This window comes from Novosphingobium kalidii (genome assembly GCF_040534015.1).
Classification (GTDB): Bacteria; Pseudomonadota; Alphaproteobacteria; order Sphingomonadales; family Sphingomonadaceae; genus Novosphingobium; species Novosphingobium kalidii.
This window is the reverse complement of record NZ_JBEWLY010000019.1, coordinates 1-57,079: the sequence shown is the minus strand read 5'-3', so window position 1 is coordinate 57,079 and position 57,079 is coordinate 1. Positions and strand designations below refer to the sequence as shown.

The following is a 57,079-nucleotide window of genomic DNA, read 5'->3' as shown; positions in this document are numbered from 1 at the left end:
CGTGGGATCAGGGCAACAGCACATGACGTTTCGCAACTGGGCATTTGCTGCCTTGATGCTGGTCGGCACGAACACCGCGAAAGCGCAAAGCGTCTCTGATTCGCCCACTACGGCACTCGACCGCGTCGACCCCGCGCATGCAGAAAACGACATCGCACCGCGGGATGGGCCGCGTCCTCAGATCGAGACCGTTGAGCAGCCTGCCGGGCCGACGCTGGGCGGCACACGTTATCCGGTCGGGGCGATAGCGCTTACCGGGCTGCGCATCCTGCAGCCGGTTGACTTCGTTGACATTATCGAGGGATATACTGGCCGCGCGCTCACCGGCGAGGAGTTGGCCAGCCTGGCCAAGAGGATCGCCGATCGACTGCAAAGCCGCGGGTACATCTTTGCCTCCGCTGGAATCGCGCCGCAACCGCTCGACGCTGGCGTGCTGATCGTGGCCGTCGACGAAGGTGTGATTGACCACATCGAAGTCCAGGGTGATGACAGTGCGGTCATCCGTAACTGGCTTGACCCGTTGCGCAGCGGCCGACCGGTGACGTTCGCCGAAGTGGAGCGGCGGCTTTTGCTCATCGGTGACTTGCCGGGCGTGTGGGTGCGCCGCAGTCGCTACGAGCGGCGCGGAAGCGAGGGCGTGCTGATCGTAGAGGTGAGCCGCGATCCCGCCAGCGGCCGAGTGACATTCGACAATGACGGCTCAAAGCCCGTCGGCCCGGCTCAGGCGAGAATAGAAGCCAATTTCAATGGCTTGTTCGCCGCCGATGATCGCATAGCTCTAACCTATCAGACGACTCCGTTCGAACCGAGCGAACTGCAATATGGCCGCTTCCAATACGTGAAGCTGGTCTCGACAGCAGGGACCGAGGTGTCGGTGCGGGGCTCATACTCATCGACCGAGCCTGGCGCCTACCTGCGGGGCCGCGGCATCTTCGGAGAAAGCTGGCGCGCAGGGCTGGGCGTACGCCATCCTCTATGGCGCCGCCGCGACGCAAGTCTGTGGCTGGAGGGCGATCTCGAATCACGCGAGCTGCGCCAGGAGCGCAAAGGCATATTGGCGCGCAAGGATCGCATCACCACGATCAGCGTGGGCGTCTATGGCTATGCGCTGGTCGCTGCCGGCCAGATGCGTGCGCGCATGACGCTGTCACAGGGATTGGACGTGCTCGACGCCACACTGATGGGCGATCGGCTGGCCTCACGTGGCGACGCCGCGCCCGACTTCACTATGGTCTCGGGCTGGGTGGATTGGACGGGCAATCTTTTCGATCGCTTCAGCATGCGTGTGGCGCTGTCTGGTCAGACATCGACCACGCCGCTGTTGATCACGGAGGAGGCAGGGCTGGGCGGCAGCCGATTCCTGCGAGGGTACAACTACAACGAAAGATCCGGCGAGCAGGCCCTCATGGGATCGGGCGAGCTGCGCTATGACTGGGTGCATCCCGCGGGGCTGGTTGAGCGTGCTCGCCTCTATGCCTTTGCCGACGCGGGCGTAGTTGACAATGTGGGCGGCGGACGTGGCAGTGGCTCGCTGGCGTCGACCGGCGGTGGCATCTCCACCTCGATCACACGCGACCTTGCGATCGATCTGCAGCTTGCCTTTCCGCTTACCGGCCCACGCTACGACACCGACGACAGAAGTCCGCGCTTCAACCTCGAAACGCGTCACTCGTTCTAATTGGTCGTGTTGAGGGGCGGCGATCCAAGCTCGCCAGATTGCGCGTTCAGTGGCAAATCGTGGGCAGACGTGAGGCAGGAGCTGTTTCCCTGGAGCGATGCTCCCGTTAGTGAGGCGCATGGCTACACATATTCTTCTCACCGGCGGCAGTCGCGGTATCGGCGCAGCAATCGCTGCTACCCTTCACGAGCGGGGCGCGAAGGTTTTCGCCGCAGCTAGCGCAGATGCCGATCTTTCGTCCGCCGGGGGCCCCGCACTGCTCTGGGAGAAGGCGCTGGAGCGGCTCGATGGCCGCGTCGACGTGCTCATCAACAACGCGGGCATATTCGAAGCCTCGCCGCTCGATGGACCTGACGAGGTCTGGATGGAGGAATGGCGTCGCACGATGACGATCAATCTGGAAGCGTCCGCCTCCTTGTGCCGTTCCGCGGTCCTCGAGTGGGGGGGCGCCGGCATCACGGGGCGCATCATCAACGTCGCCAGTCGCGCCGCATATCGCGGAGACAGCCCGGCGCACTGGCATTATGCTGCGTCAAAAGCGGGGATGGTCGGCATGACGAAGACCATTGCGCGCGGCTACGCTGCGGAGGGGATCCTTGCTTTTGCGATCTGTCCGGGCTTCACGATGACGGGCATGGCAGACGACTATCTCGCCAGCCGTGGCGGCGACGCTTTGTTGGCCGACATACCGCTCGGAAGGGTCGCAGAACCCGGCGAGATCGCTACGATCGCCGCCTTCCTCGCGTTGGATGCGCCTCCCTCCATGACTGGCGCAATCATCGACGCCAACGGTGCCAGCTACGTTCGGTGAGCGATAACTTCGTCACCGCACGTCACTCCTGATCTCGAAACCAGCGCTGCGCCCGGAAGTTCTGTACAGAAGCACCCGAGATCCGGGCGCACTGGAGTAGGAGAGGCGGCATTGCCCGATGAAACCACGAGCAGCGATGCAGTAATCGCCATCGGCTTGCTTGAGGACGACGCGATTTCGTTGGATCGCTCGGCGCTTGAACTTGCTGCGCTTGATCACCCAGACGTGGATATCGAGGACTATGTCGGCCGCCTGGAGGAGATTGCCGCGCGCGTGGCAGCGGTCGGAGGCGGTGAGCACTCCGCACGCGCTCAGGCGGAGGTGCTGGCGGGCGTGATCGGAGACGAGTTCGGCCTGACCGGCGACCGCCAGTCCTACGATGACCCGGACAACGCCGATCTGATCCGGGTGCTTGATCGGGGGCGGGGCCTGCCAGTCAGTCTCTCAATTATTTATGTGGGGGCGGCGAGGCGGCAAGGCTGGACGGCAGATGCGCTCAACACACCTGGGCACGTGCTCACTCGCCTCGGTTCCGATGTAGAGCCGATTCTGATCGACCCCTTCGCCTCTGGCGCTGTCGTGGAGCCAGAGGCCCTTGCTCAGCTCCTGCGATCGATGCTGGGCAACAGCGTGATCGCCACCAGTGAGCACCTCGCGCCGATGGAGAACAGATCCGTACTGCTGCGCTTGCTGATGAATCAGGCCAGCCGGGCTGAAGCCGCGGGCGATGCCAGGCGCGCGCTGACTTTGTATGAGCGCATGACCACCGTTGCGCCGTCGAACGGCCACGCGTGGTGGGAACGGGCGCGCCTTCATCTCATCACCGGTGATGTCGCGCGCGCTCGATCCAGTCTCAGCGCGATGCTGGAAGTCACTCGCGATCCTCGCGTGCGTACCAACATCTGCGCGGCACTTGATGCGCTTGCACAGAAGTAGACTCATCGCCTGACACGAGTTTGCTCGCAGCAAGGCTGCTTTCTTCAGGCGTTTCCCTTTGAAGAGGCACAACGTCCCGCTGCTTGGGGTGAAGGCGGATAGCAGGGATCATGAACAGCGCTGCGACCGCCAGTCCGGAGAAGGTCCAGAATATGGCCGTGTAGCTGCCGGTGACGTCGAATATGAAGCCGAACAGCGGCGGCGTGGAAAGCAGCGCGATGAGGATAGTACCCGACAGGAGCCCCATTGCTCGGCCAACTGCACGCTGACCAAAGACCCGGGGTGCAAGATAGCTTTCGGTCGGCACCATCAACCCGCCGGCGAGCCCGACGATCGCCACGCCCAGCGCGATGGCGCCAAACCCGAGGTGCGCCTGTGTGAGGCAAGCCAGGCCCACAGCGAAGCCGCCAAGCGACGCGAACATCAGAGCGCGAGGTCCAAGCTTGTCGGCGAAGGTAGCGAATAGCATTTTCGCAACGAAGCTCGAGCCGGCGAAGATCGAGATGAGGTAAGCCGCGTCGCTGGCGGGGATGCCGGCATCGAGCGCCAGGGGCGCCAGGTTGGTGATCATGCCCTTCATGCCCGATGTCACTGTCGCGACTGCTGCCGCGATCATCCAGAAGGCCGGGTCGGTCAGGATAGTACGAGCGGAGATCGGCGTACTCGCCATTTCCGCGCGTGCCTGTTCGCTCGGTTCGGCCATCCCGTCAGGGTGAAGCCCTCGGTCCGCAGGCCTATCGACCACCAGCAGGGCAGCAGGGATGGTCAGGACTGCGATCACGAGGCTGAGCAAGCGCAACGCCTCGCGCCATTGATAGGCGTCGAGGAAGCCCTGAATGATCAGGGGAAAAAGGAATCCACCAGCGGAAATGCCGGCAATAGCGACACCGATGGCGCGGCCGCGCTTTCGCTCGAACCACCGCGACAGCAGCACGGTCGACGCCAGAGGACCAATTAGCACGTTCGACAAAGACATCAGCACGGCGAATATGACCAGCACCTGATTGAACGACGTGGTGAAGGAAATGGAAGCATATCCGGCGGCCAGGCAGAAGCCGCCGAGAACCATGAGCTTCCGGACGGAAAACCGATCGAACAGATTGCCGAGCATGAGCATGAGAACCGCGCTGACCGCTGCCATCGCCGTCATCGACAGCATGAGAACCATGCGGCTGGGCGCGAATTCACGGTAAAGCGGCACCGCGATGAGAGAATAGGTCGAAGCAACCATGCCTGAGGCGGAGAGAAGTACGAAGCATATGGCGACTTGCCGCCAACCCGCGATGAATTTTCGAGGTATGGTATCTACTCCCAATGGGTCATCGCCAGTCACGTGCTCACGCTCTCACCGCGTGCAACAGCACTCCCATCTGGCAGCGGAGTGTACGGTCGATCACCGGTGAACGGCGTTTCAAAAAGAGGCGCCCTCAAGGCCGTGGGCCGCGCTGGAAAAGCGGGTGCTCGCAGACCTCGTAGCTGGGGTCCTTCTCACCAAGGCCGAGCAACCCACCGCCGGTAAAGGGGCGACGAATCTTGAGGTCATAGGTGACGACTCGCTTGGAGAACCGCCACTTGCCGTCGCTGCAGCGGCGATAGTTGTCGATGTAGCGCACTGCCATGAAGTCTTCCTCGCGGGCATCCCCGCCAGTCATATCGGGAATGATGTGGTAGGCGAGGGCGTAGACCTCACCATTGCCCTCATCGCCCATGACGCTGATCATGTGGTTGCAAACGTGGTGACCGCTGTAGGGCATGTAAGGCAGCGACTGGGCGATGAAGTCGCAGTACCCGCTGGCTGGACCATCAAAGCTGTCACCATGGCTGTCCGTTGCGTCCTCGGTGTAGAGGTCGCGCAGCAGTTCGACGTCCTTGCGGTCCACTGCGCGTGAATAGCAAAGCACCAGCTCGCGAATGGCTTCCTTGTCGATCAGTTCCTGAAGGGCGGCGGCGTCAACGTTCATTGGATTCATCCTCTTCCGGAAAAGCTACTGTTTCGCACGAGCCAGGTCAGCCTCCGGCGGGTCCAACTGCGGTGCGCCGATGACCCTACAGATAAGCGCCCCCTTGCGGCGCCCTAGCGTGTCAACGTGGTTTCCCACTGCCGAGGAACTGGAAGGTCCCACGGTAATATGGAAGCGTCCGTCGCTGCCTATCGTCGCGTTCCGGTCGTGAACGCCGGGCGTTTGCAGGTGCTGGAACCAGTGGTCGTAAGCGTGGAGCGACCAGTAGCCGCCGATGCCCTTCGGCATTGTCACGATGAGCAGTTCCCCGTCGGCTAGATCGTAGTAGCCCAGAAAGTACTGCGTATCTGGGTCGCCCTGCACGGCTTCCGCGAGTTCGGGCGGCGCAGTCGCAAAGCGATTGGCATGCTCTTGGGCGGCCTCCGTCCAGCGAAGATACTCGCGCACGTTGGTTCCTAGCGTACGCGCCGCGAAGGCGAGTGCCGCGTCGTTGCTGCCCATCACCAGTGCGAGGCCGCGGGCAGGGGGCGCGCCCGTCAGCCGCAGGCGCGCTGGTTCGCAGGCGGGATCGCGGTGAAGAATGCGCACTAAAAGAATGCGGACGTCCGGAGGCAGGGCGAGGGTGCCGGAGCCGGTGCCGGTCGCATCGGGGGAAAGCTCGAGTGCGAAGCATCCCTCGCTGTCGCAATCACTCCGGGAGAACGAGGTGTATCCGACCTCGACGGGTGTTCCGCCTCGGGGGCGGGGCTTATAGAGGCCCACGCCGACCCGTTCCGATCCGTTGATCCTGCCTTCCAGCCGGTAGCGCAAAGTCGGATCGATGCCGGCGTGTCGCATGATGTAGTCGGGATTGGGGCCGCCATAGACGGGCAAGGGACGCCCCAGTCCATCTTCTTGCAACAAGTGGCCCAGTACGGCTCCGCCGAGACCCGCCGCCGCGACACGCGTGATATAGGCCTCGCCCTCGGCCGCCGTGGCGGCGTCGGGTGCTCGGGAAGCGATCAGCGCACGCGACTGTGCCACAGCGGCATTCAGCGCATCCCAGCTCATGCCGCAGCCGCGACCCGCTCCAGCCCTTCGCGCTCTCGCGGGATGTTGAAACGCTGCATATAGGGCGCGAACCGCTCAGCGACCTCGGCATCGTCGAGCCCGTACTGTTCCAGCGTGTATTCGTTCTTGCCGCGCGCGTTCTTGGGATTGGTAGCGTGCCAATGCGCCACTTCGGCTTCGACGTCGGCGGGTGTATCAATCCCGAGCCCCTGATGAATGGACCGCATTTCCTTCACGGGATCCTCCACCAGGGCATAATAGTCGACATGAACGATTCTGCTTCCGTTCGGACCAGCATCGAATTCCATGATGCGATCTATGTGACGGCTGACGAAGTGCAGCATGTCGCGTCCGACCTCGTGCATGTCCACGGGATTGGCCGCTCGCATGTTGCGCAAGTTGAACGTCATCTTCGAGATCGAAGCCAGGGTCTGCACCGGGTCCCGGTGAGTCATGACGAACCGCGCATCGGGATGCACCTTCAGGATCGCTTCCATGCCGATCACGTGGTTCGGATATTTGAGCGCCCATGGCCTACGCTCCGATCGCCACTGCAGGCACTGTAGCTGGCGTTTGTGGATGCGGTACGTCTCGGCAAGATCAAGGTCATCCATCAGGTAGTCGAAGAAGGCTGGAACCCGGTACAGGTTGTTCAGCCCTGCCGCTCCGAAGCTCTGTTCCATGAAGGCGTGGCATTCGTCCGAGCCGTCCTCATCGTAGAGGTGCAGCGCCTCGAAGCCTTCGAAGTGCCGGCGCCGCTTCTGCATCTCGCGCCAGGCCGCGCGGCGTTCGTCCGCCGACCGCGGGTCGAAGCCGGGTGGAGGGGAGGGCATGATCGATTCCCAAGTGCGGATGAGCCGGAACCTGCGATCGCGATCGAACAAATACTGGAAATAGGTGGTGCCTGAGCGAGGCAGGCCCATCAGGAAAACCGGCGCGTTGATCGGTTCCTCTCCGATCTCCGGATAGTCACGCGACCATTTAAGGCTTTCCAACCGTGCTACGGTGTCTCGCAGGAGACTTGCTTCGACAAACGCCTCACCTTCCCGTGACATGGGGAAGCTTGCTTGCAAGGAGGCAAGCAGCCTCTCCAGATTGCCGCGAACGCCCTCGTCGCTGTCCTGAACGCCGACCTTGCGCTCTGCCTCGGCTATGATCCAATCGGCATCAACCATGGCCGCATCCCTCCTGTTGCCGCGAATCTTTTCGCGTGTCTGGGACAGGATGCATGTCTGGCCCGGTCGGTAAAAGCTGAATCTGGCGAAACATGCCCGTGTGGAGGTGCAGCCTGCGTCGGCGACCAGAGGGTACGCAGCACTTCTCACCGGCTGCCTCGTGCAGAGCCGACCCGTTCGCTGCCGCTCTGCCGCCTTATTCTCAGCCAAGTTGAGACAGGTCCTGAGACGGTCCTTGCCAATTGAAGTGCAACCCCACTAAGCACCTGAAACTCACATGAACACCGCTTGATCATCCATGGCCTTGCTTTCACGCCAAGATGCGCCGCGAGACGGTGAGCCAAAGTCGTCCGGTTTCGCCCCTATGTTGTACCAGAGGCGGTCGATGGCCAGTCGTTTTCGCCGAATACGGCTACTCTTCGTTACGACCCAGTCAGCAGAAATCGCTTTCTGGGCCCTCTGCATTTTCCTGCTGACTTCACCATTTACCTTCTTTCTTATCGGCGAAGACCCCACGGCTCCCTTGGCTCGTGACGCGGCGACCATGCGGCGTCCCGAAAATTCTCAAGCGCTAATCTATTCGCTTCGGGTACTGGTCTTTCTCGCCGCCGTTTTCGCTTCGCTACAGCGCTGGCGTCAGACACGACGAGATCTCTCTCGGGTGCTTCCTATCATCTGGTTTCCGGCGTGGTGCCTGTTGTCCGCTTTTTGGTCGGACAGCTTCTCCACCACTCTGAATGCAGCCCTCGCTCTTATTCTGCTTGTCCTTACCGGCTTTCTTATCGGCGTGCGCCTGCCACTGCATCTGGCGGCGAGGGCGCTAATTCACTCCGGCGCGATCATGGCAGTGGCCTCAGTACTTATGTGGTTGCTTTATCCGGCCTATGGAGCGCACCAGGCCGGGGACGCATCACAGGCAGTGCATGCCGGGGCCTGGCGTGGCGTGTACCTCCATAAGAACCACTTCGGACCGCTCTGCGCCATCTACCTCAGCGCGGTCCTTCTCGCGAGCCGCCGGGTATTGCCCTCGCAAGCCTATCGATGGGGGCTCGCGGCGTTCCTGTCTTTTCTGATCATTCAATCGTGGTCGGCCAGTGCCATAGCCCTGGTGCCATTGGCATTGTTCCTGACGTGGTTGGTGGTGGTGCTGAACCCGGCCGAGAAGTTGCTGGCAGGATCAGCGGCTGCGCTGGGGGGCATGGCGGCTGTTCTTTCTGCCGGTGTTCTGCTTGCCTCGCTTGGCCGCGATGCGACACTCACGGGTAGAACCGAGATTTGGCAAACGGCGCTCACTTATATCGTGAGAGAGCCTCTGATCGGCTATGGGTTTGGCTCGGGCGTTTACGCAGGGTTCGTGGTCGAAGTAGGTCGCCTGCATGGCGTTCATGACGCGCACAACGGTTACCTAGACCTCCTGCTGGGAGCAGGAGTGATCGGGCTTGCTCTGTTCCTGGCGGCAGTGGTTGCGGCCTGGATCATCGCGCGAGGTGTCTATAGCTTTGGCGGAAGCTATGGCGCCGGCGCGCTGGTCCTCGCTGCCGTGCTCGACGGTTTTCTCATCGCCGGACTTACCGAAGCCAATGTGCGCCCCCTGAGTGCTGTTGCGGGGCTGGCATTCTGTGCACTGGGCATTCTGCTGTCGGCGCCGCGGCCGAAGAAGATCAGCCCGACGGGATCGCACGCGATCAGGCAGGAGCGCCTTGCTCCTCGTGAGACTGCCGACGGAGGCACCGAGTCGACGGCTGTTGGGGCATGATGCCGGCCGAGGCTCTACGGCTGGGGCTTCAAGGCTGCCTTTGAGGTTCATGGCTTGCCCAAAGGTCTCGCCGTTTTACGCGTTACATGGGTGGCGGCGACGTCTATGCGCCATCTCCGATGCGGGGTAACGGTTTCATCTTCCTTTCAGGACGGCTTACCGCGCTGGCCATCCTCATTGTGTTTCAAGTGCTCATCGTGCGGTCCCTGTCAGTGGGGGAATATGCGCGTTGGGCCCTGGTGTTTGCCCTTGCCGCTCTCATGCAGACTGCCGTCTCATTCGGCATACCGCGACTCATCCCGAAGTATATCTCGCAAGCAGGGTTGAAGCTTTCCTGGGGAGCGGCTCGGACGCTTGCCTGGCAGTTACTGCTGTTCCGCCTGCTGGCCACCTCGTGCTTGATAGGCGTCACCTTCGGGGTCCTGGTCGCAACCGGCTATGTCCAGGATGTTGACCGGGTTTTCGTCGCTGTCTCCGCTGTCTTCATCCTGGTCGGCCTGGTGCTGATGGATGCAGACGCAATGGCACAGGCGCTATCGCTGCAGCGCGCCTCCCGTTTGTTTACGGTTGCGGAGGCTGGCGGCCGCCTTGCACTGGTAGGCTTGGCGGCCGCAGCGACGAACGACCTGACTGCGACGCAAGTTCTGCTGATCTCGTCAGGCACATACGGCCTGTGTGCACTTGCCCTTCTACGGTCGGTGTTCTCAGTGCTGTCGTCGCCAGCGACCGTGGATGAAGCACGGCCTCTGGATTTCACCGAGATGCGGCAAACGGCATTCGCGGGATATGCGAGTTCAATGGCATGGTTCGCGTCCAGCCCGGCAGTCGTGAGAGTCATCGCAAGTCACTTCCTGACCGTTGCGACATTCGCAGGCTTTGCCTTTGCGCAAACCCTGGTGCTTAGCTTCCAACGCTACACGCCAGGTGCTCTCATCTTCCCGTTTGTCGAGCCGAACGCCATGCGGCACTACAACCAGACCGGAGATCAGCAGCGGCTCTGGCGCATCCTGTCTTTGATGGTGAAGGTGGATCTGATTACCATCGGCGCAGCGATCATCGGCGCCAGCATCTCAGGGCAAGAGGTGCTCGATTACATCTCCGGAGGAAAGCACGGCGGCTTCGCCTTCGCCATTCCGTTACTTCTCGTTTATATCATGGCCAGTTCAGTGTACCGAGGCTTTGAGACCGTGGCGCTTTCCCTTGGTGTCTCTTCGGTGCTTTTGCGGAATTCGGCCCTCAGTATTGCATGGCTCTTGCTGGCTCTCCTGTTTGCCGACCAGTACGGGCTGGCCGCCTTGCTGGCGTTCCCGATTTGCGATGCGCTCTCCCGGTTGCTGCTGGTCTATCGCTCGATGATAAAGCGCGAGCTCAAGCCATTGATCGACGGGCCCATCAACATGACCGTTGCCCTGCTGGTAGCCTTGTTCAGCATAGGCGGTGTGCAGCTTCGCGAAGCGCTGTCGCTTGAGCAGGGCTGGTCGATCCCGCTTGCGGTGTGTGTCGACCTGCTTTTTGGTCTTGCCCTGCTGTTCGTCAGACCATTTCGAAAGGACGAGGGAGAACTTGTGGCTGGGCCGCGCATCGGATCTGCCAAAGGATTTTTGCGGTGATGACGAAGTGAGCATAGGACAAGAGCGCCAAGGTAATCCTGCACCCTGCGGTGAGCGGGTGCGGCTGTCCGTGATCATCAAGGCTCTCAATGAGGAGAAGCATATCGAGGCAGCGATCACGAGCGCGCTTGCGGTGGTCGACGCCGTGGGCGGAGAAGTGATCCTAGCCGATAGCGCGTCCAGTGACCGCACGGTTCCGATTGCGCAAGCTTACCCGGTCCGCATTGTTCAGCTCGAGCACCCCGATGAGCGCTGCTGCGGGATCGGCCCGCAACTCGGGTATCAACATGCCAGGGGAGAGTTCGTCTGGATCGCAGACGGCGATCAGGTGCTCAACCCTGTTTTCGCGCAAGAAGCTTTGGCCTTGCTGCTAGACAATCCGGATCTTGCGGGCGTGGCGGGAACCGTGAACGAGGCTGTGATCCAGAACCTGGAGTTCGAACGGCGAAGCAAGATCAAACCAGAGATGACAGCTGGCATTCGGGACATGAAGTGGCTGAGCCAAGGGGGGATCTACCGGCGCAAGGCTATCGAAGAGGTCGGACACTTCTCCGATCGCAACCTGCACAGCTACGAAGAGTATGATCTGGGGCGGAGATTGCGCGCGGCAAACTGGCGGCTCGTGAGAATCGCGACTTCCTCCTGCGAGCATTTCGGGCACTCAGCGAGTTCGTATAAACTCCTCTGGCGACGTTTCACGAGCAAGTATGCTTATGGTAGCGGAGAGGCTCTCCGAGCCGCGATGGCGCAGGGCGAGGCAGTTCGCATCCTGAAGGAAATAAGCGAGGTAAAGCTCTGGTTAGCCAACCTTTCGTTCTGGATGGTTTTGGCGACCGCGATTGTTTTGGCTGTTGCGGGTGCCCTGTGGTGGCCCTTCGCACTCGTCATAGCGGTCATACCCATCTTGGCGGCGACACTGAAAACCCGCGATCTTCGCCGCGGCTTCTTTACTTGGCTTTCCTGGAACGTGTTCACGCTTGGGTTTGTGATGGGCTTTTTTCGCCGCCGCACATCTCCCGGCGACCGGATAGCAAGCCGGGACATCAGCGGTCCCAACTGGCGGGCAAACCCGGCTAGCGTCGAACGCCGCTAGAGCCGAGCATCTCCTCCCAGCTCAGTGCGCGGCCCGCCGCCGCTTGCCGGAGCCAGACCTCCATCGTCAGCACGCGCCCGATCATTTGGAGGCGCTTCATGCTTGGTATCCTGCCAAATAACGTGCCGGTGGCTGGCACGCTGGCGAAATCGCGAAGCATTGCTCCTTCGCCGTCCACGAGCGCGCGGTACAGAGCTTGGAAGCTTTTCGTGCGAAACCACCGGAAGTAGTCCATCGTAAACCGCTCTCCGAAGAACGGAATACCGACCCAGCCTGACATCTGGCTGGCCCTCCTGTCGACCTTGGCCAGTGCTGTCGACAGCCGCTGTGGCCGGTAGGGATAGGGGAGGGCGCCGCTCTTCAGCCACGGAATCCTGGAATATACTTCCCTGTGCATTTCACCCGACGCCTCACGGTAGAGGCGCCCATTCCTCGTGAATTCCGGTGGCAGGCTGTCCATGAAGTTCACAAGTTCGCGGTCGATCAAGGGCGTGGCGACGGTGGCGAAGTTCTGCTCGATCCTCGGGCCGAAGTAGGTGAAGCGGTTCATGCGCAAGTATCGGTTTTCGAACACGTCCGCGCCCGGATCAACCGTGATCTCCCCTCGGCCCAGAACCACGTCCCCAAACAGCCCATCAAGGACGAGTCCTGCGTCGGTGATGGCGTCCGCTACGTGTACGATGTGCGTGTCGGCAAAGTTCATCATGCCATCCGTCATCCAGACGGCCCTGTCGCGGCCGGCCATCCAGTTGCTCTGGTCTATCGGGATAATCTCATGCGGAAGGCTCAGAGTGCGCGCGACATCGCCGGCGATTTTTAACTCGGGCGACCGAGGTTGCCCGTAAGTGACGGTGCGAACATTGGCGTGAGCGGCTGCTTCCGCAGCGAGAAGCCGTGAGTCCAGTCCGCCGCTCAAGGTAACGACGACTTCATCGGACCGGCTTTGAGCAATTCGGTTTTGGATGGCCTGCCGCACACGGCTCTTCAGTTCAGCTTTCGCATCGTCGAAGGGGATTGCCGACGTGCGTTCCGCGCGGCGGTGGCTGAAGACTGTGATGTTCTTGGTTTCTCCAGTGGTCAGATTGGCCAGAAGAGCTGTACCCGATGGTAGCTGGGAGATGCCGTGGTAGTAGGTTCGCGGAGGAGCCAGCCAGCCCCTGGTCAGGAAATCATCGACAGCGGTGCGATCGATTGCAGCGAGGTCCTGCTGTGCCAGCGCCTTGACTTCGGAGGCCCACGAAAGAGTGGACTGCTGTTGGCGCGTATAGATGGGAACGCCGCCATACCGATCATTTGCAAGAAGCAGTTTTCGGCGCTCCGGGTCGACCATCGCCAGGGCAAAGCACCCGTCTGCTTCCTGAAACCAGCTCGCGATGCCCTCTGCGTCTCCATCCAGTAGCATTGCCAGTTGCTCGAAGGCGCTCAGGGACTCGCGATGCTGGGAATGTTCGAACAGGAATGTGCCGATAACCGTGAGGTGTGCCCCTCTGGCGAGCTTGTACTGGCGGATGCTTGCCTTGGGCCCAACAGCACCTGACAGCCATCCGTCTCCGGATGTGAACTGGTGATCCACTCCGGCGCGGTGCATCAGGGATGCAGCCACTGCCTGCAGATCGCTGTTCGATGCCGCCAGGTTGGTCTGCCAGGACCGTCCGTAAATTCCTGCCACTGGCTTGTTCCTGCTATCGGATGAATGTTCGATATCTCATGCCAGAGGCAGTATCGACGATCAACGCTACGAGGCAGGCTGCGGATCACGGCAGTACGCTGCAGTGGGCAAGATATCCGCAGTTGCTTTGCGGGTCCGCTTCAACGCTCCGTCCGGAGAGAGGTGCATGCTGCAGGAAGGCGGTTGTCTCCGCCAGATATGCTATGCGACCTGCAAGGCGTCTCCCCGAGCATTCTGGTAGCCCCGACGCGCGCGCACTGCGGGAACGGCCATGAGGATGCGGGTGCCCACGAACGGAGTTGTAAAGCGGCCATGGCAGAGTTCACCCGGGGATGGGCACGTCGCGAATTCATAATCGGTGCACTCGCGTGCAGTGCCTGTGGTCCTCAGGCGGACGGGGCGGGCGGCAAGATAGTGGCTGGTCTGAGCGTTCCGCTGAAAGAGGCGAGCACACTGCCGATTGGCACTGCCATCACTGCTGCTGATCTTGCGGACGCGCAACTGGTCCGCCTGATCAAGGAGAATTTCTCCCAACTGACCCCGGCTTCGGAAATGAAGATGGGTGTTGTCATCAACGATCAAGGCAAGCTGAACTTCGGCGCTGCGGAGCGTCTTGCCAGCTTTGCTTCGGATAACGACATGCGCCTCCACGGCCATACGCTGGTATGGTACAGAGTGGAGCCATCGTTTTTCCTTGGGCTGGCCGATGACCCAAAAAAGTTCAGAGCGGAGTATCTGCGGTACATCGATAAGTTTCTCCGCCGTTTCAAAGGAAGAGTAAGCGGGTGGGACGTCGTCAATGAGCCGATATCCGCAGACGGCACCGGGCTGCGCGACAGCGTGTGGTCCCGGACTTTGGGCAAGGAGCGCTACATAGCGCTTGCCTTCAAACAGGCGGCAGCAAGCGACCCGAACGCCGTGGCATTCATCAACGAATACGGGCTGGAGGCCAGGCCAGCCAAGCGCCTCGCCTATATGCGCCTTATCGAGCGTCTTTTAAAAAAGGACGTGCCGATCGGTGGTGTCGGCACGCAGACGCATATTTCCGTCGATCTGCCAGAACGCGCGGTGGCCGACACCCTGCGCGATCTCGCCAGCTTCGGTCTGCCGGTTCACGTGTCCGAACTGGACATCACTCTGGGAAGGGGAGCGGCTGCAACCGCCGGCAAACTGAAGCTCCAGGCGCGGCGCGCACGTCAAGTCGTGGAGGCTTACATGCAATTGCCGAGTAAGCAGCGGTACGCGATAACATTGTGGGGCGTTCGGGATCGCGACTCCTGGCTCAGGATGCCGCCTTACGACCCCGACAGCGACAGGCCGCTCGCGTTTGACGACAAGGGGCAGCCGAAACCCATGTTGTCTGCCTTGGCCGCAGCCCTGAAAGGCGCCAGCTAAGTTGAGCCCCGCGCATTTCCCAGGTTGGGAAATGTTCATCCGTAGTTTTGCTTACACGCGATTGACGAAAGGGCAGAATCAGATAGTCAGGTCGCGTCGAAGCCGGACGGGGTTGATCAACATGGGTGCGCAGAACTTGCTCAAGCGATGGAGCGCACCAAGGGTATATTCCCCATGGGAACTGCCGGCTTTGCCAAACGAAAGCGAAGAGGAACTCACCTGGCGGCGAAATCTCGCGTATTTCGCTAATCAGAAAGGCAGCGTGCAGACATTCTGGCACCGCTTTTCCTGGCGTCCACCGGTTGAAGGCAAGCGCGTGCTGGAACTGGGATGCGGCCACGGGACCTTAAGTGTCGGCCTGGTGCAATCCGGTGCCAGCGAAGTCTGGGCCTTTGACCTGGATCAGGAGCGGATCGATTTCGCTCAGAAGCACACCCCTCTCGCTCATCCCTCCGAGGCGCCCTCTCTTCATTTCCGATGTGAGGACGTCTGTGACCATGTATCGCCCGAGACAGAGGGGACATTCGACCTGATCGTGTCGAAGGACACATTTGAGCATATCGTCCCCCTGGATGGCACCGTGGAGGCTATCCGGCGTCTTCTGAAACCAGGCGGGTACGCGGTGATTGGCGCAAGCCCACTCTATTACAGCCCTTTTGGCGACCACACGCGCTACCTGGGGCGGGGGCGTCCCTGGGCGACGTTGCTGCCCGAGCCTATTCTGTTCGCTTTGGCTGAACGGCGGACTGGGCAGAAAATCAGGCACGCGCATGAGGTGGGGCTGAACAAGATGACCCCGGCTCAGTTTCGCAAAGCCTTCCCCTCCTCGCATTGGCGGGCCAAGTCGCTGGAGTACAACCGCGGCGGCGGGTTGGGCATGAAGGTATTCCGCATCCTGCGCCGCATTCCGCTGCTGGAACCGATCTTCACCATCAACGTGTATGCCGTGATGGAGCGCATCAAGTAGGGAAGCCCCAAACCTTCGCGCTCCACTAACGTCAAGCCGCGAGCGTGCTGTTGTCGATCACAAAACGGTACTTCACGTCGCTTCGCTGCATGCGATTGTAGGCTTCATCGATCTGCTGGACATGGATCATCTCCACGTCCGCCACGATGCCGTGCTCCGCGCAGAAGTCGAGCATCTCTTGCGTTTCTGCGATGCCACCGATCAGCGATCCCGCGATCGAACGACGCTGGAAGATCAGGTTGCCGGCAGCAGGGGACGGGTGCGGATGTTCGGGTACACCGACCAGAGTGAGCGTGCCGTCTTTCTTTAGGAGCGCCGTTAAGGTGTCGAGATCGTGGCTCGCGGCGACGGTGTCCAGGATGAAGTCGAAGCTGCCGGCATGGCTCTCCACCTCCTCGGTGTTGCGCGAATTGATGACTTCGGCTGCACCGAGCTTGTGTGCGTCCTCGCGCTTGCTCTCAGACGTCGTGAAAGCGACGACGTGCGCTCCCATAGCGCGGGCGATCTTTATCCCCATGTGCCCCAGCCCCCCGATGCCGACCACGCCCACTTTCTGACCAGGCCCCACGTTCCAGTGCCGGAACGGTGAGTAGGTGGTGATGCCGGCGCACAGCAGCGGGGCAACAGCAGCGAGTTGCTCCTTGGGATGGCGGACGTGGAGGACAAAGTGCTCGTCCACCACGATCCGCTCTGAATAACCGCCGAGAGTATGGCCCGGCGCATCCTCGCTCGGGCCGTTGTAGGTCCCGACCCAGCTCGGGCCTGTGCAGTATTGCTCCTCGCCTTCGCGGCAGGAGGCGCACTGCCGGCAGCTGCCGACCATGCAGCCGACGCCCACCGTATCGCCAACGCGGAACTGGGTAACATCGTCTCCAACCGCGCTCACCTCACCCACAATCTCGTGGCCGGGGACGCACGGGTAAAGCGTCCCGCCCCATTCGGAGCGAACCTGATGCAAGTCCGAATGGCAGACGCCGCAATAGGCGATCTCGATCTGGACGTCCGAGGGGCCAGGTTTCCGACGCTCGATCTGGATCGGCTCTAGAGGCTTATCCGCGGCATGAGCGCCGAAGGCTCGGGTGGTCATATTCTTTTCCTTGGAAGTCTGGCTTTTGAGATGGAGGCGTCGGCTTAGAAACGCGCGAGGAGCCAAGAGGCAGCGCGACCCAGCCCGACGGCAGCACAGACTGTCGAGGATCGAAAAGAGGGCCGGCGGGCAGCATGTGCGGCTCCGCCGGCCCAGGATGAAGAGCGGTTCACTTTTGCGGGTGAAGCCCTCCCGGTGACCTTGGAAACTGTCGGCGCTCGGTATCGGGTGAAAGCGTCTTCGGATCGATCCGGTGAATCTACGGTGACGCCGTTTGGCGTCGCCTCAGATGGATTCGCCGCGGCTCAGGGTGACGAGCTGGGCGAGGCCGTTGGTTCGAGTCTTGCTGACGATCCCGGCACGGTGATCCTCCACCGTGCGTGCGGAAATCACCAGTCTTTCTGCGATCTCCTAGTTGGAGTAACCCCGCACGAGCAGTCTGAAGACTTCACGCTCGCGCGGGGTGAAGGCGCGCTGCTGGACGATACGGAGAACGTGCTGGCGACTCTCCATGCGCTGCGTGCATTGGGAGTGCGCATTTTCCGTGGATGACTTCGGCACCGCTATTCGTCGCTCAGCTACAGAAACACTCAGCGGCTTCGATACGGCGCGGCTGAGCGGCAGCCAGCTCCACACGCTTCTGTGGGATCTCGCGTTGGAAGAGAAAGGTGCGGCGGGCTGACCCACCAGAGCTTCGCAGGTAGCAGTTTACCGCCCCAGCTTTATTGGTTAGCTCGTGTTCTTGGCCACCTGAATGTGGGCGCTCTGGTGCCACTTTGGATTTCCGCTCCGTTGGCCCGTTGCAACCGACGACGCTCCGCCTCGTTCGTTTGCCAAGCAGACTTAGTAACTGAGAGATGAGATTTAATTGAGTGAGCCGGTACTGAATGAGGCGGCGGAGCCAGGCACAGGGCGCAGGATGGAGATCAATCCGCCTGTTTTCTTCGTTTCGGCTGGCCTGATCCTTGCCTTTGCGCTGTTCGGCGCCTTCGCGCCCGAACTGGCGAGCCAAGTCTTCGCGGACGTTCAGGCCTTCATCGTGGCGGACTTCGGCTGGTTTTACATCGCGGCGGTGGCGGGCTTCCTGGTTTTTGTGCTGTTCCTGATGTTCAGCCGCTATGGCGACGTGAAGCTCGGCCCGGACGATAGCGAGCCGGATTACAGTTACCTCTCTTGGTTCGCGATGCTGTTCAGCGCCGGAATGGGGATCGGCCTGATCTTCTTCGGGGTGGCCGAACCCATACAGCACTACGCATCGCCTCCCGTGGGCGAGGGGCAGACGATCGAATCAGCCCGCCAGGCAATGGTGCTGACCTTCTTCCACTGGGGGCTGCACGCCTGGGCGATCTACATCGTCGTGGGGCTGGCGCTTGCCTACTTCGCGTTCCGGCGCGGGCTGCCGCTTACCATCCGGTCGGCGCTGTTTCCGCTGATCGGCCAGCGCATCTATGGCCCGATCGGACACGCCGTCGACATTTTCGCGGTGCTGGGCACGATGTTCGGCGTCGCGACCTCGCTTGGTCTCGGTGTCCTTCAGGTCAATGCCGGCTTCAGCTACCTGTTGGGACTGCCCAGCAACACGGGCGTGCAGCTTGTCCTGATCGCGGTTATCACCGGTATGGCGACCCTGTCGGTGATCATGGGGCTGGACAAGGGCGTGAAACGCTTGTCGGAACTCAACATCGTCCTCGCCGGGCTGCTCCTCGCTTTCGTTCTGGTCACGGGATCGACTGTGTTCCTGCTCCAGGCATTCGTTCAGAACGTCGGCACGTACCTCAGCGAGGTAGTGCAGCGCACTTTCCGCCTCTACGCCTACGAGCCTAACCCCTGGCTCGGTAATTGGACGCTGTTCTACTGGGGCTGGTGGATCGCCTGGTCGCCGTTCGTCGGCATGTTCATCGCGAGAATTTCGCGCGGGCGCACCATCCGGCAGTTCGTGGGCGGCGTGCTGCTGGTGCCGACGCTCTTCACCTTCCTGTGGATGACTGTGTTCGGCAATACGGCGATTGCGCTGGATTTGAGCGGGGCGGCAGGAATCGCGGAGACAGTGGCGAATAACCTGCCGGTTGCGTTGTTTGAAACGCTGGAGCAGCTCCCCCTGTCTACAGTCGTATCCGGGATAGCGACGCTCCTCATCGTCACGTTTTTCGTGACTTCGGCGGACTCCGGGGCGCTGGTCATCGATATGATAACCTCCGGCGCCGCGGAAAACCCGCCGGTGTGGCAGCGCGTGTTCTGGGCGGTATGTGCAGGCGGCGTGGCCGCTGTGCTGCTCGTCGCCGGCGGACTCCAGGCGCTCCAGACCGCCGCCATTGCCAGCGCGCTGCCCTTCGCAGTCGTGATGGTCTTCATTTGCTATGGCCTGCTACGCGCCCTCCAGATGGAAGGCAGGGAGGCGATGGACTTGTCGGCAACAAACCCCGACCCGGCAGCTGAGATGCCGCTAAGCTGGCAGCAGCGCCTCGCAACCATCACGCGGTCTCACCATAGGGGCGAGGTGGCTGCGTTTCTCGCGGATACGGCGACGCCCGCGCTTGAAGCGGTGGCGGCACAGATGCAGGCCAGCGGTCTCTCTCCCAGCCTGACTCAGGATAGCGACCACGTCGAACTCCGGATACCTCATGGAAACGGAGCCGACTTCTGCTACGGCGTTCGCGCCCGCGGCTTTCGTCCAGCGAGCTTCGCCTGGGCGGAATCGCGCAAGGCACCCGACAGAGAGCGCCTTCACTATCGCGCCGTAGCGCATTCGTCCGAAGGCGATCAGCCGCACGATGTGACCGGCTATACGGATGAGCAGCTCATCAACGATCTGCTCAACCGTTACGCCCGCTTCCGTCACACTCGCCGGATGAAGTGAGCGGGGAGGGCGTGCAGTAGGTCGACGAATTCTATTTGGATCATAGCTGAGGCGGTTCTTGAACGAACGATCCGCTTGGGAGATGATTAGCCGCTCCATTGAGCGGGGCAATTGTGGCCCGCGATGCGTTCACTCCGATTGCGCCGGGTACATCGGCCTCGTGCGTAAGCCCTTCCGCATGGCTGGGGACTTGGCGCTAGTTGATCGTGTTCTGGTCAACACATCTTCTGCTTGGAGAGCAAAGGCGACTTTCGCTGCCGCATCGCAGCGCCGGCAATCGCTAAATGAGCGTGAGCTTACCGCATGCGCCTGTTATCGGCCGGCCCAGATCTGCGGGAATTCGCGCGCGAACGCGCGGGGAGCAGGTCACCAATTGCTCGCCCCCAGGTATGATCACGGTAAGCCCGCATAACGTGAAGCGGCGGAGAGAAGCGCTGCCTCTCTCCGCCGGATCGTCAGTCAGTAGGTGCTGGCTTATACGGCAGTAGTTCTGCTCGAGCTCCGCGACCAATGTCCGCGGTGTTCGTGTAGGATATTCTCTACATCCAGCCGATTGGCGCCGCTGTCTTCAAGGTCAACGCCCACCCAGTAGCCGCCGCGCTGGATTCTCTCATCGAAATAGCGGGCGTCCTCTTCATCGACGCCATACTTCATCAATGCGCCGGTGAGACCACCGATCGCACCGCCGACCACAGCGCTGGTGGCTGCCGCGCTGCCAAACAGACCCAGCGCTTCGGCTACAGCACCTGCTGCAATGAACGGGCCTACGCCCGGGATGGCGAGCGCGGCAAGTCCTGCAACAGCGCCGGCGCCGGCGCCAATAGCCAGACCCTTGCCCGCTCCGCTTGCCTTGGTATCGGTATGCTCGTGCTTGTCGTGTCCGTGCGCATGTTCAAAGTCGCTATCGTGGCGGCTGATTACAGAGATCGACTTCTCTCTGACCCCGCGCGAGCGCAATGCCTCAATGGCGTGCTCGGCTTCGTTCCTGGTGTCGAATACTGCTGATGATACATTGTTTGTCATAGATGGGGTCCTCTATAATTGGTGTTTTGAAAAGTTCGGATACCTAGTCTAATGATTTCGCTCGCATTGAGTTCCGTTCATCCGAGCTGTCTCAAGTGTTCACGATCTAACATGATGCTTGTCTCTGCCTGTTGTGTGACATCTTTCACGGAACCGTGCTTCATGTGACCCGTTAACCTAGGGTACAGGAAAAGGAGATGTGATCATGAAGCTTCAGTTTACCGCGTTGGCAGCATTGGCCACCCTGGCAGCGTGCGGAGACGATGCGACGCCTGCCCAGGAGCAGCGTGCAGAGCAGCTGGAAGAGCGGGCGGACGCCGTTGAGCAAGCTGGCGATCAGGCCGCCGCAGCTATCGATGAGGTAACCGACGCCCGCGCCGAGGCTCTGAACGAGCGGGCCGACGCGCTGGAAGACGGCGAGATTCCCGTCGGTCAGGCTGTTCGCCCCGTCCCGCCCGCTGGCGCGGACATGAACGCCCGGAATCAGCCCGGAGTCGGGCGCGCAACGCCTGCGGCGACTCTTCCTCCGGCCACAACCGGTGCTCCTCCGGCGAATGCTGCGGGTGCCGGCGAAAACGGGTAAGGGCATGCGATCGCAGCGCCGCGGCAAGAGGCATATAATGCGCTTCGGCGCTGCCGTGGCGCTTGCTAGCCTATCAGGGGTTGTTGTCGGGCCGGTGCGGCTGCCGCTGAGCGAGAGTAGCGCCGACGTCGAAGTCGGCAAAGCTAGCGCGCTGGCCGTCGGTCCTGCGCAACCCCAAGCCGCAATATCCCGGCAGAACACACTTGCGGGGCCGTTTCAGTATCTAGATCCGACGCTTGCCCCGGATCCGGCTTTTCTGGCGGCAACTAGCCGCTCAGCCCCCCCCTCGCTGGTAAGCTACGCGGCTGCTGCTGTTCACAGTCCGATCTATGCTTCAATGTTGGCGGGCTTGCGTGTTTACCGGGAGACTTGGAGTGGTTTGTCTCAGCTTCAGGTTCCCGCCACCAAACCGCTGCGCCCAGGAGACAGCGGTCCTGCGGTTGATGCATTATCCAGCCGCCTCGGGGAGCAGGCTGCGCCGGGCACGCCTTTCAGCGCCGCCCTGAAGGACAAGGTATATGCATTTCAGCGCGTGCACGCTCTCCCGCCTACCGGGGTTGCGGACGCGGAGACCATCGCGGTCCTTAACCGCGGAAGCGCGCATTACGAAGCTGTCATTTTGGCCAATCTGGAACGGGCGCGGTGGCTGCCGACAAACGCCGGAGACAAGTTCGTGCTCGTGAACACCGCCGCCGCGCGGCTGACAGGATACCAGCACGGCGCTCCCGCTCTTGAGATGAAAGTGGCGCTAGGCAGCACCGAGAGGCAGACACCAGCCTTGGCGGACAAGATCGAAACGATCGTTCTTGGTCCAGAGTGGTATGTTCCGCCCCACCTCGTGCGGTCGGTCATCGCGCCAGGGGTGCTTGAGGAAGGCCTCGCCTATCTGGAGGAGAGCGGCTTCGTCGTCCTTTCCGACTGGTCAGATAGTGCTGTTGCGGCAGACCCTGGCTCTGTGGACTGGCAAGCCGTCCGCGACGGCCGCGCCTACGCGCGCGTGCGGCAAAAGCCCGGCCCTGCAAACCCGATGGGGAACGCCAAGTTCATGTTTCCCAACCGGCTTGGCATCTATCTGCACGACACACCCAATCATGCCCTGTTCGCGACAGAGAACCGCTATGTCAGCAATGGATGTGTAAGAGTCGCGGAAGCCGAGGAACTAGCCAACTTCCTTGCTGAAGAGCCACTGCTCGCTCATGATAGCGAAAGGCCGCGTGAGATAGTCTTGGAAAATCCTGTTCCCGTCATCACGGCACATTTCACGTTCTGGTGGGATGGCGAGAATTTAAGCTTCTACAAAGACGTCTATCAAAGAGATCATTCTTTAATGGCGAAGATAGAGATGTCTCACGCAAAACGCCGAGACGTACTATGATCAGGAACTTGCCTGCGGTTTGTTATCGCCGCTGACTTGCTCTCGTCAGACGCGATGCTTGCGCCTTCTATTCCTCCTTCGTGTTCCAGACTAAAAGCGGCGATGAGCCACTCAGAAGGTGGCAAATCAAGGTGCGCGTAGAAAGCGTTTTCGAGACTTGCCCGAATGGCAGCCTTTGGCACAGCAGAGCTGGCCGTCCTGCTGAAGAGGTGCCGTCGGTGCGATGGGAATGGTGACAGCATGCTGTGCGCCCATGCAGGACGACGCAACAATGGTCATCGTGGGCGCAGCCGACGCATTGAGCGAGGCCGGCACCAGCGCCAGCAATCCGATGAGGAGCGCATATCTCATGATGCTTCCTCCAGTTCATCGTCAATGAGAATGCGATTGGCAGCGCCATCAAGGTCCTCGAACTGGCCTTTGCGCAGCGCCCAGAAGAACGTGGCGAGGCTGCCAAGGCCCATGAACAGGGCGATCGGTACGAGAGTGGCAAGGCTGGTCATTCGGCGGCTCCCACCAGCCGGAGCGAGTTTGCGATCACGAGAATTGAACTCGTGGCCATAGCGACGGCGGCAACCAGTGGCGTCACGTGACCCATGATCGCCAAGGGAACCGCAAGCACATTGTAGCCGATGGCGAGCGCGAAGTTCTGACGCACCACACGCATCGTACGGCGGGCCGCCCTGACGGTGCGGGGCAGGGCGATCAGGGAGTCACTCAGAAAGACAACGTCCGCAGCCTGGCGGCCCACGTCACTGGCAGTCCCCGGTGCGATCGAAGCGTCGGCCGCCGCGAGGGCAGGGCCATCGTTAAGGCCGTCACCCACCATGAGCACGCGATGGCCGGCGTTTTGCAGGCGATTGATCGCTGCGGCCTTGTCCGTTGGGCTGGCACTTGCCTGTCCGGTGAGCCCCGTCGCGCGAGCCACTTCGGCGACGGCGGCCGCGTTATCTCCGGAAAGGATCGAGCTTTCCACGCCCGAGCCAGCAAGCGCGGCCAAGGCGTCGCGCGCATCCGGCCTCAGGCCGTCGACAAAGGCGATCAGCTTGGGCGGTTCGCTGCCGATCCCGAGGACGACGGCGATCGATCCGGCGGAATCCGGCCGCCGCAGGGCCACGGGAACGCCGTTCCAGTGGCCCTGCATCCCGTGGCCGGGAACCTCGGTCACGTCGTCCAGCGTCGCCGGGCTAACGCCTGCGGCGGTAAGCGTCTGGGTGAGGGCGCGCGAGAGCGGGTGGCGGCTTCGCGAAGCGAGTCCCAAGGCGATCCCCGCCTGCTCGCCGCTCAGCGCCGAGATCGCCGCGCGGTCGGGAACCGGACAGCCCAGCGTGAGCGATCCCGTCTTGTCGATGAGCGCACGGTCGATGCGGGCAAGCCTTTCGAGCGCGCTGCCGTCCTTGACCATGATACCCGCGCGCATCAGCGCACCGCAGGCGACCACTTGCGCCACGGGTACGGCAAGGCCGATGGCGCAGGGGCAGGTGATGATCAGCACGGCAATGGCAATCACGGCTGACTGATAGAAGCCGGCGCCGACCAGCAGCCAACCGATGAAGCTCGCCAGCGCCAAGGTGTGGACGGCTGGCGCATAGTACCGCGAAGCGCGATCTGCGATGCGCACGTAAGCCGAGCGAGACTGACCGGCGACTTCCATGAGACGCGCGATCTCTGCCAGCGACGTGTCTTTGCCCGTCGCGGTGACACGGACGTCGACGGGAGCATCGATGTTTAGCGTGCCCGCGTGAACAGCCGCACCAACAGCTGCCGCGATGGGAGCGCTCTCGCCGGTGAGCAGGGACTGGTCGAGCGTGGTGTTGCCAGCCACGATCTCGCCGTCAGCGGCCAGGCGCTCGCCAGCTGCCACGCGCATGAGCATGCCGGGGACGAGATCGCTTGCTGATACCCAGTCGAGCCCGCCCGCAGGCGTCACCACCATCGCGCCGGACGCGGCTTGGCGCAGCAGGGATTCCACCCCGGAGCGAGCGCGATCGCGCATGGTGGCGTCGAGGACACGGCCGGCCAGAAGGAACAGCAACAGCATGAGGGTGCCGTCAAACCAGGCGGTCGTGCCGCCGACCATCGTCTCGTAGAGGCTGAGCGCGGTTGCGAGAGTGACGCCGATCGTGATCGGCACGTCCATGTTTGTTCGCCCGCGCTTCAGAGCGCTCCATGCCGAGGAGAAGAAGGGGCGCCCGGCAAAGGCGACGGCGGGCACGCCGATCAGAGCCGAGATCCAGTGGAACATCTCGCGCGTGGCACCATCTGCGCCCGACCAGATGCTGACCGACATCAGCATGACGTTCATTGCGGCAAACCCTGCCACGGCGAGAGGAGCCAGCAGCGGCTTCACCGCTGAAGGTGCAGCCTTTGCTTCTTCAAGGCGCGGCTGGCTGGCGAAGCCGATTGTCTCCAGCGCGGACATCAGTTCGGGCATGGCCAGGGAAGGGGCGTGAGCCACGCGCACCTGCCGTGCCGACAGGTTCACGCGAGCATACGCGACATCGGGCAGCTTCGCCAACCCGCGCTCCACTTTTGCCATGCATCCCGCGCAGTGCATGCCGGGCACGATCAGCACGGTCTCGGTGAGCGGTTCGTCGACGATGGAAAGCGCAGCGTTCACCGCACGTCTCCCTCACTCCGCCAGAGCTTGCCGTCGCTGCGCACTTCGAGCCGCAGCCGCCAACGGCCGGCCGGCAGTTCCTCAGCCGAGACGAAGCTTTCCGGTGCGGCCGGATCGAAGTGTAAGACGCGCTCAGGCAGCTGTCCCAGCGGATGGCGCGCCACTGCAAACACGGCCTGCGGCGTCGCTGCCGGACCCTTCAGCTCCAGCGCGACGTGGCCATCCGCCCGTCGCGCCATCTCAGCGGTCCAGCCCAGCGCTTCCTCCGCCGCCGCCTCGTCAAGCCAGCGGTTGTAGTGCTGGCTCGCGACGTAGGAGTTTTCCACCACCACTCCGCCAAACGTCGAGTTCGCCATGCGTGCCATCATGACATTGACTGTGATCACCACCCCGAAGAAGCCGACCATGATGGTGGCGATGTGGCGGCCGGTGAAAGCGCGTGTGGGCTGCGGCGTCATTGCGCGTCTCCAGGAACGTCGAAGTGAGTTTGATGAGCATCGCTCCCGCCCTCGGCATCAAGCGCGCGAACGGTGAAGGCGAAGTCTTGCGCCTGGGTGCCTGGGGGCGCCGTCACGTAAATGCGTAAAGCACTCGCCTGATCGGCGGGCACTGTCCTTCGTAGCGTGCGGTCTGCCTGTGAACGAGGCATGTCGTCACTCCACATGACCGCAGTCGGGACGCCCGCGAGGCCAATCTCCATCTCACGCGGGCGGCTCTCCATGTTGCGAAGCTTGATCGTGAAGGCGTTGCGAATGCTGCCGTCGCTCAGCAGCATGTACGGTGGATTACGGTCCTTGGCGGCGGAGATGTCGATGTGCTGCCGCACGCCGAGCGCAAAGAGCAGGCCCAGTCCGATCGTGCACCACACGCCGAAGTAGATCAGCATCCGCGGACGCATGATTGTCTTGGCTACGCTCTCCTTCGCACCTCCAGCCTTCTCGTGTTCGCAGCCTTGCAGCGTGGCGTAGTCGATAAGGCGTGGGGCGCGGCCGAGTTGGTTCATCACGCTGTCGCACGCATCGATGCATAGCGCGCAGGTGATGCAACCGACTTGCGGTCCCTCGCGAATGTCGATCCCGGTGGGGCATACTGCGACGCACTGGTTGCAGTCGATGCAGTCGCCCAGCGGGGTCGAGGCGTTTCGCGCCTGCTTCACGCTGCCGCGTGGTTCTCCGCGCCAATCCTTGTAGGTGACGGTCAGCGACTTTTCGTCGAGCATCGCGGTTTGGATACGGGGCCACGGGCACATGTAGACGCACACCTGCTCGCGCATGAAGCCGCCAAGCACGAAAGTCGTGGCGGTGAGCGCAGCGGCGGCAGTGTAAGCGATCGGTGCGGCCTCACCCGACCAGAACTCGCGCATGAGAGTCGGCGCGTCCGCAAAGTACAGGATCCAGGCGCCCCCGGTGCAGAAGCTGATGACCAAGTAGATCGACCACTTCAGCAGCCTTTTGCCGATCTTCTCGGCGTTCCAAGGCGACTTCTGCAACCGCATTTGCGCGTTGCGGTCGCCATCGACCAGGCGGTCGATGTGCTGGAACAGGTCGGTCCAGACTGTCTGAGGACAGGAGTAGCCGCACCATGCACGACCGACTGCGCTTGTGACCAGGAACAGGCCGATCCCGGCCATGATCAGCAGGCCGGCCACGAAATAGAACTCGTGCGGCCAAATCTCTATGCCGAACATATAGAAGCGGCGATGAGCGAGGTCGATCAGGACGGCCTGATCGGGCGCGTAGGGGCCGCGATCCCATCGTATCCAGGGCGTGAGATAGTAGATCGACAGGGTAACTGCCATCCAGCCCCATTTCAGGCGCCGGAATTTGCCGTCCACCGCTTTCGGGAAGACCGATTTGCTCTTCTCGTAGAGGGGGACGGCGCCCGCAGGCTTAGGGTTGCGCATCGGCAGTCGCTTCCGCGGCCGGGGTTTCGAAGTCCTCACCACCTCCCAGCGAGTGGACGTAGGCCGCCAACATCTTGATCGTCACAGAATCAAGGCGGCCGCTCCAAGCGGGCATGACCCCGGCGTGGGCAACGTTCACGCTCTGCTTGATGTTCTCGCGGCTGCCTCCATAGAGCCAGATCGCATCCGCCAGGTTCGGTGCGCCGACCTGACGTCCGCCTTGCCCGGTCGGGCCATGGCATGCGGCGCAGTTGTTGGCGAACAAGGTCGCGCCGCGCGCCGATGCTGCGCTGGGCTTCTCCTGCCCGGAGAGCGTGAGCACATGGCTGACCACATCGTCGATCTCCTCTCGGGTGAGGAGGCTATCGCGTCCGAAGGAGGGCATCAGGCTCATGCGAGTATGCTCGTCCCCGGGCTGCCGAATGCCGTGGGCGATCGTCTGCTCAATCTCCTGCAGGTTCCCACCCCACAGCCACTCGTCGTCGTTAAGGTTGGGGTAGAGGCCCGGCACGCCCGCCGCACCGGAACCGTGGCACTGCACGCAGTTGACCCGGAACGCCGCCCGACCGCCGGCAACCGCAGCCTTCATCAGCTCGGGCTTGCCCTGAAGCTTTTCAAGCGGAGTAATTGCTATCTGGTTCAGCACCTGGGCACGCTGTGCGTTCGCTGCGCGCGTTTCCGCAGCGAGTTCACCGCGGCTTGTCCAGCCCCACAGCCCTTCGGTGCCCCTCGCGAGTAGCGGAAAGGCAGGGTAGACCACGACATAACCGATCGAGAATATGATCGTCAGGTAGAAGGTCCAGAGCCACCAGCGCGGCATGGGGGTGTCGAGTTCCTCGATTCCATCCCATTCGTGGCCGACGGTCTGAGTGCCCGTAGGTTCGTCGATACGCTTAGTCATTGTCGTCGCTTTCCAGGATGTATCGGGCCGCGGCCTCGTTCCTGCTGCTTGCGCCCGGCCGGAAGGGCCAGCCGGCGCACACGATGAAGGTCACGGTCATCGCCACGAGGCCCCAGCTATCGGCGAAGTGGCGCAGGGCGTCGTAAGTGGAGTGAAGGCTCATCGGCCCTTCTCCCGCGCCAGATCCTCCTGAGCCGCAGCCGCGTTCACGTCGACCATCGTGCCAAGGACCTGAAGGTAGGCTACGAGGGCGTCCATTTCGGTCAGGCGGCCGGGATTCCCGTCGAAGTCACGCGCCTGTGCCTTCGGGTAGCGCTTGAGGAGCTCAGCACTGTCCCTGTCGGGATCGGCTTGCGCCTTGAGGTCTTCGTCGGCCTTGGCAATGTCGGTTTGCGAGTAGGGCACACCCACGCGGCTGAGTGCGGTCAGCTCGGCCGCCATGTCGTTGGTGGCGAGATCAGTGTCGGCCAGGAAGCCGTAGCGCGGCATAACCGATTCCGGCACGACCGAGCGCGGGTCCTTGAGGTGCTGGACGTGCCACTCGTCGGAGTAGCGGCCTCCAACGCGAGCAAGATCGGGTCCGGTACGCTTGGAACCCCATTGGAAGGGGTGGTCGTACATGCTCTCGGCCGCCAGGCTGTAATGGCCATAGCGCTCCACCTCGTCGCGGAAGGGGCGGATCATCTGGCTGTGGCAGGAGTAGCACCCCTCGCGCACGTAGATGTTACGGCCCGCCTGCTCCAGCGGGGTGTAGGGCCGCATGCCCTTCACCTTCTCGATGGTGTTGTCGATCCAGAACAGCGGCGCGATCTCGACAATGCCGCCTATAGCCACGACGAGAAAGGCGAGCACGGCCAGCAGCGTAACGTTGCGCTCAATCTTCTTGTGAGTGTCAAGCGCGGGTGATTGAGTGTTCATGGCAGTTTGCCCTTATTCGGCAGGGGTTGCGCTGAGCGTTTGGGGAAGCGGCCGGTCTGCGGCAGCGTCGTAAGCAGCCTGTCGCATTGGCGCTTCTTCACGCAGGCGGCCCACGATAGTCAGCCAGACGTTGGCGGCCATGATCGCTGCGCCCGCAAGGTAGAGCAGTCCCCCAAAGGCGCGCAGGACGAACATCGGGTGAAGCGCTGCGACAGTCTCGACGAAGCTGTTAACGAGGTATCCGTCGGCACCGTACTCGCGCCACATCAGGCCCTGGGTAATGCCGGCTACCCACATCGAGGCGGCGTAGAAAACAATGCCTACAGTCGCGAGCCAGAAGTGCCAGTTCACCCAGCGCAGGCTGTAGAGCCGCTCCCGGTTCCATAGGCGCGGAACCAGATAGTAGATCGCCGCGAAGGTGATCATGCCGTTCCAGCCCAGCGCGCCGGAATGGACGTGACCAATGGTCCAGTCTGTATAGTGCGAGAGGCTGTTGACCGACTTGATCGACATCATCGGACCTTCGAAGGTGCTCATGCCGTAGAAGGCGAGGGCCATCACCATCATGCGGATGATCGGGTCGGTGCGAACTTTGTCCCAGGCGCCGTTAAGCGTCATCAGGCCGTTGATCATGCCACCCCAGCTCGGCATCCACAGCATGACCGAGAAGACCATTCCCAGTGTCTGCGCCCAGTCGGGCAGAGCGGTGTAATGGAGGTGGTGCGGACCCGCCCAGATGTAGAGGAAGATCAGCGACCAGAAGTGGATGATCGACAGACGATAGCTGTAGATCGGACGCTCGGCCTGCTTGGGCACGAAATAGTACATCATCCCGAGGAAGCCTGCGGTCAGGAAGAAGCCGACCGCGTTATGGCCGTACCACCACTGGACCAGCGCTCCCTGCACCCCCGACCAGAGCGGGTAGCTCCTGGAACCAACGAGGCTGACGGGAATATCGATGTTGTTGACGATGTGCAGCATCGCCACGGTGAGGATGAATGCCAGGTAGAACCAGTTGGCGACATAGATGTGCGGCTCGGAGCGTTTGACGATCGTGCCCACGAATACAGCGAGATAGGCGACCCAAACGATCGTCAGCCACCAATCGACGTACCATTCGGGTTCGGCGTACTCCTTCGACTGAGTGACACCCATCAGGTAGCCGGTCGCAGCCAGCACGATGAACAGCTGGTATCCCCAGAACACAAAACGAGCGAGACGCGGAAAGGCCAGTCGCGCGCGGCAGGTGCGTTGCACCACGTAGAAGCTGGTGGCGATCAGGGCATTGCCGCCAAACGCGAAAATCACCGCTGAAGTATGCAGTGGCCGTACGCGCCCAAAGTTGAGGTATGGCTCCAGATTGAGATCTGGAAAGGCGAGCTGCAGGGCGATGAACAAGCCGGCGAGGAACCCGGCCATGCCCCAGAATACCGTCGCGATCATGCCCCAGCGGATGGGATCGTCGTCGTACTTGCCAGGGTCAACGGGCGTGCGGATGACGCCGCGCGCAATCGCGCCGTAGTCGACGCGGCTGACGCTCAGCCACAGGCCGATACCGGCCGCCAGGGCGATTATGGTCATGTGCACTGCGAAGCCGCTATCCGCGGCTGCGGCGGCCGCCAGGACCGCGATGAGGAGCGCTGCCGACCACCAGCCGGCACGCGCGAGAACCGTTTCCATGATTATGTCCCGCAAAGGAATAGCAAGCGGACAGCCTCTGCAGCCGTCGTCCCGCGGGCTCATTGATGGGAATCAAAGATCCGGCGTATCAGTAATGTCCACAGGTTCCCAGACTTGGCCGGAATCACGGTAGCGAGAATCCCGAACGCGACGTGCTGGCACCTTCATCTTATGGTAAACATGCATTTCGATGGCGAGCGGCTCGTTTTATCGGCGTATCCGGAGGGGACGAAGCTCATTGGTTTGTCCGCCCCTAGTAATGGGGACCGCTCATGAGATGAGTCGCCTGCGCGAATTTGAAAGCGACCTAATGGCAGTGATCGAGTGGGCCCAAGCGGCGTCCACGGAGCACGTGGCGGAATCTGCCCGTAGTGCGTGTGCAATCGCGAGCGTAATAAAGTTCTGGGGCTGCTTCGACAGCACAAAGGGGCTGCGGGAGAGACCCCTCAGAGTGAAGCAGGTTTTTGAGCCAGAGGATCGTGTGCTGGTTTCAAGGGTTCGCCTTCTTCGTAACCGCATTGTTGCTCATGATGAGCAACGAGTCAGCGGCCACTTCCCATTCGTTGTCGTCGCGCCCAATGCGGAAGCTACACCAGCCAGCAACGTGCAAATGACTACTCCGGTGTAGGACATGCCCGACTTCTCTCCCATCGAGCGATTGGCACGTGTGGCTGTTAGCTGGGTCGACGACGCTTGCGAGACGGCAGGTCGTGCGGTCGTTGCAAAGTTCAACGCTCTTCCCCTATCTGCCCGCCGATCCATCCTTGAGACTTATCCAGGATTTCGCGTGAACATTGGTCAACCTGTTCGGCACGATGAACGTCGCGCGCGCGGTCGCCCCCTACATGCGTGAGCGTCGTTCAGGCCTCGTCGTCACCATCTCGTCGGTCAGCGGGCTGGTCTCCAACGGCAGGGGATCGTCTACTCGGCTTCGAAATTCGCGGTCGAGGGATGGATGGAGGGCTTTGCGCAGGAGCTGGAACCCCTGGGCGTCCGCTCGCTCCTGGTCGAGCCGGGGATGCTGCGCACCGACTTCATGGACCGGAAGTCAGCGAGCTTCGGCAGCATCGACATTCCAGACTATGCCAAGGCGGTCGCGCAGTATCGCGCGTTCGTGGACGGGGCCAACGGCAACCAGCCGAACGATCCGAAGCTGCTCGCCACACGGATCGTAGCCCTTGCTTCGCAGGGCGAGACGCCATCACGGCTCGTATTCGGCGACGACGCCCGGCAGTGGGCCGGCGCGAAGATCAACGAGTTGCGGCAGGAGATCGCCCGATCCACCGATCGCGGTTAACACGACAAGACAGACCAAGCCGCCGGGACGTGACTGCTCGCCCGATTTTGGCAGCTACTCGCGGCCGGCGGGTTCTGATCCCGATAATGTTGCGGCCACGATCGGGATGAAGCTGCGCTATCGACCTGAAGCTGTCGAGCGCTTCCAAAGTCGATCAGCAATGGCGGGGCAGTTCACAAATTTCAGCGGCAGACTTTAAGCTGCAGTGCCTCTATCCTAGCCCGCGCAAGAACGTCCTGATCCCCAACTCGAACCGACTATCGAAGTCCCAAGCCAGAACGGTATCTAAGCTTTGCGCGAGAGCCGGGAAGCGCGAGCTGTCGATCTTGGTCAAGTCGCTCGGTTCGACTGAGGCATCGGCCTTTGATCCCCAGCGCGAGGAGAAACCCTGCTCCTCAATGGTGAAGCCAAGCACGAAATAGACAAGGTTGAACATCGCGTCGGTGGCCGTGCGCTCGTCCAACCCTTTGCGCAGCAAAGCGCTGAGAGCGATTTCCGCGACGTTAAGCACGTTCTCGCCCATCACGAAGGTGCCGGCATAGATACGAGCGCCATCGCGGCGTGACAGCAGCGCCTTGCGCAGCTCGACCGCGAGCGATCGCAGCACCTCGTCGGGCGCTGCATCTGCGTCGATTATGCCCGCCACGGGCGCGATCAGCGCATTCGCCATCTGATCAAGCAGGTCCTGCTTGGACGGAAAATGCCAATAGAGCGTTGGCGCTTGCACATTCAGGGCTTTCGCCAGTGCCCGCATAGTGAGCCCGTCGCTCCCCACCTCATCCAGAAGTGCGAGCGCTGTCTCGACCACGGCCGGTTTTTCGATCTTCATGTTGACTCTCTAACACCGTTAGGCATGGTCTAACAATGTTAGATTGGAGACATGAGATGAAATGTTACGACGTGATTGTGGTCGGCGGAGGTCCGGTGGGGCTATGGGCGGCATGTGAATCAAAGCTCGCCGGGTTGGATGTCGCCGTGCTCGAACGGCGCAGGCAGAGAGTAGAACAATCCCGAGCGTTGACGATTCACGGCAGGACCATCGAGTTGTTCGCGATGCGCGGGATCGACGACCGCTTCCTTGCCGAGGGGAAACCCATCCCTACCGGCCATTATGCAGGTCTCGAGACGAGACTGGACTTCTCGTGCTTCGACACGCGCTTCCCATTTACGCTTTACCTGCCGCAGAGCCGGACCGAGGAGTTGATCGAGGATCATGCGCGCGATCTGCGCGTGGAGATTCTGCGCGGACACAGGGTCAACGATCTCTCGGGGAATGCCGAGGCGGGCTATGAGCTGACCGCCGAGCATGAGCAGGGCGCATCCACCTTCAGCGCGCGGGCAGTGATAGGCGCGGATGCGCGACGCAGCATCGTCCGTCAAAAGGCAGGCATTCTGTTCGAGGGCCATGATGCGACACTCAGCATCATGATGGGCGACGTTCGCATAAAGGGGCTGGAAGGGCCACCGCTACTCATGGTCACGAACGAGAGAGGGGGAGTGACTATTGCGCCGGTCAGCGCTGACGGAACGGTACGTGTCATCGTGATCGATCCAGAGCGAAAGCACGTTCCGGTGGACGAACCCTTGTCCCTGGAAGAACTGGCAGCAGCGGCGCGGAGAATATTGGGCCAGGAATTACAGTTGAGCGAGCCGTCCTGGCTCACCCGCTTCGGCGACGAGACACGGCTCGCCTCGCATTATCGTCACGGCAACCTGTTCGTAGCAGGCGATGCCGCGCATCTCCATTTTCCGGCCGGCGGGCAGGGAATGAATGTCGGCCTGCAGGATGCGATGAACCTAGGCTGGAAGCTCGCCTCTGTCCTGAAGGGCGATGCCCCGGACGTCTTGCTCGACAGTTATGAGACAGAACGCAAGCCGATAGGTGCGCAGCTCGCCCGCAATACCCAGGCACAAGGGGCGCTGATGACCCGGTTTGATCCTGGACACCTCGCACTTCGGAGTGAAATGTCCGAACTCCTGAGAATCCCCGAAGTGAATCGCTGTCTTGCCGGCGTGCTGTCAGGCTTCGATCTACGCTATCCGAGCAGCGACCTGTTCGGCAGCGGTGACGGTGCAGGCGAACGTATCCCCGATCGCTCGCTGACCCTCATGGATGGAACATCCACCAGCATCCACAGCCTGCTCTGCGGCGGCAAGTGGCTGCATCTCTCCAACCAAAGCGATGCGCCGGTGCCGCTGCCCCACTGGTTGCGTTCGGATACCGTACTCGCCGGGGACGTGAAGCACGCCGAGAACGATGCGGAGAACCGCCAGGTCGGGGCCATGCTGATCCGTCCCGATGGTTATGTGGCCAGGAAGGTGATGCAGGATTCCGAGATACGCCGAGGACAGCAACCGCTGCCGCGCAATTGTACAGGTATGTAGACCATGCCCGAGGCCGCGTGCCAGGCGGCGCGCGGCCATGTCGTCATTTTCTCAGATAGTTTGCAAGCTCTTCGGGGGTTCCCATCGGGAAGGCTTCCTTCAGGTGGTCAAGAAACGCCGCGACGCGCGCACTCAACAGCCGGCGCGTGGGATAAAGCGTCCACAGCGCGATTTCCGCTCCTTCCACATCGCCCCAGTGCACCAGCGTGCCGTCGGCAAGATCGTGGCTGACGAGCGAAATGGGAAGCCGTGCGGCGCCCAAACCCGCGCGCACGGCATCGCGAGCCATGATGAGCGATGACAGACTCAGGACAGGATTGACCCGGATCCGCGCGCGCCCAGCCGGTGTCGTGACGTTCCACGCATCGGCCTGTTTAGCCGTCCCGCGCACCACAGCCGGAACGGCGGGGCCATCTGTCGGCAGCGTCAGGTCCGGGCTTGCCACGACCACCATCCGATCGCGCAGGAAGATGCGCCCGACGAGGCTCTCATCAGGCTCCGGATTGACGCGGATCACCAGGTCAAAGGCTTCCTCGACCATGTCGACAGGCCGGTCCTCGGTGGTGACCTCGAGACGCACCTCCGGGTACTTAAGCGCAAAACCGGCGGCGAGCTTCCCCATCGCGGTCTGCGAAAAGAGCAAAGGGGCGCTGATGCGCAACCGACCTCGCGGACTGTGCCCCCCCGACGCGATTGCGGTGGCCGTCTCGTCGAGCTCGGTGAGCAGCTGGCTCGTCCGCTCGAACAGCGTGCGTCCTTCCTCGGTTAGCTTGAGGACGCGCGCGCCACGCTCGAACAGCCGCAAATCGAGGCTCGCCTCCAGTTCCGCGACGCGGCGTGACAGCGTCGCCTTTGGACGGCCTGCGGCGCGGGAGGCCTTTCCGAACCCGCCGTGGCGGGCGACCAGGTTGAAATCGGCAAGAGCGAGAAGATCCATGATCGTTCCATAAGTGAGACGGTCTGTCTAGATATAGCGCCTATCGGACCGGATGTGGATCGCTATTTTGGGGGCAAGCAAATGGCTCAACCCGAAGGAGTAACATCATGACCATTCTCGTAACCGGCGCCACCGGCAATGTCGGAAGCAATGTCGTCGAACAGCTCGTCAACCGCGGCGCCGATGTCCGCGCTCTGGTCCGCGACCCCTCGAAGGCGAGCCTTCCCGAGAGCGTCGAAACCGTCCAGGGCGACCTGCTCGACGTCGACTCGCTGCGAAGCTCCATGCAGGGTGTCTCCACGCTGTTCCTGCTGAACGGCGTCGTCGCTGACGAATTCACCCAGGCACTGATCGCGCTCAACGTCGCCCGCGAAGCAGGGATCGAGCGGATCGTCTATCTGTCGGTGATCCACAGCGACATCTACGTCAACGTGCCGCACTTCGCGGGCAAGTTCGGCGTCGAGCGGATGATCGAGCAGATGGGGATGAACGCCACCATCCTGCGCCCGGCCTATTACATGGACAACGAAATCACGATCAAAGACGTGGTCACCGGCTATGGCATCTATCCGATGCCGATCGGCGACAAGGGCCTGGCGATGATCGACGCCCGTGATATCGGCGAAATCGCAGCGATCGAGCTGATCCGCCGCGAACAATCGCCCACGCCGCTCCCGCTCACCCGCATCAATCTGGTCGGCCCGGACACGCTGACCGGCACGGGCGCCGCCGCGATCTGGAGCGAGGTTCTCGGCCGCGAGATCGCCTACCCGGGCGACGACACCGCCGGGTTCGAGCAGAACATGCGCCGGTTCATGCCGGGCTGGATGGCCTACGACATGCGCCTGATGGCCGAGCGCTTCGTATCCGACGGCATGCTGCCCGAGGCCGGCGATGTGGACCGGCTCACCACGCTGCTCGGCCGCTCGCTGCGTACCTACCGCGAGTACGTCGCGCAGATCGCCGGCTGACACCGCCAATCCCCACACGAACAGGGACCATCGCCATTATCTATTCGACCGCAACCGTTCCGGTGAACCCGGAAGGCGAAACCCCGCTCACCCGCGAGCAGGTCTGGAAAGGCCTCGAGCTCAAGGCTCGCGACGCCCGCCTGTTCCTCCCGCCCGGCCTGTGCACCAGGTGCGACGTCACCGAGGAGAGCCCGACGCATTTCGTCCGCGAAGCCGCCATCGCCGGCGCCGACCTGCGCGAGATCATCACGCTCGAGCCGCAACGCAAGGTCACCTTCTTCCAGGCGACCGGCCCGCGCGAAGGCGCCATCGTCAACGAACTGTTAGAGGACGATGCAGGCGCGCTTCAGCTCAAATTCTACTGCTACCTCGGGCTGCGCGACAAGGCGCCGAACGGACCCGAGGAGCAGGCCGAACAGAAGCAGTTCGACAGCGACAAGGGTTACAAGGCGGCCCTGCTGTCCACGCTGAAGCGCACCCGCGAGATGCTCGCCGCAGGCAAGCTCTGATCCTCGTCTCCACTGCATCCACCAGTTCAGGAGAACTCCCATGACCGATCTCTGGTCCCCCATAAAGCTCGGCAATCTGCAACTGCCGCATCGCCTCGCCATGGCGCCGATGACTCGCAGCCGGGCCAAACCCGACGGCACCCCCGGCGACCCCGCCCCCGAGTATTATGCGCAACGCGCGACGATGGGCCTGCTGATCACCGAGGGAAGTCAACTCTCCGAGGACGGGCAGGGCTATCTGAACACGCCTGGTATCTACACCGACGATCATGTCGCCGGGTGGCGGAAGGTGACCGAAGCCGTCCACGCGGCCGGAGGCAGGCTGTTCATCCAGCTCATGCATGTCGGCCGCAGGTCCCATCCGGAAAACACCGCGCATCATCGCCAGCCGGTCGCCCCTTCGGCGCTCGCCCCGGGTGAAGACATGTTCACCAGCAAGGGGATGCTGCCGGTTCCTGAGCCCCGTGCGCTAACGACCGAAGAGGTTCGCCAGACCGTTGCCGACTACGCTTATGGCGCCGCTCGCGCGATCGAAGCCGGCGCCGACGGCGTCGAAGTGCACGGCGCGAATGGATATCTGGTGCATCAGTTTCTGGCGCCGAATGCCAATGAACGCACCGACGAATATGGCGGTTCACTCGAGAACCGCGCACGGTTCGCGATCGAGGTCGTGCAGGCGGTCGCCGCCGCGATCGGGCACCGTAAGCCTGTCCATGGATCTGGCCCGCTCCGGCGTCACTGCGAACACTATCAGCCCAGGATGCACCCGGACGAAGATGTTCGAGGGAACGTTGAAGACGATGGGCGATGTTAGGGGTTGGCCTGACGATCTAGACGAGCGCGAGAAGGCGTTCATGGACCTGGGGCTCTTCGCGTGCACATCCGCTCGCTATGGTCGATCGGAGGAGATCGGGACACTGGTCGCCTTTCTCGCCAGTCCGCTCGCCGGGTTCGTCAACGGCGCAAACTACAGGATCGACGGAGGCCAGGTGCAATCTGTCAACTGACGCTCACCGCCGTTCCGCCGCATCTCGCACTCCCCTGCGGCGCGCTACTTGGTGAGGCTATGGTCAGGAGCTTCCAACGGTCTCTGCATCGTTTTCTTGAACAGAACTTGATGTGACGGAAAACACATGTTCCCCGTGCATTTGTCCATTCCCTGCCAGATCGCATCGGTGGGCTCGGAGAGCTACACGATAAACCCTGTCGCTTTGCTGTGGTGTACGACAATCTAAGTTTTAGGGTTTGTCGGCACGCGCGATTGTATCGTTGTAGACTTCAGCGCTGATTGGCACGTTCTGTCATCGGTAATTGTCACGCTTGGTCGGCGCGCTCGCTGGCCGGGAAGTGGCGGTAGAAGGTCGAGCGCCCGACTTGCAGCAGCTTTGCGACCTTGGCGGGGCTGTCGCCCGCCGCAAGCTGCTTGCGGGCGGTGTCGAGCATGTCGGGTGTCATCACCGATTTTCGGCCCCGCCGTTGCCAGCCTTGGCACGTGCCGCTGCCAAGCCAGCGATGGTCCGTTCCTTTATCAGCTCACGTTCCATCTCCGCGACGGAGGCGAGGATATGGAACAGCAAACGGCCCGATGGCGTGGACGTGTCGAACCCATCCGTCAGCGATCGAAAATCGACCCTTCTAGCGGACAGGTCGGCCGCCAACTCGATCAGCCCTTGGATTGAGCGGCCGAGCCGGTCCCGCTTCCAGATGACCAGCGTGTCACCGGCCCGCGCGAAGTCGAGGGCTTCGGTCAACCCCGGCCGGTTGGCCTTTGCGCCGCTCGCTTTGTCGGTGAACAGCTTTTCGCACCCGGCCTTGGTCAGCGCATCAGTTTGCAGCGTCAGCTCCTGATCGGCTGTCGAGACGCGCGCATAGCCGATCAGCATTTGTCCCGTAACTCCGTCCCGAACCCAGCCAGCGACCGTCCGCAGGCACTTGCGCATGCGTCGCGACGGTTTCAGGCCCGCGAAGGCTGCCCCGACGACGCCGGCGACGTTCCAGAAGACGAGTTCCCAGGTGGGGTACGCCGCTGAGATGAACGAACCCGCTCCATTGCTCGCCGAGCGCCAGACCGTTCGAATCGGCCCTTCGCCGAAGGGCCGTTGATCAAAAGTGATGAGATTCGTTGCCATCGGTACGTCAGCCCTAACGAGCCGCTATCGGCGAGACCAGCGCTGTGACGATCGCGATGCATCATCCCCGAAGGTATGAGCTCGCAATCTTTATCGAGAAGGGGTCAGCCTAGTCCCTGTCTGGTGCGCCGAGCGGAAAGTAGTGACGAAAGCGCCGCGCCTCATCCACCGCTCGCGCGAACGATGGCCGCTCCAGCAGTCGAGCACGATAAGCGGCGAGATGCTGATATCGTTCGGGGATTCGGTGCGTCCAATCCGCGTAGAACAGCGAGGGCGCTGCAGCGCAGTCGGCAAGCGTGAACGTATCGCCCACTGCCCAGGTGCGGCCGTTCATCCGCGTGTCGAGCCAAGCATAGCTGGTCTCCAGCATCTTGCGCGCTTCCTCCACGCCGTAGGGGTCGCGATCTTCGGGGGGACGCAGCGCATCGAACACGAACTTCTGCTGCGGGGTCATCACATAGTTGTCGAAGAAGCGATCGAGCATCCGCACCTTGACGGCCTGATCCGCATCGTCGGGGATCAGCCTGACTGGTCCGGGATGCCGGACGTGCAGGTGTTCGATGATGATCGACGCTTCTAGAATCACGCCGTCATCGTCGCGCAGGATCGGAAACTTCTTTAGCGGCCACAGGGAAGCAAGCTCCTCCCCGACGCCGGTATCCTCCATCATGCGGTAGGTGAACGGAATGTCGTTTTCATAGAAAGCGATCAGCGCCTTTTGGCAGTAGGAGGAGAACGGGTGGGCGAAGAGTTCGAGCGTCATGCGAATGCCCTCGTCTCACGGCCTTCAAGGATAGCGACCAAGTTATCGACGTGCCAGGTCGTGCCATGCTCGCGCCCCTGCACGGCCTCCATCCCACCGGAGAAGTAGGAACCCTGCTCCGTGTGGATCAGCATCGTTTCGCTGCCCCTGGCCCTGATCTCGATCGTTTGCAGGGAAACGGACAGCTTTTCGCCGCCGTGGAGCAGATCGTAGACGAGGACGATCCGTTCGTTCTCGACGATGTCGTGATAGGTCGCCTGGAAGTCGGTCACCAGCCCGCTCGGCCAGCGTGCGTGGAAGCGTTCCTTGCCGCCCACCCGGAAGTCGAGGTCACGAGCAAGTATCTCGGCATCGGAAGGCGTCTTGAACCACGCGGTCTTGGCCTCAAGGCTCTTATAGGCCGCGAAGACCTGGCTGGGCGCGGCGCTTAATTGTCGTTCGATGACGAAGGTCGCGTTGGTGACGGTCATTCATCTTTCTCCGATGGATGGCGGTTGCGCCAGAAAGGCTTCCAGTTGGTCGTATTGCTGTTCCCAGAACCGCTTGCGGTCCGTTATCCAGCGTTCGACCCGAGCCATCGCCTCGGCATCCAGCGCACATGTCCGGACGCGACCCTCCTTGCCGCTTCTGACAAGCCCCGCCGCCTCCAACACTCTCAAATGCTGGGTCACGGCGGAGAGCGTCATCGGCAGCGGATTGGCAAGTTCGCTGACGGAGGCCGGGCCACGGCTCAACCGTTCGATCATCGCACGACGGCTGGGATCGGAAAGCGCGTGGAAAGCCTTATCAAGCGGCCGCGACTCATACTGTAGCATTTGCTTAAGTGTTGGCAGATGGCGATCGGTGTCAACCTCGGTGATTCAGGTCAACGGCGGATTTCCCGTTTCACCATCGTTCGTGAGAAGTCAGGGTTAAGCTTGGTAACGGCCATTGACACCGGGCCGGACGCCCGCATCATCAGCACATGTCCCTCACCGTGGGTATTCTGCTATTTCCTGACGTCGAGGTACTCGACTTTGCCGGTCCCTATGAGGTGTTTTCCGTGGCCTCTCGTGTCGCGATCAAGGTTTTGGGGTTTGATAGTCCACCGTTCCGGGTTGTGACCATCGCCGAAGGGCACGAGCCGCTGGCAGCGCGCCATGGTCTGCGGATCGCGCCAGATCATGGCTTTATGGATGCTCCCGCCACCGATATTCTGATTGTCCCAGGTGGCATCGTTACCGAGCCCATGAGCAACCTGTCTACGCTGGCTTGGCTAAAGCGCGAGTCCGCTCGCGCTACTCTCACGGCGTCGGTGTGCACCGGAGCGTTTATTCTCGGCAGCATTGGGATCCTGGATGGCTTGAAGGCCATCACACATTGGGAAGACATCGACGAAATGCGGCGCATGTTTCCAAAAATCGCTGTTGTCGAAGGGTTGCCTTACGTCGATGAAGGGGCTGTCGTCACGTCAGCGGGCATCTCGGCAGGTATCAGCATGAGCCTTCATCTGGTCGAACGCATGATAGGTCCACAGCTCGCGCAGCTTACGGCTCGTCAGATGCAATACGATTGGTCTCCGGCCTGATTAGCCGGTCGGCCGATCCGCACTGATTTCTCGAAATTCGATCCCGTGCGGGACTGCCTACTCCGTTGGATGTGCCAGTTATCGCTGACAAAACGTGCCAATCAGCGCTGATATCTACACCTTTCCCGATTCGCATTTCACGCAGTCTAGGCGCGGCAGCACCAACCCAACAGCGGACCGCGCCCGGCGCTGACTACCCATGAGACCGCGCCATCATCGTGAGCTCGCTATCCAGCATTCCATGTTTCATCCGCCAGCCAAAAACGAACGAGACATCTCGACTTCCCGGCTTCAGTGGACGCTCCTGAACCAATGCGGCCGCTGATCCTCAAGACCCGGATTAAGTTCGGACCTTAGCCTACGAGCTCGGTCACCAGATCAAGCGAGTGATCCCACAGCCGCCGCGCGGTCTCGGGATCGGCGATCGCAGGGTCGAACCCCGCCCAAGCGTGGGTTTCAGGCCCAACCGGCAGCGCTTCGCCGCAATCTTCCAACACCAAGCCGCCGCGCCCCTCCAGTTCGGGCGCGGTGGCGGCCCACACCGAGGTGGCGGCTGCCTGCTCGACGGTTTTGACCATCGGATCGACGTTGCCCTCGGCATCGATAAAGCCAATCTTCCGCTTGAGTGCCTCTCCGTGATAGCGCTGCAGACCGGTCAGGGCCGATCCCGGCAGCAGGGCGTTGGCGAAGATTCCATCGCCACTCCAGCGCCGCGTGGCTTCCTGGGCGAAGAGGATGTTGGCGCTCTTGGACTCGGCATAGGCGGCGCCGTCCATATGGGGCCGCTTGGTCCATTGCAGGTCGTCGAGCCTCACCGGCAGGCCCTTGTGCGCGGCCGAACTGACGACAACGATCCGCGCGCCGCGTCCAGCTTCACCATGGGCCATTTGCCGCTTCAGCTGGTGCGCGAGCAGGAAGTGACCGAGATGGTTGGTGGCGAAGCGGACCTCTAGCCCGTTGGGCAGGTGTGAATCTTGAGACTTCGAGATCCCGGCGTTGCAGATCAGCACGTCGACCGGGCCACTGATCCGAGCGGCAAAATCGATCACCGATCGCAGGTCGCCCAAGTCCAGCCGCAGCAGGCGCGCTTTGATGCCGGCCAGCGCCGCCTCGCCCCTGCCGAGATCGCGCACGCCTAGGACCAGATCGGCACCCGCCCATGCCAAGGCGCGCGCCGTTTCGATCCCGATGCCCGACGACGCGCCGGTCAGCACGACCTGTCGGCCGGTCAGGTCTGCTCCTCGAGCCGCTTCCATCGCGGTGGTATGGAAGCCGAAACCGCTTATCATGCCGTCGCCACACCGAAGCGGTCCGAGTAGAACCGGAAGCGCTCGCGCAAGCCCTCCTTGCTGAGGCCGTAATCCTGGGGCCGGTATTCGTGCTTGCCGTGCTTGTCCTTGGGCGTATCGTCGCGCCACGCCTTCATTCGCGCCAGCGCCTCAGGCGTCAGTTCCTCGCCCAGGAAGTCGTAAAGCTGCTGGATTACCGGGAACGGATTCTTCTGAAACGGCGCGAAGTGGATGTCGAAGAAGCGGCCGTCGTTGCCGCCCTCGTCGCGGAAGGCGATCGTCCGGTGCATCTGCAGCTCGCAGGCATGGCTCGTCACCTCACCCATCCACAGCTTGTCCGGTCGGTCGGTGTGGGACTTGTGCATCTCGAAATACAGGTCCGAGACCGAGGGGATGACATTGGCGACATCGCGGTGCGTCATGCAGTAGCGGGCGTCGGGGTATACCTTGTCGAGAGCGTCGACGAACAGCGAGTAGGTCGGGTTCTTGAGCCGCCAGAGGCCCGGCGGACAGCGCCATTGCAACAGCTTGAGCACGCGCTTCACATAGCGGAAGGTCGGCACCAGATCGGCCTTGTTGTTGAACCATTCGACGTAGGTCGGAATGCGGAACGACGCTTGGAAGATCTGCGACTTGAAGTCGTACCCCATGGTGAGCTGATCCTCGGCTGGCGAGGTCGAGCTGCTGGGCAGCATCTGCTTCATTCGCGGCGTCACCTGATCGCGGCGCGCCATCATCGCGTCCATCTGCGCGATGCGGGGATCAGTCTGGTAGGTGGCCTTCTCGGGCGGCGGGCACGGCATCATGGATTCCCAGTTTCGCATGACGCGCACGGTCGGATCTTCACCCAGCAAGCAGTGCGTGGCGGTGGAGCCAGTGCGCGGCAGGCCCAGGATCATCAGAGGGCGGACGATTTCCTGCTCGTCGATCTCGGGATGGCGCGCGTACCAGTCCTCGATCTCCAGCCGGCGCATCAGCAGCATCGTCGCCTGCCCATCGAACATCGCCTGCCCGGCGTCGTTGAGATCGGCCTCTCGCTGGGCGGAAGCGCAGAGGATCTCCAAGCCTTCGATGAAGCCGAGATCACCGAAATCGTCAAGGCCGGTGGCGGCCTTGGCCGCTTCCATGAGCTGGGCGGGATTGGAAACGGATTGGGACATGTCCATCGCTCTCCCGGTGCCGTTTCGGCACTCGCCGGCTAGCTATGCCTGCGCCTCGGCTTCCGACAAGATGGCCGTCACATCTATCGCTGGGAGGATGCCACGACTAACCATCGTACGGATGGAGGCGCTCAACAGCATGTCGGCTGTCGCGCCGGGCTTTGCGCTCCAGCCACAGTCTAGCCTGCCTCTGCATGCCAAATGGCCTTGTCGCTAGCGGCGAGCCGAGAGGAACACTCGGTCCGTGAGCCCATCGTCCGACGCAGTGCAGTCCTTCTGCTCTAAAGGGCGGTTCGAACCGTCAAACCAAAAGTCCTGGGCTCAGCGAGGAAGGCGCCGAAGAGCTGAGTAGTGCGCTGTCCGGAGGACAACTGCGCTGCCGATGTGTTCGATCCCTGCAGCGCCGCATTGAAGGCCGTCTGAATGTAGTTGATGTCGAATGCGTTGCGGACCCAGCCCTCCACGGTCCAACTTCCATTCTGCGCGCCGACCCCGATGCGTGCGTTGACGATCATGACGCTCGCCTGCGTCTTCTCCGAGAACAGGTCAGAGCCCGTGTTCATTTCCGAGGTGTAGCGGAAGTCCCCATAGAGCAGGCCGCGGAGCGATCCCACGGGCGGTCTCCACTTTGCGGAGCCGGTGACAGTGTAAAGGTTCGAAAGCGACAAGCGTCCGCCAGGCAGCAGCGATAAGGCGCGGGGCAGCGAGTTGTTGCCGCTGACGTCGGGGCTGCCGACGAGATCGCTTGCGTATCGAGTGTCCGAATAGGTGAGGCCGGTAGACACTGTAAAATACTGCGCCGGATAGAGGAAGGCTTCGAGTTCGAAGCCCTTCGATGTCACGCCAGACTTGGTGTTCCCACAAGCAGAATTGCCCACGATCGTGTCACTGTCGCTCGTACCAAGGTCGTCCTTGCAACCGCGAATATCAGTGACGAAGAACGCGAACCCGTTGAACGTGTTCAGCTGAAAACTCTTATAGCGTTGATAGAAGCCGGTTGCGTTGAGGTTGAATCCCCGTCTACCGATCTTGGTCCCTATTTCAAAGGAGTCGACCTTTTCCGGCGCGAACTGGAGTAGGTCGAGGCCAGCGGTTGCCACTGTTCCGCGCGTCACAGGGTTATAGAAGGGTGCTCGGTCGAGATTGAAGCCACCGGCCTTGTAGCCGCGCGAGGCGCTTGCATAGATCATGATGCCGTTGGTAGGCTTGTAGCTTGCTGCTGCGGTACCGGCCCACACGCTCTCCTTGCGCTTTCCTGAGAATTCGCCGTTGACGGAGTTGACGACGCAAGTGAGCCCGGCAAGCGGCGCCAGTAGCTGATTGGCCAGCCCGCTGGCCACGCCCGACGCGGCACCCAGCGCACCCGAAGCGGCAAGGCCCTGCAATCGCGCGATGTTGTCATTGTAAGTGCCGCAAGGCGACGTACTGTTGAGCGAGGCGTTGAGCGTCTTGCTATCGCTGGTGTGACGCACGCCGACGGTCAGCGACAGCTTCTCCGTAACGTGAATGATGTTGTGCGTGAACAACGCATAATTGCTATCGGTCTGACGGTAGCGATCCCGGTCGCCGGTGCCGGAGAGCGGGACGTTTTGAACCTGCGCCGCCACGGCACGGGCGATCGCGTCGCGCTGCGCAATAGGTAGGGCAGTGAGCTGGGAAGCGGTGAACGCGTTGGCGAAACCTTGAAGACTGGCGAAGCCAGTGGCTGCGAACAATTGACCGAGCGCAGGGCTGACTGCCGCGAGGCCAGATGCTCCGACGACGTTGGCGTACCGATCATAATCCGCGCCGTAGACTAGATTGTCAGTGACGGTCAGCGCCTCGTGCGCATAGTATCCGCCAACGAGCCAGTCGATCTTGCCATCCAGCAGCGTGCCTTGGGCACGCAGTTCCTGGGTGAAAGAACGGAAGCGATTGAAGCGACTACCATCGTCCGGACGAGCAAGGATGTCTAGATTGTTGAAGTCAGCATCCTGACCATTCGTATACCTGTTGTAGCGGTAAGCTGTGATCGAGGTGAGCGTCGGGCCACCCAAATTCCAGTCGATTTGAACTGACCCACCCCAATCCCGCACGTCGGAGCGGTAGCTTCGCCCTGGCGTGATCGCAGCGCGACGCCCATAGGTATCGTCCGTTATGATGCCGTTTCCAGCGCCAGCCACGACGGAGGTGAAGCGTCGCTCCAGCAAGGCGATGGACGAGGGTGTTACTAGGAAGCTTCCGTCAGGCTGCCGAGTACGATCTACCGCCGGCAAGAAGGTAGCGGCGCAACACTCCTCGTCCTGCCGCGAATAATCACCGATCAGGAGCACCGAAAGTGCATCGGTGGGGGCATATCGCAGCTTTCCGCGAAGCAGATAGCGATCCCGGCCGTTAACCCGACGGTTCGAGATCACATCCTTCACGAAGCCATCGCGATGATTGTAGACACCATCCAAGCGGTAGTCGACGCCGCTCTCTCCAATGGGGCCGGTGATGCCAGCGGCGATACGATGATAGTTGAAATTGCCATAGCTGCTTTCAGCGAATCCGCCGAATACGTCCTTGGGTGTGGCGGTGGTAATGCTGATGATGCCGGCGGAAGCGTTGCGGCCGAACAGCGTGCCCTGAGGACCACGCAAAAATTCGATCTGCTCGATGGGGCCAAGTTCGGTCAGCGCCACGCCGGCACGGTTTCGATATACCCCGTCTATGAAAGTCGCGACGGAGCTTTCAAGACCTGGATTGTCGCCCACTGTGCCTACGCCACGGATGCGAGCACTGCCGCCCGCGGCCTCTGACGTCGTCGAGGAGACGAGCAACGAGGGAACGACCTGCGTGAGTTCGCGGATGTCCGTTGCGCCGGTGTTACGTAGAGCTTCCGCCGAGATCACCGACACCGCGACGGGCACTTCGGACAGCCGGCTTGCGCGACGCGTAGCGACAACGATGATCTCGCCTGCACTCACCCCTTCGCTGCCTGCCGTGGAGCGTTCGTCCGGTGTGACCGGCTCGCTCATTGCGTGCGCAGTTCGCGGCGTGGCTAAGCTGCCCGGTGGAGGCGGCGGTCCCGTCTGCGTCCAGGCTTGCGTCGCGCTAAGTGCCAGTATTAAAGTCATCATGCCCGTGAGCCACGCCGTGTGTTAGCGAATGGTTGAGGCCCATGCGATGAACGTAAGTGCTCCCCCGCTCATCGCGTCATTGCCGATAATGCACTTTGCTGTGTGCGCTGAGACACGTTAATATTGCGAGAGTGTCACCTACGGTTTTTCCCGGTGGAGAAGGCGCAGCTCTGACCTGTCCCTCCCGGAATCCTTGAAACCCTGTTTTTTGAAGATTAGGATTGGGATGGGCAAGCGGTGCAAGCCGGAAGAGATTGTCAGCGGTCAGCACCGTAGCACAGATTTGATTTTGTGAATTCGGGGGCTGGGGATGCGCCGTATGACAAAGTAACGAGTTCTTATGCTCTGCAACATTTGCGATCGATCTCCTCCCGGCTCACGCGCTGGCAAGATAATCCTGCACCCTCCGGATCGCTTGGAAGGCAAGCGGGGAGTTCATGCGTCCCCGCAACTTGGCCATGTAAATGGCCGTCGGACCGAGACGCAGGCCCTCAACGTCTATTTCTTTGAGGCTGCCGTCTGCAATCTGAGCCTTAACTAAATCTCTCGAGCAAATGCGTGCCAAGTCAGTCGTTATAACGGCTTCGCGCAAGATGTGATAGTTGTTGCATATCAGGCGGGAGCGCAAGCAGATGGCAGACGAGGGCTTGCGCGGGCTAAGCATGCGCAAGGTGGCGGCCCGTGCCGGAAGCACCCGTGGCGGGGTGACGTCACGTGCGGGGCGCAAGTCCGAGCTCATCGCCAGCCTGTTTGCGGACATGCTGGTATTTCAACATGCCAAGCACGAGCGCTGGTTGGCGCTGACGCAAGGCATGGATCTTGCCAGTGAAAACGTCCTGGCTGCGGTGATCGCCGCATTCCTCGATGAAGCGAACACGCATGATCGCTCCCAATCGATCGTGCTGTGTGAATTGATGGCAGACTGCGCACGCCGATAAGAGCGTCATTCCGATCTCGCGGCGCTCGTCGCGGCGGAGGAGCAGTTCTGGTGTGATATGCAGCGTGGCGCACCGAGGGCCGAAATCCTGGGCTGGGCGATAGCCAACTATTGTCGTGATGAGCTGCCTTCGGCCTGGCGCTCCACGGTAACGCCGAATACCACTTGCTCAGATCCGCGACCCTCGCGCGGTTATCATCCCGGATCGCGCCCGGCGACACGGCCTTCGCCACTGGCTTTGAAGGATTCCTGCCGAGCATCGACCGCCCGCCTGAAGATGCGAGCGCCTCTGCACGGCGGGCTCGTGAGATCGGCGCGGCTGTTGCTGCCCTTATCCGGCGAGAAGGTGTCGCAAGCATCTCCCATCGCAGCGTGGCAGCGTCGGCTTGCATCCCCAAGTCGTCGATTGCGCACCACTTTCGCACCCGAGAAGGCCTCCTGAAAGCTGGCTTGGTACAGATCCATGTCCAGTTGATCGCCGCTGACGATCTATTCAACGTCGGCGGAGACGTCATGCCGGATATGACGCTGTCCATCGCCAGCCACTCGATCGCCATTGAAGCAACGCGTGACCCGGCGCTCATCCCCTCGGCTTTGAACCTGCGAAAGATGCGTGCACAGTTCATCGTGCAGGAGCTTTCCACGCGCCTGCGAGAGGGGCGGGCCGATCTGGCTGCATTGAACGCAGCCGGCATGATCCTCATCGGCGCGGGGCTGGGTATCCACCTTGCCGGTGGCGAGATGTTCAAGCCGCTCACGCACGTGGAACTGCTGCTGCGACGATAAGCTCGGCGAAGACCCGGTAGCGACAATCAGGTGCCTGCCGTCACCGAGTTATACGAGCTGACATGGCCGCACTGTTCGCGGCTCCCGCAGCCCTCGGGGCTACCATGTCACGCAGGGCCTTGCCATGATGGCGATTCCGACTCGTTATCGGGTTCACGGCGCTTGCCTGAGCCTGCCTAAATTGCGCCCTTCCGTTCGCGGCAGGGCTCGGCGGTCTAATCCCGGTAGCATTTGCCGATGGTCCTTAAACCGTAACGTCGCAACTTTAGCGGCTCGCGCATGGCGGCAGGGGAGAGTCTCTATGCGCGAGTTTGAACTGGTTGGCAGTTGGAACAAGCTTCGGGAACAGATCGCTCGGATGACGAGGCGCGACGATGCCGAAGACTTGCTTCATGATGCGTGGGTCGGCCTCAAGCAGCGGGAAGTCGAAGCACGCAACCCGACAGGGCTGCTGATGCGCGCAGCCGCTAACTTCGGCATCGACGCCCATCGCCGGGAGAGCCGCTGGGCACGGATGCTCTCGCCCGACACGGAACTCGATGCGATGGCAGACGGGATGCCGCTGCAGGATGAAGTGCTGATAGCGCGCCAGCGATTGGATCGGCTGCGTGCTGGGATTGCACTTCTCAGTCCCCGAACCCGGGAGATTTTCTTGAAGCACCGGCTGGAGGGACTTAAATATCGGGAGATTGCGCAGGAGTTGGGGATAAGCCAAAGCGCCGTCGAGAAGCATATCGCGCGCGCCATGACGCATCTGATCGAATGGATGGAGAGTTGGTGAGGTGACCTCCCGCAGCAAATTGGAGGGCCCCGATCGGCAGGCTGCGGAGTGGCTGGCGCGGCTGCATGCGGATGACCGCGCCCATGATGATGAGGAAGCCTTCCGCTCGTGGCTTAAGGCCGATCGGGCGAATGAACGCTCGTTCGAGAATGCCTCTGAGATCTGGACTGCGGTTGGTGGCCTGCGCGAGGAGCATCTGCAGCAGTTGCAAAACGCACGCCCTGCACCAGTACGTATGTCGCGCCGGGCTGTCGTGGCTGGCGGCGGCGCATTGTTCGTCACTGCAGGAGTCACCGCCGGTTGGCAGTCGGCCTATGCCGGTGTCTACAGCACGGGAGTGGGTGAACAGCGTCGTTTCGTGCTCGAGGATGGGTCGCGAGCCATGCTGGACACGGCCACCCTCATCCGCTTCCGCTCGAAAAGCGATATTCGCATGCTTTCGTTGGAGGCGGGACGGATCGATCTAGACATCGCTGCCGATAGCCGCCCCTTCGTCATAGACATGGGAGAACGGCAGGCCACCGTCACCTCCGCGCGGCTGGACGTTCAGCGGACGGGGAAGAGCGTGGCGCTTACCGCCGTCAGCGGTGTCGCGCGGATCAATACTTCCCCCGGAGGCAGCCTCGCCGTGCCTTCGGGCAGCCGCATCGCCATGGTCGCCGGGGACAAAGACAAGCTGGACCGGCCGGAGCTTGAAGACCTGATGGCTTGGCAAAGCGGAAGACTAGCCTTGCGCGACGATACGCTCAGCTACGCCATTGCCGAAATGAACCGCTACTCGCGGCGCACACTCGTTGCTGCCGATCCCAAGGTCGCAGGTTTGCGGTTCAGCGGTGTGTATCGCCTTGGCGACCCGGAAGCCTTTGCCCGCTCGTTGGCGCTGTTGCTTCCGATCCGCGTCGAAGTCGCCGGCGACCTGATCCGCATCGAAGGGACTGGCTGAATTTTTTTTACCGGCTGGGGTGAGGTAAATCTGCTCTCGTTCGTCATGGCAGCGAGCGCTTACGTCAAGCGTGCGAACGGGGACACGTAACATGACGAATTTGAAAAGGCGGCTCTGCCAATCGGCAGCGTTGGGCCTGACGCTTTCGATGGTTTCACTGGCCGCGCCTGCCGCAGCGCAGGCCCAGACGCGGCGGGTGCAGATTTCCATGCCAGCGCAGCCGATGGATCGTGCGCTGGAGCAGCTTGCGAGGCAGAGTGGCAGCGACATCCTGTTCACTCGCGCGGCGGTCGATCGGCTCGATGCGCCGGCGCTGTCCGGCGAGTTCGACGCGGAAACCGCCGTGCGCCGCCTGATCGCGGGCAAGCCGCTGCGCGTGGTGCGCGACAGCCGGGGGGCGCTGATCGTCAGCCCTTCGCCAGCGGCGACCGCACAAACGCCCGCAAGCGCCGCTTATAAAGTCGAAGCGGCTGACGACATCGTGGTCACTGCCAAGTTCTCGCAGGGCGTCGCACGATCGCTCGACGTCAAACGCGATGCGGACTCGATCGCGGATGCCGTGGTCGCCGCTGATATCGGCAAGTTGCCCGCGTTCAACATCGCCGAGGCACTGCAGCGCGTGCCGGGCGTTACAATCGTGCGTGAAGCTGGTGAGGGGCAGTTCATCAGCGTTCGCGGCCTCGGTCCGAACTTTCAGGCGGTGACTTTCGACGGTATGCCGCTCGCCTATAACGAGAACATCCGTAATTCCGGCCAATCGGGCCGTCAGTTTCGCCTTCAGGTCCTGCCTGCCGCGCTGATCGATGCGGTTGTGGTCACCAAGTCCCCGACTGCGGATCTTGTGGAGGCAGGCATCGGCTCATCGGTCGACATTCGCCTCATCAACCCGCTGGATCGGGAGACGTTCGTCGCCGCCACAGCCTTTGCCGGGTACGAGGAACGGACAGATACGACCAACCCTAATGGGGCGTTGACGGTCGGATGGCGTAATCCGGATCAGACCTTCGGCGTCATAGGCGGCATTTCTTACTCCAAGCGTGAAGTGCAATTCGACCGTCTGCGCAACGGCTGGGCTACGGCGACGATTGCCGGGCTCGGTACGGTACGGGTCCCGGGCGATGTGCAACCCTATCTGGAGTTGGAAGACCGTGAACGGATCAGCGCGGTCGCGGGGGTCCAGTGGCGCCCTTCAGCCGGGTTCGAGATCGACATCGATGGCCTCTATTCGAAGTTCGACAACGAAACCACCGAACGCCGATTAACCTACTACATCCCCAGCCTGATCTCGCGGCTCGATCTTTCGACCGCAGTGGTCGAGGATGGCCGCCTGGTAGCAGGCACGATCCGGGGCGCCCGGATCCGCAATTACGCGGAGCATCTGGATCAGTCGCATGAGAACCTGCAACTCAACGCCACAATGAAGCTCGATCTCGGCGGTTGGGAAGTGCAGCCGCGTTTCAGCTATGCGCAAGCACGCAGCGACCTCAACACGCCGATTCAGCGCGTGCAGTATCGAACGGCGAACGGTGCAGGCGGAAACCTGACATTCGATTTCAGCAATGATGTGGTGGGTGACGGTAAAGTTGAGTCGCTGTTTACTGACCTCGACCTGACCACCGGCGAGCGGATGGTATTCGAGAGCTTGGCCATCCGGCCGATCAATTCCGAAGACGTCGACAAGACTTTGGTGCTCAATATCGGGCGTGATCTTGCCTTCGGAACGGGTGGGCTGAGCTTCACCAAGCTGCGCTTCGGCGGCCAGTACTCCGACCGCTACCGCAACTACCAGCGCCGGGATCGCAACAGAGCGGTGCTGCGCCCGGGGGCCACGCAGACGGACGCGTTCCTGCAGTTCCCCGTGCCGAGCAACGCCTTCGATCAGTCGATTGTTAACGGGCAACCCTGGCGCAACGTGGACTGGAACCTGTTCAACGAGGCCTATACCCTGGGCGATGAATTCGATGGCGTGAGCCCCACTGCCCGTGACCTTGCCCCCACCGCAGCCGATCTGCAGAACTCCTACCGGATCGGCGAAGAGATCCTGGCGGGATATGCGCGGGTCGACTTCGAAGCGGACATCGGCGCCGTCCCCGTTACCGGCAACTTCGGCGTTCGTTATATTCGCACGCGCACCGATGTTGAGGGCACGACCGTTGTACCGGTCCGCAACAGTGCGGGTGCGGTGACCACCACGGTGACGCCCACGACGACGCGCGCCAGCTATTCCGAATGGCTGCCCAGCGCCAACGCCACCTTCCGGTTGACCGATAACGTGCAGTTCCGGCTTGCTGCCGCGCGCACAATGACGCGGCCATCGCTGTCCGAATTGCGTAACTCGATCAACACCAACAGCGTCACCGTAACCAGGATCTTCAACGAAGGGGCAGCGGCGCTGAACGATCCCACGCTGATCCTGACGGGCGCCGCGGGTAATCCGAACTTGCGTCCTTACACGTCGTGGAACTTCGACATGTCGTTCGAATGGTACTTCAACGACTTCGGCGCTTTCACGGCCGCAGCGTTCCACAAGGATATCACCGACTATATCGCTTCGGACTTCGAGACGCGTTCACTCGCGTTCGCCGTGAACGACGGGTCCACGTTGCCGGTCGACGTGCTTGTGGCCACGCCGACCAATGTCGGCAGTGCGCAGATCTCCGGGCTCGAATTCGGATATACCAACAAGCTGGCGTTCGGCCTTGGCATCACCGCCACTGCAACCTTGGCAACCACCAAGCTTGAATTGAACAGCCGGGGCGCTGGTCGCCAGTCTGCTTCGATGCAGGGTGTCTCGGACGTCAGCTACTCGATCACCCCGTTTTTCGAATCAGGGCCGTTCGAGTTCAACGTAAGCTATACGTACCGCAGCGATTACGTGACGGATGCCGGAGCACTCGTGACTTCGCTGCCGACACCCGACGATGTGGTGAGCAATTCCCAAAAGGGCTTCGGCATCGTCGACGTGGGCGCCAGCTATCAGATCCGGCCTAACGTCGAGACATTCGTGCAGGCGGTGAACGTGCTAAATCAGCGGCAAGTCTCGTTCGCGGGTACAAAGCAGGAGTTCACCGAGATCCATACTTTCGGGCGGTCCGTCAACTGGGGCGTCCGCGCGAAGTTCTGATCGTGGGAAGGGGCGCCGAGGCACTCTCTCGCCTGGTGCCCCTTGTTGCCAAACGCCTGCTTCACAAATGGGATAAACGATGCTTCGCACATGTTTCGCAGGGCTGCTGTTGGTCATTGCTCTGGATGCTGCAGCAGCAAGCCATCCTACCACTGAGCGGCGCTGGCTAGCTGGCGACCATCATGTCCATAGCATTTATAGCGCCAAGTATCCTACCGATCCAGAGCGTCCCGAGATCATGCCGGAATCGGTCATCGGGGGCGATTCCAGCCATACCATCTTGCAGAACGCCCAGATGGCCCGCCGCTTCGGGCTCGACTGGATGGTGTCCACCGATCACGGGGGGCCACACCATTCTGCCCTAAATTACACGAAGGCGTGGCCGGACGTGGTGGTGGCGCGCCGCGCCGTTCCGGACCTGCTCCTGTTCTATGGCATGGAGTTCGACGTGCCCGGCGGCGAACATGCCACCTTGATCCTTCCACTTGACATCGATGAGCGCGACACCCTGCGCGAGATTGAATCGCGCTTCGGCAAACGCGAGGCTTTTCCGCCCGATCCTGCGCGCAATACCAAGCCAAGGATGATGGAGGCGCTACGATACATGGCGCGCCTGCCCAATCCACCAGTGCTGATCGCCAATCATCCCTCGCGCACCGCGCCTGGGCGCAGGCAGTGGGGGCTGCATACACCGCAGGAATTTCACCAGTGGCACCAGACCGCTCCGCATGTGGCGATCGGCATGGAAGGCGCGCCAGGACATCAGGCTGCGAAACCCAAACAGGGGCTCGATGCCGCCCACGGCTCGCGCGGTCTTTATGGCGGCTATCCCACGATGGGTGGGTTCGACCAGATGGTCGCAACCCTGGGGGGCGCATGGGATACGCTGCTGGGCCAGGGCCTGCATTGGACGATCACTGCCACGTCGGATTCTCACGGTCACTGGAGTGAAGGCGGCGCGGATTTCTGGCCGGGCGAGTACGCCAAGACCTGGGTCTTCGCCAAGCCCAGTTACAGCGGTATTCTTGAGGGTCTGCGCGCTGGCCGAGTCTTTGTGGCCACTGGCGGCTTGATTGACCGGTTGGACTTTCTCGCGGGCACCACCGGTCGACAAGAGATGACGGTCAGCATGGGCGATACGCTGATGCTAAGCCGGCGCCAAACGGCAGAGATCACGATACGCTTCCGGTCGGCCACTGCCGGTGCAGGAGGGAAGGTGCCCGCGGTCCATCATGTCGACCTAATCATCGGCTCTACGCTTGGCGAGGCCCGTGCTGAAGGGCAGGGCGAGCGCAACGAGAGTGCGGTCGTGGCAAAGCGCTTCACCGCCAGCGACTGGCGCCAAGATGGCGAGATGCAGGTGATCCGGCACCGCCTGAAGCTGCCGGCAGGCGTCCGCTACATCCGCCTGCGCGGAACTAACACCACACAAGCCGAACCCGAACCCGACCGCGCAGGGGAAGACCCATGGCAGGACTTATGGTTCTACTCGAACCCGATATACGTCCAGGGTGACCGGTGACCTTGTTCTACAACGAAGTGCGAGCACGTCAGGAACAGGGTGCAGCCGCCCGAGTCGAGCGGCAGCAAGCGCTTGCAGTTCTCCTCTTCGAGCTGTTTCACGCCCGCAGCTCGCCGACACCACGTCCGCCGTACACCTTCTGCCAACGCTAGAATGCTGATCGTTGCTTCCCATTCGGCGGATCACCTCCGCCACCGGTGTACCCCGTCTCCGCCTGCTTCAAAGCGAAGGCAATCTGCTCCTCGGTGGACTTCGACTTCTGCAACTCCCAGATCTTTGCCCTAAAGGGCCAGAAAACTCTCACTCAGAACGAGAGTGGGACCGACGATCGAAACAGGCGCGCCGATCGAGCGATAAGGTTCAGAGCGACCCATCCGCCAGCATCTCGCGTGTGCGCTTCAGGGTGGACAGCAGGGCTGCCTTGTAGCCCTTCTCACCGTCGAACTGCACCTGCTCGGCCTGCCCTTCAGGGCCGTTCGGCTCCTCGCCGCGCAGTCCGAGCTAGCAGTAGAATTTCAGCTGAAGCTCGCTCGCTTCGTCCTCGGACAGCTCGTTGATGATCGCGCCCTCACGCGGGCCGGTCGCCTGGGAAGAAGGTGACCCGTCTCGCCGCGCGCTACCGGACCGGCAACCTGTTCGTGGCCGGCGACGCTGCGCATCTTTATCTTCCGGCCGGAGGACAGGGCATGAACGTCGGCGTGCAGGATGCCATGAACCTGGACTGGAAACTTGCTGCAGTTCTTAGCGGCAAATCGCCTGATGCGCTGCTCGACACCTATGAGGCGGAACGCCGCCCTGTTGGTGCGCTACTTGCGCGCAACACCCAGGCGCAGGGCGCTCTGATGACTGCATTTAATCCCGGGCACCTTGCCCTCCGCGCGGAGATGTCGGACCTGCTCAGGATACCGGCGGTGAACCGCCGATTGGCCGGCGTACTGTCCGGGTTTGACCTATGTTATTCGAGCAGTGAATTGTTCGGGGACGCTCTGGGCGTCGGTGAGCGGGCCGCCGACCACGCCCTGACGCTGACAAATGAAGCATCGACCAGCCTCTACCGTTTGCTGGCGCACAGCAAGTGGCTGCACCTGTCGCATAAGAACGGCACGCGCGGGCCCTTGCCCAGTTGGCTGAATCCCCAGTGCGCGTGCTGCGTGGATGCGCAGCATGCCGAACCCAACCGCCCGGATTGCGACGTCGCAGCCAGGCTGGTTCGGCCGGATGGCTACAGTGCCGGACATAACCGGTCGTGATTGCCTTGTAATGCCGGAGCATACGAGGATGGCGGGACGTGAAATCTTCGATCAGGTATGCGTACTTAAAGGGACCATTCACATCCGCGCGATGCCTGCCCGGCCCAGGCTGTGCATTGCCGGCGCCGCAGCAGCGAGCCTACCATAGCGGCGGCCTACGCCTTTCCCCGCGCCTTTCGCGGCGGATAAGGCCTCGTCCGCTCGCAGCCGCAGTTCGACGGTGCACGCTGCATCCTCTGGCAGGCAGGCGAAGCCGATCACAAATGCCAGCGTACCCTGCAACGTGCACCAGACTGCCGACAACGTTACTGATGTGTCAATGGTCGGTACCGAGTGAAGGGCAGATCGTGACCGCCTGGTACGTCGCTGCCAATCCACGAGGCGGGCGGTCATCAATGTGATCTCAAGCGCCAAGAGAAAGCCATAGGCGGAGTCACCACTACGTAGAAGTGCTACGCTGGTCACGGCGAGGGCGTGACGTCCTGCCTATTTTTTTCATCCACTTTGAGTGAGATTTTCCGGCGCTTTAGAGCCATCAGGCAAGGAGCTGGGAAATGAAGAAGTCGAGGTACACCGAGGA

51 protein-coding genes and 3 pseudogenes are annotated in these 57,079 nt (G+C 61.8%); 27 read left to right on the top strand and 27 right to left on the bottom strand.

The genetic code is table 11. The annotated features are described in order from the left end of the window. Positions 1-22: 22 nt before the first annotated feature. The 3 genes from ABVV53_RS11975 to ABVV53_RS11965 all read left to right on the top strand — a co-directional run bounded on the left by ABVV53_RS11975 (position 23) and on the right by ABVV53_RS11965 (position 3,425). Entirely contained in the window at positions 23-1,678 is a 1,656-nt protein-coding gene (locus ABVV53_RS11975; protein WP_353984657.1) for a ShlB/FhaC/HecB family hemolysin secretion/activation protein, read from the top strand. 118 nt (positions 1,679-1,796) lie between these two features. Then, positions 1,797-2,489, top strand: coding sequence for an SDR family NAD(P)-dependent oxidoreductase (locus ABVV53_RS11970; RefSeq protein WP_353984656.1), 693 nt, complete (start codon positions 1,797-1,799; stop codon positions 2,487-2,489). Positions 2,490-2,600: 111 nt separating this feature from the next. Continuing rightward, positions 2,601-3,425: a SirB1 family protein gene (locus tag ABVV53_RS11965; RefSeq protein ID WP_353984655.1), complete on the top strand. Its 825-nt coding sequence runs from the start codon at positions 2,601-2,603 to the stop codon at positions 3,423-3,425. Here ABVV53_RS11965 and ABVV53_RS11960 read toward each other — a convergent pair. From ABVV53_RS11960 to ABVV53_RS11945, 4 genes are all read right to left on the bottom strand, one after another. Beyond that, positions 3,361-4,758: an MFS transporter gene (locus ABVV53_RS11960; protein ID WP_353984654.1), complete on the bottom strand. Its 1,398-nt coding sequence runs from the start codon at positions 4,756-4,758 to the stop codon at positions 3,361-3,363. The genes ABVV53_RS11965 and ABVV53_RS11960 overlap by 65 nt on opposite strands. Positions 4,759-4,852: 94 nt before the next feature. Then, positions 4,853-5,386 (bottom strand): nuclear transport factor 2 family protein, encoded by a 534-nt coding sequence (locus tag ABVV53_RS11955; RefSeq protein WP_353984653.1) that lies wholly within the window; start codon positions 5,384-5,386, stop codon positions 4,853-4,855. Positions 5,387-5,410: 24 nt separating this feature from the next. Beyond that, positions 5,411-6,436 (bottom strand): DUF1254 domain-containing protein, encoded by a 1,026-nt coding sequence (locus tag ABVV53_RS11950; protein ID WP_353984652.1) that lies wholly within the window; start codon positions 6,434-6,436, stop codon positions 5,411-5,413. Next, positions 6,433-7,611: a sulfotransferase family protein gene (locus tag ABVV53_RS11945; protein WP_353984651.1), complete on the bottom strand. Its 1,179-nt coding sequence runs from the start codon at positions 7,609-7,611 to the stop codon at positions 6,433-6,435. Before ABVV53_RS11945 ends, ABVV53_RS11950 begins: the two co-directional genes overlap by 4 nt. Positions 7,612-8,308: 697 nt before the next feature. Here ABVV53_RS11945 and ABVV53_RS11940 point away from each other — a divergent pair. The 3 genes from ABVV53_RS11940 (at position 8,309) to ABVV53_RS11930 (ending at position 12,070) form a co-directional block, all read left to right on the top strand. After that, positions 8,309-9,367 carry an O-antigen ligase family protein gene (locus tag ABVV53_RS11940; RefSeq protein ID WP_353984650.1) on the top strand — a complete coding sequence of 353 codons (1,059 nt, stop codon included), beginning with the start codon at positions 8,309-8,311 and terminating at the stop codon, positions 9,365-9,367. 119 nt (positions 9,368-9,486) lie between these two features. After that, entirely contained in the window at positions 9,487-10,977 is a 1,491-nt protein-coding gene (locus tag ABVV53_RS11935; protein ID WP_353984649.1) for a hypothetical protein, read from the top strand. A gap of 7 nt (positions 10,978-10,984) precedes the next feature. Beyond that, entirely contained in the window at positions 10,985-12,070 is a 1,086-nt protein-coding gene (locus ABVV53_RS11930; RefSeq protein ID WP_353984648.1) for a glycosyltransferase family 2 protein, read from the top strand. On the opposite strand, the gene ABVV53_RS11925 is transcribed toward ABVV53_RS11930, so the two are convergent. Next, positions 12,051-13,739, bottom strand: a complete 1,689-nt coding sequence (locus tag ABVV53_RS11925) for an asparagine synthase-related protein (RefSeq protein WP_353984647.1) — start codon at positions 13,737-13,739, stop codon at positions 12,051-12,053. The genes ABVV53_RS11930 and ABVV53_RS11925 overlap by 20 nt on opposite strands. Before the next feature lie 312 nt (positions 13,740-14,051). Here ABVV53_RS11925 and ABVV53_RS11920 point away from each other — a divergent pair, with 312 nt between their 5' ends. Together ABVV53_RS11920 and ABVV53_RS11915 are read left to right on the top strand one after the other, a co-directional pair. Further along, a complete protein-coding gene (locus tag ABVV53_RS11920; protein ID WP_353984646.1) occupies positions 14,052-15,134 on the top strand; it encodes an endo-1,4-beta-xylanase in 1,083 nt (360 codons plus the stop codon). Positions 15,135-15,324: 190 nt separating this feature from the next. Further along, positions 15,325-16,101 carry a class I SAM-dependent methyltransferase gene (locus ABVV53_RS11915; protein WP_353984645.1) on the top strand — a complete coding sequence of 259 codons (777 nt, stop codon included), beginning with the start codon at positions 15,325-15,327 and terminating at the stop codon, positions 16,099-16,101. A 31-nt stretch (positions 16,102-16,132) separates the two neighbouring features. Here ABVV53_RS11915 and ABVV53_RS11910 read toward each other — a convergent pair whose 3' ends face one another. Continuing rightward, positions 16,133-17,188, bottom strand: a complete 1,056-nt coding sequence (locus ABVV53_RS11910) for an NAD(P)-dependent alcohol dehydrogenase (protein WP_353984644.1) — start codon at positions 17,186-17,188, stop codon at positions 16,133-16,135. 195 nt (positions 17,189-17,383) lie between these two features. Between ABVV53_RS11910 and ABVV53_RS17295 the strand changes: the two genes are divergently transcribed. The 3 genes from ABVV53_RS17295 to ABVV53_RS11895 all read left to right on the top strand — a co-directional run bounded on the left by ABVV53_RS17295 (position 17,384) and on the right by ABVV53_RS11895 (position 20,045). Next, positions 17,384-17,740: a hypothetical protein gene (locus ABVV53_RS17295; protein ID WP_474100989.1), complete on the top strand. Its 357-nt coding sequence runs from the start codon at positions 17,384-17,386 to the stop codon at positions 17,738-17,740. After that, a complete protein-coding gene (locus ABVV53_RS11900) occupies positions 17,733-17,870 on the top strand; it encodes a hypothetical protein (RefSeq protein WP_353984643.1) in 138 nt (45 codons plus the stop codon). Before ABVV53_RS17295 ends, ABVV53_RS11900 begins: the two co-directional genes overlap by 8 nt. Before the next feature lie 237 nt (positions 17,871-18,107). Then, entirely contained in the window at positions 18,108-20,045 is a 1,938-nt protein-coding gene (locus tag ABVV53_RS11895) for a BCCT family transporter (protein WP_353984884.1), read from the top strand. A 474-nt stretch (positions 20,046-20,519) separates the two neighbouring features. Here ABVV53_RS11895 and ABVV53_RS11890 read toward each other — a convergent pair whose 3' ends face one another. Then, complete coding sequence (locus tag ABVV53_RS11890; protein WP_353984642.1) at positions 20,520-21,068, bottom strand: general stress protein; 549 nt, start codon at positions 21,066-21,068, stop codon at positions 20,520-20,522. Between the two features lie 205 nt (positions 21,069-21,273). On the opposite strand from ABVV53_RS11890, the gene ABVV53_RS11885 reads away from it, so the two are divergent. Together ABVV53_RS11885 and ABVV53_RS11880 are read left to right on the top strand one after the other, a co-directional pair. Then, on the top strand, positions 21,274-21,651 hold the full coding sequence (locus ABVV53_RS11885) for a hypothetical protein (RefSeq protein ID WP_353984641.1): 378 nt from the start codon (positions 21,274-21,276) through the stop codon (positions 21,649-21,651). A 37-nt stretch (positions 21,652-21,688) separates the two neighbouring features. Further along, the gene (locus ABVV53_RS11880; protein WP_353984640.1) at positions 21,689-23,026 is read left to right on the top strand and encodes a L,D-transpeptidase family protein; all 1,338 of its coding nucleotides are present in this window, start codon (positions 21,689-21,691) and stop codon (positions 23,024-23,026) included. Between the two features lie 126 nt (positions 23,027-23,152). Here the strand turns inward: ABVV53_RS11880 and ABVV53_RS11875 are convergent, their stop codons facing one another. From ABVV53_RS11875 to ccoN, 9 genes are read right to left on the bottom strand one after another with little or no spacing between them, the layout of a single operon-like run. Next, positions 23,153-23,377, bottom strand: coding sequence for a hypothetical protein (locus tag ABVV53_RS11875; RefSeq protein ID WP_353984639.1), 225 nt, complete (start codon positions 23,375-23,377; stop codon positions 23,153-23,155). Continuing rightward, positions 23,374-23,529: a cbb3-type cytochrome oxidase assembly protein CcoS gene (ccoS, locus tag ABVV53_RS11870; protein ID WP_353984638.1), complete on the bottom strand. Its 156-nt coding sequence runs from the start codon at positions 23,527-23,529 to the stop codon at positions 23,374-23,376. The genes ABVV53_RS11875 and ccoS overlap by 4 nt, the downstream gene beginning before the upstream one ends. Further along, positions 23,526-25,646, bottom strand: a complete 2,121-nt coding sequence (locus ABVV53_RS11865) for a heavy metal translocating P-type ATPase (protein ID WP_353984637.1) — start codon at positions 25,644-25,646, stop codon at positions 23,526-23,528. The genes ccoS and ABVV53_RS11865 overlap by 4 nt, the downstream gene beginning before the upstream one ends. Next, complete coding sequence (locus ABVV53_RS11860) at positions 25,643-26,104, bottom strand: FixH family protein (RefSeq protein ID WP_353984636.1); 462 nt, start codon at positions 26,102-26,104, stop codon at positions 25,643-25,645. Before ABVV53_RS11860 ends, ABVV53_RS11865 begins: the two co-directional genes overlap by 4 nt. Continuing rightward, the gene (gene ccoG, locus ABVV53_RS11855; protein WP_353984635.1) at positions 26,101-27,549 is read right to left on the bottom strand and encodes a cytochrome c oxidase accessory protein CcoG; all 1,449 of its coding nucleotides are present in this window, start codon (positions 27,547-27,549) and stop codon (positions 26,101-26,103) included. Before ccoG ends, ABVV53_RS11860 begins: the two co-directional genes overlap by 4 nt. Next, on the bottom strand, positions 27,536-28,450 hold the full coding sequence (gene ccoP / locus ABVV53_RS11850) for a cytochrome-c oxidase, cbb3-type subunit III (RefSeq protein WP_353984634.1): 915 nt from the start codon (positions 28,448-28,450) through the stop codon (positions 27,536-27,538). Before ccoP ends, ccoG begins: the two co-directional genes overlap by 14 nt. Next, positions 28,443-28,613, bottom strand: a complete 171-nt coding sequence (locus tag ABVV53_RS11845; protein ID WP_353984633.1) for a cbb3-type cytochrome c oxidase subunit 3 — start codon at positions 28,611-28,613, stop codon at positions 28,443-28,445. The genes ccoP and ABVV53_RS11845 overlap by 8 nt, the downstream gene beginning before the upstream one ends. Continuing rightward, a complete protein-coding gene (ccoO, locus tag ABVV53_RS11840) occupies positions 28,610-29,368 on the bottom strand; it encodes a cytochrome-c oxidase, cbb3-type subunit II (protein WP_353984632.1) in 759 nt (252 codons plus the stop codon). Before ccoO ends, ABVV53_RS11845 begins: the two co-directional genes overlap by 4 nt. Before the next feature lie 12 nt (positions 29,369-29,380). Then, a complete protein-coding gene (gene ccoN, locus ABVV53_RS11835; protein ID WP_353984631.1) occupies positions 29,381-31,048 on the bottom strand; it encodes a cytochrome-c oxidase, cbb3-type subunit I in 1,668 nt (555 codons plus the stop codon). 815 nt (positions 31,049-31,863) lie between these two features. On the opposite strand from ccoN, the pseudogene ABVV53_RS11830 reads away from it, so the two are divergent. Next, a pseudogene (locus ABVV53_RS11830) lies at positions 31,864-32,345 on the top strand (SDR family NAD(P)-dependent oxidoreductase). A gap of 211 nt (positions 32,346-32,556) precedes the next feature. On the opposite strand, the gene ABVV53_RS11825 reads toward ABVV53_RS11830, so the two are convergent. Beyond that, positions 32,557-33,174, bottom strand: coding sequence for a TetR/AcrR family transcriptional regulator C-terminal domain-containing protein (locus ABVV53_RS11825; protein ID WP_353984630.1), 618 nt, complete (start codon positions 33,172-33,174; stop codon positions 32,557-32,559). A gap of 56 nt (positions 33,175-33,230) precedes the next feature. Here ABVV53_RS11825 and ABVV53_RS11820 point away from each other — a divergent pair, with 56 nt between their 5' ends. Next, complete coding sequence (locus tag ABVV53_RS11820; RefSeq protein ID WP_353984629.1) at positions 33,231-34,730, top strand: FAD-dependent monooxygenase; 1,500 nt, start codon at positions 33,231-33,233, stop codon at positions 34,728-34,730. A 43-nt stretch (positions 34,731-34,773) separates the two neighbouring features. Here the strand turns inward: ABVV53_RS11820 and ABVV53_RS11815 are convergent, their stop codons facing one another. Further along, complete coding sequence (locus ABVV53_RS11815; RefSeq protein ID WP_353984628.1) at positions 34,774-35,667, bottom strand: LysR family transcriptional regulator; 894 nt, start codon at positions 35,665-35,667, stop codon at positions 34,774-34,776. Between the two features lie 107 nt (positions 35,668-35,774). Between ABVV53_RS11815 and ABVV53_RS11810 the strand changes: the two genes are divergently transcribed. The 4 genes from ABVV53_RS11810 (at position 35,775) to ABVV53_RS11795 (ending at position 38,154) form a co-directional block, all read left to right on the top strand. Then, positions 35,775-36,638 carry an SDR family oxidoreductase gene (locus ABVV53_RS11810; RefSeq protein ID WP_353984627.1) on the top strand — a complete coding sequence of 288 codons (864 nt, stop codon included), beginning with the start codon at positions 35,775-35,777 and terminating at the stop codon, positions 36,636-36,638. Positions 36,639-36,700: 62 nt separating this feature from the next. Beyond that, entirely contained in the window at positions 36,701-37,147 is a 447-nt protein-coding gene (locus ABVV53_RS11805) for an AtaL-like protein (protein WP_353984626.1), read from the top strand. A 40-nt stretch (positions 37,148-37,187) separates the two neighbouring features. Beyond that, a complete protein-coding gene (locus ABVV53_RS11800) occupies positions 37,188-37,961 on the top strand; it encodes an alkene reductase (RefSeq protein WP_353984625.1) in 774 nt (257 codons plus the stop codon). Then, complete coding sequence (locus tag ABVV53_RS11795; protein ID WP_353984624.1) at positions 37,861-38,154, top strand: SDR family oxidoreductase; 294 nt, start codon at positions 37,861-37,863, stop codon at positions 38,152-38,154. The genes ABVV53_RS11800 and ABVV53_RS11795 overlap by 101 nt, the downstream gene beginning before the upstream one ends. Before the next feature lie 307 nt (positions 38,155-38,461). Here the strand turns inward: ABVV53_RS11795 and ABVV53_RS11790 are convergent. The 4 genes and pseudogenes from ABVV53_RS11790 to ABVV53_RS11775 form a co-directional block, all read right to left on the bottom strand. Next, positions 38,462-39,030, bottom strand: a pseudogene (locus ABVV53_RS11790) (recombinase family protein). A gap of 355 nt (positions 39,031-39,385) precedes the next feature. Then, the gene (locus ABVV53_RS11785; protein WP_353984623.1) at positions 39,386-40,039 is read right to left on the bottom strand and encodes a glutathione S-transferase family protein; all 654 of its coding nucleotides are present in this window, start codon (positions 40,037-40,039) and stop codon (positions 39,386-39,388) included. After that, positions 40,036-40,509, bottom strand: coding sequence for an SRPBCC domain-containing protein (locus ABVV53_RS11780; protein WP_353984622.1), 474 nt, complete (start codon positions 40,507-40,509; stop codon positions 40,036-40,038). The genes ABVV53_RS11785 and ABVV53_RS11780 overlap by 4 nt, the downstream gene beginning before the upstream one ends. Continuing rightward, positions 40,510-40,854 carry an ArsR/SmtB family transcription factor gene (locus tag ABVV53_RS11775; protein WP_353984621.1) on the bottom strand — a complete coding sequence of 115 codons (345 nt, stop codon included), beginning with the start codon at positions 40,852-40,854 and terminating at the stop codon, positions 40,510-40,512. A 149-nt stretch (positions 40,855-41,003) separates the two neighbouring features. Between ABVV53_RS11775 and ABVV53_RS11770 the strand changes: the two genes are divergently transcribed. After that, entirely contained in the window at positions 41,004-41,606 is a 603-nt protein-coding gene (locus tag ABVV53_RS11770; protein ID WP_353984620.1) for a DJ-1/PfpI family protein, read from the top strand. 353 nt (positions 41,607-41,959) lie between these two features. Here ABVV53_RS11770 and ABVV53_RS11765 read toward each other — a convergent pair whose 3' ends face one another. From ABVV53_RS11765 to ABVV53_RS11755, 3 genes are all read right to left on the bottom strand, one after another. Then, entirely contained in the window at positions 41,960-42,820 is an 861-nt protein-coding gene (locus ABVV53_RS11765; protein ID WP_353984619.1) for an SDR family NAD(P)-dependent oxidoreductase, read from the bottom strand. A 71-nt stretch (positions 42,821-42,891) separates the two neighbouring features. Then, positions 42,892-44,055, bottom strand: coding sequence for a sulfotransferase family protein (locus ABVV53_RS11760; protein ID WP_353984618.1), 1,164 nt, complete (start codon positions 44,053-44,055; stop codon positions 42,892-42,894). Between the two features lie 281 nt (positions 44,056-44,336). Continuing rightward, a complete protein-coding gene (locus ABVV53_RS11755) occupies positions 44,337-47,054 on the bottom strand; it encodes a TonB-dependent receptor (RefSeq protein ID WP_353984617.1) in 2,718 nt (905 codons plus the stop codon). Between the two features lie 734 nt (positions 47,055-47,788). Here ABVV53_RS11755 and ABVV53_RS11750 point away from each other — a divergent pair. The 6 genes from ABVV53_RS11750 to ABVV53_RS11725 all read left to right on the top strand — a co-directional run bounded on the left by ABVV53_RS11750 (position 47,789) and on the right by ABVV53_RS11725 (position 55,249). Further along, the gene (locus tag ABVV53_RS11750; RefSeq protein ID WP_353984616.1) at positions 47,789-48,094 is read left to right on the top strand and encodes a TetR/AcrR family transcriptional regulator; all 306 of its coding nucleotides are present in this window, start codon (positions 47,789-47,791) and stop codon (positions 48,092-48,094) included. Between the two features lie 164 nt (positions 48,095-48,258). Next, positions 48,259-48,879 carry a TetR/AcrR family transcriptional regulator gene (locus ABVV53_RS11745; protein WP_353984615.1) on the top strand — a complete coding sequence of 207 codons (621 nt, stop codon included), beginning with the start codon at positions 48,259-48,261 and terminating at the stop codon, positions 48,877-48,879. 301 nt (positions 48,880-49,180) lie between these two features. Then, entirely contained in the window at positions 49,181-49,660 is a 480-nt protein-coding gene (locus tag ABVV53_RS11740) for an RNA polymerase sigma factor (RefSeq protein WP_353984614.1), read from the top strand. A 1-nt stretch (position 49,661) separates the two neighbouring features. Then, a complete protein-coding gene (locus tag ABVV53_RS11735; protein WP_353984613.1) occupies positions 49,662-50,603 on the top strand; it encodes a FecR family protein in 942 nt (313 codons plus the stop codon). Positions 50,604-50,694: 91 nt separating this feature from the next. Further along, entirely contained in the window at positions 50,695-53,727 is a 3,033-nt protein-coding gene (locus tag ABVV53_RS11730) for a TonB-dependent receptor (RefSeq protein ID WP_353984612.1), read from the top strand. Positions 53,728-53,806: 79 nt separating this feature from the next. Beyond that, positions 53,807-55,249 carry a CehA/McbA family metallohydrolase domain-containing protein gene (locus ABVV53_RS11725; RefSeq protein ID WP_353984611.1) on the top strand — a complete coding sequence of 481 codons (1,443 nt, stop codon included), beginning with the start codon at positions 53,807-53,809 and terminating at the stop codon, positions 55,247-55,249. Positions 55,250-55,320: 71 nt separating this feature from the next. On the opposite strand, the pseudogene ABVV53_RS11720 reads toward ABVV53_RS11725, so the two are convergent. Beyond that, a pseudogene (locus ABVV53_RS11720) lies at positions 55,321-55,514 on the bottom strand (transposase); the annotation flags it as partial. A 331-nt stretch (positions 55,515-55,845) separates the two neighbouring features. Here ABVV53_RS11720 and ABVV53_RS11715 point away from each other — a divergent pair. Next, positions 55,846-56,499 (top strand): FAD-dependent monooxygenase, encoded by a 654-nt coding sequence (locus tag ABVV53_RS11715; protein ID WP_353984610.1) that lies wholly within the window; start codon positions 55,846-55,848, stop codon positions 56,497-56,499. A 78-nt stretch (positions 56,500-56,577) separates the two neighbouring features. Here the strand turns inward: ABVV53_RS11715 and ABVV53_RS11710 are convergent, their stop codons facing one another. Next, positions 56,578-56,892 (bottom strand): hypothetical protein, encoded by a 315-nt coding sequence (locus ABVV53_RS11710; RefSeq protein ID WP_353984609.1) that lies wholly within the window; start codon positions 56,890-56,892, stop codon positions 56,578-56,580. Positions 56,893-57,079 lie beyond the last annotated feature (187 nt).

What these genes read in the sequence shown, in the direction of transcription:
- ABVV53_RS11710 (WP_353984609.1), bottom strand. Translation starts at nt 56,892, where the DNA reads ATGACCGCCCGCCTCGTGGATTGGCAGCGACGTACCAGGCGGTCACGA.
- ABVV53_RS11740 (WP_353984614.1), top strand. Translation starts at nt 49,181, where the DNA reads ATGCGCGAGTTTGAACTGGTTGGCAGTTGGAACAAGCTTCGGGAACAG.
- ccoN (WP_353984631.1), bottom strand. Translation starts at nt 31,048, where the DNA reads ATGGAAACGGTTCTCGCGCGTGCCGGCTGGTGGTCGGCAGCGCTCCTC.
- ABVV53_RS11750 (WP_353984616.1), top strand. Translation starts at nt 47,789, where the DNA reads ATGGCAGACGAGGGCTTGCGCGGGCTAAGCATGCGCAAGGTGGCGGCC.
- ABVV53_RS11955 (WP_353984653.1), bottom strand. Translation starts at nt 5,386, where the DNA reads ATGAACGTTGACGCCGCCGCCCTTCAGGAACTGATCGACAAGGAAGCC.
- ABVV53_RS11820 (WP_353984629.1), top strand. Translation starts at nt 33,231, where the DNA reads ATGAAATGTTACGACGTGATTGTGGTCGGCGGAGGTCCGGTGGGGCTA.
- ABVV53_RS11725 (WP_353984611.1), top strand. Translation starts at nt 53,807, where the DNA reads ATGCTTCGCACATGTTTCGCAGGGCTGCTGTTGGTCATTGCTCTGGAT.
- ABVV53_RS11945 (WP_353984651.1), bottom strand. Translation starts at nt 7,611, where the DNA reads ATGGTTGATGCCGATTGGATCATAGCCGAGGCAGAGCGCAAGGTCGGC.
- ccoP (WP_353984634.1), bottom strand. Translation starts at nt 28,450, where the DNA reads ATGACTAAGCGTATCGACGAACCTACGGGCACTCAGACCGTCGGCCAC.
- ABVV53_RS11920 (WP_353984646.1), top strand. Translation starts at nt 14,052, where the DNA reads ATGGCAGAGTTCACCCGGGGATGGGCACGTCGCGAATTCATAATCGGT.
- ABVV53_RS11795 (WP_353984624.1), top strand. Translation starts at nt 37,861, where the DNA reads ATGGATCTGGCCCGCTCCGGCGTCACTGCGAACACTATCAGCCCAGGA.
- ABVV53_RS11785 (WP_353984623.1), bottom strand. Translation starts at nt 40,039, where the DNA reads ATGACGCTCGAACTCTTCGCCCACCCGTTCTCCTCCTACTGCCAAAAG.
- ABVV53_RS11975 (WP_353984657.1), top strand. Translation starts at nt 23, where the DNA reads ATGACGTTTCGCAACTGGGCATTTGCTGCCTTGATGCTGGTCGGCACG.
- ABVV53_RS11780 (WP_353984622.1), bottom strand. Translation starts at nt 40,509, where the DNA reads ATGACCGTCACCAACGCGACCTTCGTCATCGAACGACAATTAAGCGCC.
- ABVV53_RS11815 (WP_353984628.1), bottom strand. Translation starts at nt 35,667, where the DNA reads ATGGATCTTCTCGCTCTTGCCGATTTCAACCTGGTCGCCCGCCACGGC.
- ABVV53_RS11755 (WP_353984617.1), bottom strand. Translation starts at nt 47,054, where the DNA reads ATGAGCGAGCCGGTCACACCGGACGAACGCTCCACGGCAGGCAGCGAA.
- ccoO (WP_353984632.1), bottom strand. Translation starts at nt 29,368, where the DNA reads ATGAACACTCAATCACCCGCGCTTGACACTCACAAGAAGATTGAGCGC.
- ABVV53_RS11895 (WP_353984884.1), top strand. Translation starts at nt 18,108, where the DNA reads ATGGAGATCAATCCGCCTGTTTTCTTCGTTTCGGCTGGCCTGATCCTT.
- ABVV53_RS11950 (WP_353984652.1), bottom strand. Translation starts at nt 6,436, where the DNA reads ATGAGCTGGGATGCGCTGAATGCCGCTGTGGCACAGTCGCGTGCGCTG.
- ABVV53_RS11910 (WP_353984644.1), bottom strand. Translation starts at nt 17,188, where the DNA reads ATGACCACCCGAGCCTTCGGCGCTCATGCCGCGGATAAGCCTCTAGAG.
- ABVV53_RS11730 (WP_353984612.1), top strand. Translation starts at nt 50,695, where the DNA reads ATGACGAATTTGAAAAGGCGGCTCTGCCAATCGGCAGCGTTGGGCCTG.
- ABVV53_RS11825 (WP_353984630.1), bottom strand. Translation starts at nt 33,174, where the DNA reads ATGAAGATCGAAAAACCGGCCGTGGTCGAGACAGCGCTCGCACTTCTG.
- ABVV53_RS11800 (WP_353984625.1), top strand. Translation starts at nt 37,188, where the DNA reads ATGACCGATCTCTGGTCCCCCATAAAGCTCGGCAATCTGCAACTGCCG.
- ABVV53_RS11775 (WP_353984621.1), bottom strand. Translation starts at nt 40,854, where the DNA reads ATGCTACAGTATGAGTCGCGGCCGCTTGATAAGGCTTTCCACGCGCTT.
- ABVV53_RS11885 (WP_353984641.1), top strand. Translation starts at nt 21,274, where the DNA reads ATGAAGCTTCAGTTTACCGCGTTGGCAGCATTGGCCACCCTGGCAGCG.
- ccoG (WP_353984635.1), bottom strand. Translation starts at nt 27,549, where the DNA reads ATGCGCAACCCTAAGCCTGCGGGCGCCGTCCCCCTCTACGAGAAGAGC.
- ABVV53_RS11770 (WP_353984620.1), top strand. Translation starts at nt 41,004, where the DNA reads ATGTCCCTCACCGTGGGTATTCTGCTATTTCCTGACGTCGAGGTACTC.
- ABVV53_RS11880 (WP_353984640.1), top strand. Translation starts at nt 21,689, where the DNA reads ATGCGCTTCGGCGCTGCCGTGGCGCTTGCTAGCCTATCAGGGGTTGTT.
- ABVV53_RS11860 (WP_353984636.1), bottom strand. Translation starts at nt 26,104, where the DNA reads ATGACGCCGCAGCCCACACGCGCTTTCACCGGCCGCCACATCGCCACC.
- ABVV53_RS11875 (WP_353984639.1), bottom strand. Translation starts at nt 23,377, where the DNA reads ATGAGATATGCGCTCCTCATCGGATTGCTGGCGCTGGTGCCGGCCTCG.
- ABVV53_RS11810 (WP_353984627.1), top strand. Translation starts at nt 35,775, where the DNA reads ATGACCATTCTCGTAACCGGCGCCACCGGCAATGTCGGAAGCAATGTC.
- ABVV53_RS11970 (WP_353984656.1), top strand. Translation starts at nt 1,797, where the DNA reads ATGGCTACACATATTCTTCTCACCGGCGGCAGTCGCGGTATCGGCGCA.
- ABVV53_RS11890 (WP_353984642.1), bottom strand. Translation starts at nt 21,068, where the DNA reads ATGACAAACAATGTATCATCAGCAGTATTCGACACCAGGAACGAAGCC.
- ccoS (WP_353984638.1), bottom strand. Translation starts at nt 23,529, where the DNA reads ATGACCAGCCTTGCCACTCTCGTACCGATCGCCCTGTTCATGGGCCTT.
- ABVV53_RS11760 (WP_353984618.1), bottom strand. Translation starts at nt 44,055, where the DNA reads ATGTCCCAATCCGTTTCCAATCCCGCCCAGCTCATGGAAGCGGCCAAG.
- ABVV53_RS11845 (WP_353984633.1), bottom strand. Translation starts at nt 28,613, where the DNA reads ATGAGCCTTCACTCCACTTACGACGCCCTGCGCCACTTCGCCGATAGC.
- ABVV53_RS11935 (WP_353984649.1), top strand. Translation starts at nt 9,487, where the DNA reads ATGCGGGGTAACGGTTTCATCTTCCTTTCAGGACGGCTTACCGCGCTG.